Genomic DNA, 57,235 nt, shown 5'->3' with positions numbered 1-57,235 from the left:
ATCCCGCCATCACCACGAGAGCCATGCGGAGCCTGTTCGGCCGGTTTCGCTGCTCGCCCATCGTTCCCCGCTCGCTTTCATGTCGCCCAGATCACACTCGGTAGTTCTTCGCAGGTATCCGCCTCTCGCCTTGCCGGGCAGAGGGGCCTTCACCTGCACATTCGATGACTACAGAGCCTGGCATACGCCAAGGACATTTGTGCACCGCAAGTAGCCATGCACGCTAGGTTGCCTGGGGTCGACAAGCCGGTTCAAGCCAAATCGGCTGGATGATGGTCCAGTGCACAAAGATCCAGGGGGCGAAATGGACAGAACCGACCAAGTTGGCATGGAGGCCCTCTCCCCGGCTGCGATAGCGCTGTTCGGCCGCATGCTTCGCGACAACCATCTGCCCTCCGCAGACGAGCGAGGCGTGCAAGAACTCGAGGTCTACGGCCTGGCCGTCCCCGATCCCCTGCTCTTTGGCAGGTACCGCCCCGTGGACCCACGGAATGCCGAACGACTGTTCATGAACCAGCAGCGCGGCACCATCGAGCAGGCGCTGAAATCCATGACCTCGGGCGACGCCATCTTCAGGAACCTGCCCTCCGGTCCCCACGAGCGCCGCCCCGACGATGTCGACAGCGGCATTGAAGTCATCTCGCACAAGCACGTCGCGACAGCCGCCATTAGCGCGGCGTGCGACGTGGCGACCTCCCACGTCTACACCGCGCACCCCATCGACAGAACTCCAGAGCTCCTGCCAGCATCGCAGGAACGCGACATCCCCATGCTCCGGCGCGGCGTACGACTCTGGACCGTGTACCTGCACGCCGCCCGCGAACGGAACCCCGAGTCCGAGTGGGCCAAGGCCGTGAGTACGCACGGAGCGCAGATCCGAACCGCCGAGGGAGACTTCACCCGCATGGTGATCGTCGACGACAAGCTCGCGATCGTCCCCGACTACCGTTTCCCCCTGGAAGAGAAGCGCGCCATCAAGATCACGAACCCGGCTCTCATCCCGGTGATCACCGAGGAGTTCCTCCAGCTCTGGCGAAGGGCAACCCCCTGGCTCGGAGGAGAATACGGTGCCTCCCTCCAGGTTCGGACGACTCCTAGGCAGCGACAGATCCTCGATCTCCTCCTCACTGGCGCTGACTACGACACCATCGCGAAGAAGCTCGGACATTCCAGGTCCACGATCACCACCGACATCAAGAAGCTCTACGACCTGACCGGCGCCACGACCTTGTTCATGCTCGGCGCCTGGTGGATGTCCGACGCGGCAAAGCGGGACCGCGAGACCGCCCACGGTCCTGAGCCCCGCGCCCACTGGACTACTGGCTCGTCAACGTGAGTCTTCGGGAAGTGAGTGATGGGCCAACCACTTCGACGCTCACGGCATCCTCATCACTCCAGCCGCACCCACGGCCGCGATTCCCGACCAGACCAGCACGCCGGCACCACAACCGGTACATCACCGTCGACGGTCAGAGGCGCTCGTTCTACGACCAGACCAGCTGGCTCCATCTGATCAGCCCCGTCGGCCTGCCCTCCCTGGTCCTCCCCGCCGGCAAGACCGCACCGGACTGCCGCTGGCCATCCAGATCACGTCCCCTACCGGGGAGACCGCAGCGTCCTCAATGCCGCCCGGCAACTCGCGCAGCGACTGCCCGGGCCGATCCAGCCTCCCGCATTCGCAAACTGATCGCCTCCAGCACCCTCTCAAGAGGTGGTCTTGAGCGGGATGCTCAGACGCCGACGACAGCAGGGAAAGCCGATCGGTCGAGCGGGCATCGACGGCTGCTCCTCCAGGACGCCCCCTGGGGCCTGTCTTCAGGCTAGGCACGACGCGCTCGTGATCGTCATCGCCGAGTTGCAGCCGCCGCCCGGATTCGAACCGGGGTTTCCCAATCCGGGCGTACCGGTGTCGGGTGCCTTGGGCCGCTGAGACGACAACGGCTGCCCGCCCACCGTACGGCGAGGCAGTGCGCGGGCGCACCCAAGATTCGGCCGGCTACCAGCCGGTGATGCGGACCCGCAGCTCGTACGGAATGCCAGAGCTGATGGCCTCGGCCTGCTCGGCCAGATCGGCCGCGGTGAAGCCGAGCAGGGACCGGTCGGCGGCGGCGCGCAGGAGTGGCACGATTTCGGTGACCGGCCGGCCGCGGTGAGCGGCGGCGAGTTTCGCGTACGCCCGCTGGTAGGGGTGGGCGTACGCGCTCGTAGGGTCCGTTAGGAGGTGGTCGAGGTGCTGTGAAGTCACATTGATCTGGCCCATGACCTCTCCTTGCTGTCGGCGGGCCGGGCTCATCCCGGTTCCGTTCCCCTCGACGCTACGAGCCCGGTCTGACAGTGCCCCCTGGTTTCGCCTACTCGCCCGGCTTGACCTCGACGTTCGCAACGCCGTCCTCGGCGCCCTTCTGGGCGGCATGGGTCTTGGCAGAGGGCTCGTCGTAGGTGACCGCCGACACCTTCCGCTCGTCCTGGCCGACCTGGGTCCACGTGATCCTGAAAATGGGGTCGTGGCCGTGTGGGTACGCGGTCGGCACTGGTCAGGCGGCGCAGTCCTGGCAGGCGGTCTGGTGAGCGGCGCGCCCGCAGACGAACGCGTGCTTGACCGCACGCTCAACAACCCCTTCGCACCCCAAGACCTCCCCTGGTGGATGCGTCGAGTCGGTGTCTGAACCGCCAGCCGTTCCAGGTTCTGACCGACATCTCCAGGCACATCAGGCCAGAAGCGTTGCCTGCACTGGCCGTCATCCGTCCAGGTGCCCGGGTCAACGGCCGCTACGCCCGGCTGCGAGCCTCTGCACAGCAGAACAGCGCGGCCGCAGCGTAGCCTGCCTCCTCACCGGGCGGGCCGCGTGCTGGAGGGCGAGGAGCCGAGCCGCCAGTCAGACGGCTTCTGTCCGCGGAACGTCTCGCCGGCCTCGATCCGCGCCTTATTCCGGTTGAATGCCCGCTCTGCCGCTGACAGCCGCCGGGGTGCGCAGCCGGGGTGCCCCCAGCCCTCGGCCACCTTCGTGATGACCTCGCCCTTGTCGTAGTCCTTGAAGCAGGTCGGACAGGTGCCGCTATACGCGGCGTGCAGTGACCCGCGCGGCAGAGGCACCGGCGTCTTGGCCGCTGCCTTCTTCGCGGCCGCCTTCCCAACGCCCGTCTTCTTCGCTGCCTGCGCCCGCTTGATCGCCTCGCGCTGCGCCTTGCTGGGCCGCTTCTTCGGCTGCTGCCCGCGTGCCGCCTTCGCGGCCTTCTGTGCCGGGGTCTGTCCCACGCCCGGATCGTAGAGGCCGGCGCCCGGAGGACGACGCGCACCACGCGCACCGGAGGTCCGGGACCACAGCGCGCCGATGCGGACTGGGGCGCGCACGGCGCGTTGTGCAACGCACGATGCGCCAGGCACGCCCCACACCACGGAACGCGTCCTGTGGACTCCACCCGCAGGGAGCAACAAGGCGTAATCATCGCGCGCACCGCGCCCGAGTGCATGATCGAGGACCTGACGATCCTGGATGACAGCGTGGCCGTCTGGCTCGCCGAGGACAAGACGCACAAGCGCGAGGCGCAGACGATCGTCCTCAAGGATCGCCCGGACCTCAAGCTCGTCCCCGGCTTCGCCGCTGGGTGGCGTACCTTGCCAGCTTCGGGATCACGAAGGGGCCGGTTTTCCGCCACCTCCTCAAGAACGGGGGTGCCGGCGAGCGCTGAAACGCGGGCGAAGATCGCCACGAAGCGCGGTGAGCACTCGCGACCGCGTCTCGTCGACGAGCGGGTGAAGTTCTGGTTCAGCCAGGCGGGCCTGGTGGGCGACGGCCACTCAATCAGTTCGCACGGTCTCCGGGCAGGTGCCGCTTCGGACCTCGCCCAGGCAGAGGCCACCGACGAGGAGCTCGAGGAGGCCGGCCGGTGGGCCAAGGGCTCACCCATCCCCCGGACGGTGTACGTGAGACCCGCCAAGGACGCGAAGAAGGACCTGCTCGCCAAGGTCCCTGTGCACGCGCCTGACCGTGCTGAGGATGGAGCATCGGAGGGCCTGGGACCTGACAGGATCCAGGGGTAGTAGGTAGGCTCACAAGGCCCGATGGGTACAGATGCACGAAACGGCCCGGTCTCCCCCTCGTACGGCGTGGGGGAAGCCGGGCCTTCGTCGTATGGGTCAGAGCTCGCCAGTGGCGGCCGCCGCGATGAAGGTGGAGAACGCCCCGGCGCGGAGAAGGAGCGCGGGGCCAGCCGGGTTCTTCGAGTCGCGGATCGCGATGCCGTCGTGCGACTCGCGGACGTCGGCGGCCTCGATGCACTGCCCCTCGTTGCCGCCGCTGTACGACGACTTCCGCCAGGCAGCGCCGAGGAGGTCCGTCGCCATCAGGCTCGGCGTAGTGGTCACTTGTAGGTCCCTTCCAAGTACTCGGTGAGAAGATCCCGTGAATCGCCCACGGAAAGCGCGGCCGAGGTGATGCCCAAGAACTCGTTCTCCAGGTAGGAGACGGCCTTGGGCTCCTCGCTGTGGGTCCCGCCCATCGGGTTGTCGACGCTTACGACAGATGCCCACGGGTGGTCGAAGGTCAGGATGGTGGACGCACCGTTGGACCCGAACGTCGGGTGCGCCGTGAGCGGCAAGATCTGGATCGTCATGTTCGGCAGGCCCGAGAGATCGATCAACTTTCGAAGTTGGTCGCGCATGATGACGGGACCGGACTCGAAGACCGCGTGGAACGCCGACTCAGGCACCACCGCGTGCAGCTCAACCGGGTTGTCGGTGCGTGTCAGGATCTCCTGGCGTGCGAGCCGAACAGCCACCAGCACCTCGGCCATCTTCGGTGTGATGGCGCTCGTGCCGCGCGTGATGATCTCCCGCACGTAGCTGGCCGACTGCAGGGGGCCGGGAATGATCGAGCGGTGCTGCAAGCGCACGGTACGGGCCCGGTTCTCCAGCTGGACGAAGTCGAGGAGAGCCGGGCTGATGTCGTTCTCGTAAGCCTTCCACCACCCGCCGCCCAGGGGTTCTTCTGCGGCCTGTGCGACGGCCTCGATGCCGACCTCGTCGTCAACGCCGAGCTTGGGTACGTACTCCCGGACCTCGTCGTAGCTGACCTTGTAGAGGCCGCGTTCGATCCGGCCGAGCTTCACGCTGTCCCAGCCCATGAGCTTCGCGGCGGTGCCCGATGGGATGTCGCCGCGCCAGCGTCGAAGCTGGCCGCCGACCCGGCGCCGCATGACCGTCGGCGTGGCCCTGGTGGTCGGCGTGCGCCGCTTCCCGGTGGCCGGCTCCGTCCTCGATCGTGTCTGCGTCATGGACGCAGTCTGGCACGTCCAAGACGCAGATCGGTACGTCATAGACGCGTGAATATGCGTCATGGACGCATCCGATGTGCCGTCAACTGGCCTTCGCGACGCATGTGTTCGATCCTTTTTCCAATTTGTGCGTCCATCTTGCGCTCGCACCGTCAAAAGGAGCAAGCTGTTCTCGGAAGGTGACGTGACTGCGTATCAGTTCACGAGCATTCGGCTGCACACAGTGACGTTCCTTCTGAACGAAGAGGGAGAAGAAGCAGGTGCCTCCCCCGGCTCCTGGAGTGTGGTCGTCGGCCGGGGTCCCCCTGGGACTCTGGCCGACGGCTGCGCCCGCCCTCGCCCCCTGCCCCCTGAGTTGAGCCGAGGCCGTCATGCGCCAGAGCACCACCATCTGCGAGCAAGACCTCGCGGCCGTAACAACCACGGGTGACGGTTTCGGACCGGCCCTTGAGCTGTCCCTTGAACGGCACAGGGACCCCTCCGGCGGAATCTCGCAGGAGGACGCCGCCGTCCCGCAGAGGCTGCGTCGCATCCTCCGGGCGAGCCTCAACCACTGGGGCGTGCCCGACCTGGTGGACGATGCGGAGCTGCTCCTCACCGAGCTGGTGACCAACGCCTTCCGCCACGCGGATGCCCCGACCGTAAGTGTTCGGGTTCAGCACCAGGGCGTGTTCCTTCACATCGAGGTGAACGACGGTTCCCCCTGTGACCGGGTGCCGCGTCCGGCCGGCCTCTACGACGAGCACGGGCGCGGGCTCTTTCTCGTCAACGCCCTGGCCCACGCGTGGGGCGTGTACGACGACCGTGCGACTACCTGGTGCACCCTCCTCCTCCCCGAAGGACCTCCCGAGTTGAACCTCGCCCCCGTCGCGACCGCATCCGTCCGGCACGAGACCGCGTTACGCCTCCCCGCTGACGTCAGCGCCTTGACCCTGGCTGGCATCAAGGGCCGTACGAACCTCACGCTTCTGAACTGGTGCGGCGACCAGCACGCCGCAGTCAGCGTGCTGCACGTCCTGGTGCGTAACGCCTTGGAACACGGCTTCACCCCGGGGCCGGGGCAGACCCTGACGGTCTGGCTGCGCGTCACCGAGGCCCGCGAACTGCTCATCGACGTTGAGGACCCGAACCCGGAGTTCCCCGACTTCGACCAGGCCGTCGCTGGGGAGCTGGGCCTCGGTCTTCCGGGCGCCAGGCGCCTGGGGGCCGCCCTCACCTGGATCCCCAACACCCCCGAGGAACCCGTCGGCAAGACGGTGCGCGCCGTTATCCAGCCGGGTCTGGTGGACCTGTGACCGCGGCCATGGCGCCCGACATCAACGCGATGGCACAGGACCTGATCCATCGGGCCGGGGCGCCTTGCGAGCCGGCAGCCGACATGGGCGACCTCGCCGTATCGCTGCGGAGCTTCCTCGGCCTCACCGCGGGGCAGCACACCCGCGTGCGTCTGGGCGGCAACCTGTGCGATGTCGTCGTCACCAGCTCCGGCGCCCAGGCACGTGCAGCGGTGGCCCTCATGGACGAGGTTCAGGGCGGCTGCGGGCCCGTCGTGGAGGCCACGCGGGACGGCCTCTTCTACTGGCTCGTCCCGCCGGGTACCGCCAGCCAGTGGGAGCCGCACTCGCACACCGTGTGCCTCGGTGCGGCGCGCCGCATCACGCTGCCGTCGCTCGCCGCCATGTCTCCGCCCAGCACCCCGGGCCCGTACTGGTTCCGGCGCGATTCGGGTGACCGCCTCGTGCCAGCCGGCCCCCTGCGGGAGGTCCTGGCCGCACTTAGGCCTGAGCCCACCCCGCACGCCGCATTCGCAGGGCGCCTCGGCGCCGCCTCCTGACCCTCGTGTCTGGCTCGTTCCCCCACGGCCAGACACGGGTTCGACCGCCCTGGTGCTGGAGCGGATCCGGCTCCAGCACCAGGGCTTGAGCGGGACGTCCGGCCCTCTGACCTCGTGGGCTGGGACCGACCAACCCCCTCTGACCGCCCTCCGCCGGGGAGACCCGGTGACACATCCCCCGCGTGGAACCCGAACCACCCGGCGGAGGGCTCACCTTCTCCGGCCTGGAGGTCTGCTGATGGAAATCACCCCCGCTGCCCTGATCAGCGCCTTCGGATTCCTTTCTGTCGCCGGCCCCCGGCTCTCATCCTGGTTCGCTTCTCGACGAACGGTGCCGCCCATGGCCGATGCTCCCCAGCCGCCCGCCCTCACCTCTGCACCGGAGCCTGACGACGGAGAACTCCACAACGCGTTCCTCTGCCTTCGGGACGTTCTCCCCTACGTCCAGGGTTCGCATATCGCCATGCCCATGGCCGACCGAACGGTGCGCGTGGTCTCGCATCGGGGGCCGGTACTGGTCGTGCCATGGATCGATGTCACCGACCCGGGTGCGGCCGGCGCGGTTCGCGCGGCACTTCACGAGGCCGGCATCCGGGCGAGGGTCGAAGAGGACGACCTCGGAGACGTTCAGATCGCCATGGTGCTGTCCACCGCTGCGGACGTGACGGCGCTCGCGGAGCGGCTCGCCACCTGGCTGTCCCCCTCGGAGCACTTGGCGAGGGAACTGGTCGGGACCTTGCGTGAAGCCAAGTTCAGCCACCCTGGGCACGGCACGGTATCGCCGGAACGGATCTGCGAGGTGAAGCTCAGCCTGGACGACGTGCGCAAGGTCCGGGCCGTGCTCGGAGAACCTGATGAGGAGCTGACCGCGTGGGGGGCCGAGCTCTACCAGCTCGCGCAGGAGTTCGGGGCCCTGCTCAGCCGCGTACTCGGCGGCGAGATCACGACCACCGCCTACCCGGCCCGCCAAGACGACCGAGGGGCGTGGCTCGACGAATTGCTAGTCGTGGACTGGCTGTCGCTCGACCAGGCCGACCGCCTCATCTCGGCGTTGACGCTGAAGCAGGCAGGAAGGCCATGAGCAGCCGCCACCCGTACCGGGGCGTGCCGGTCCCCGACGTCACCGCCTGGTCCGCCGAGGGCTACGTGACTCTGGGCGTGATCCAGGCCCGTCAGCGCGCTGAACTTGCCGCCCAGGAGTCCCGCTCATGATCGAGACCCATTCTCGAAACAAGCTACTCGACGACTCGGCAGGCCCGGCACATCCGGCAACGCGACGCCCTGGTGCAGCAGCTCCGCACGTACCTGTCCTGGCATCCAATCGGCGCGCCCCTTCCACCCGTCAGAGTCCTGGCCGCCGATCTGAACAGCACCGTCGCGGCCGCCGCCGAGGCGATACGCGTTCTCGACATCGATGGCGAGGTCGCGTACTTCGGACGGGGACTGTGTCGCGCGTTCCGGCTGCGCCCCGATCAGCACCACCCCGACGACACAGTCCTCCTCCGCGAGCTCCGCCAGGCAGTCGAAGGGCGAGCCGTCAGTCACCACGCGCCTCTGCCGACGCAGATCTTCGCCAAGAGGTACGGAGTGTCGCCGCACCAGATGAAGAGGGCATGCCAACGCCTGGTCGCGGAGCAGCTGCTCGCCTTCGTCGAACACGGACCGGCGGGACCGGGCTACTACCCCAGAAGAAGCGTCCGGGCGGCCAAACCGCCGGCCCCGGACCTGAACACCCCCACGACGACTCCACGTCCACAACCGAGCGTGCCCGGCGGAACCGGTCCGAGCAGCAGCTGCTGACGAAGCCCCCTGCCGTCTGACACCACCCCGGAAGAGCACCGGGAGTTCCACGTGAACACGACCAGCCTCCCAGTGCCGGCCAGAGCCGGAAAGAGGACGAGCGCCTCAACGAAGCACCTCTACGAGGTGCACCCCCGCAGTCCGACCTGGCGAATTGCCGACCACCGAATCCACACCATCTGGAAGTTGAATCCTCGCCGTGTTGACCTCCAACACCTCTGTTCACCTGTCCCGGTCGCGCCCTCACAGTTCCCCGGTGAAGAGGGCCTGTTGTGCCATGGGACTCATCTGTCTGGCCATGCTGCCCTCGACCGCGGGGATGGTGAAGGCTGCCAGCCTCGTGCTCGGCGCGCCGGTGACTCCGGCGGTCGCCTCCTGGGTAGCTGTTGCCCGGCTCCTGGGGGCGGTCGTCACATCGGCGTGGCTCGTCTCAGCCGTGGCGACGAGAGTGCTGAGGACCGCGGACGTGCTTCCGCGTACCCGGGCGCGCCGGATGCTCGTCCCGGCGGCATGCGGTGCGGTGGCTGTCGTGACGTCGTTGCCCGGCGCACGGGCGGGCGCTTTCGGCGCGGCGGCATATGGCGTCGTGCTGGCGTGGCTGGCCCTGGAGGTGACCGCATCCCACGGGGTCGGTCTCGACATGTCGCTCGACGTGGGGTCGACGGCTGCACGGGCCAGCGCCTGGAGGCAGACGACCCACACGGTGGCGGCGTGCGTGGCCGGAGGCGCCCTCACCACCGGATCGGCGATGCTGATCCGCCTCGTGGGAGCAGGCGACGCCGTGCCGGTGATGAAGAGCGATCAACTGACCGCCCTCGGGATCGACTCCCTCGGCACGCTGCTGCTCAACGTCGTGTTCGCCGTCACGGTCGAGGACATCGTGATCGTCGCCGGCGCCAGCACACTGCTCCAGGCCGCACGCTGGCCCACCTGGCTGATCTACACGGTGATCTGCAGCGCAGAGGTCCTGATCCACCCCTACCTGGGGCTGCCCGCACTGGGCATGGCGGTCTACGCCGCCTGGCGCGTCAAGATCTTCCGACGCCACGGACGCGTCCTGCCGCTGGTCTTCGGACACGGCTTCTTCGACATCGTTGGCGCTCTGCTGATGCCCCTCACGCTGACGGCGCGCGTCATCACGCTGCTCCCCATCGGGGCCGGGTTCGCCGTCGCCGGTCACCTCCTCACCCGCGCCAGCGAATCTGCCCAGGCCGTCCCGGCACCCATGAAGGAGCCCTCGTGACCACTGCTCTGCGTCTCGCGGACATTCCCGTCCCCGACTGCCTGCTCGTCGCGCACAAGGAGCTCAGTCCCATGCAGCGGGCGGAGGCACGCAAGTACGTCCGCGAGGCCTACGAAACCGGGGCGCCGCTGCGCGCCATCGCGGGCCGGACCCAGCGCTCCTTCACCTTCATCCACGGCATCGCGCACGAGGCGGGGCTCACCATGCGCCCCCCTGGCCGCCGATCCCCCACCACCCCTCGCACGACGGAGACCTCCTGATGCCCTCCGCCCCGTCCACCCCGCCCGATCGGGCCCCTCGCCACGGCAACACCCGGATCCTCGTCGACCGCCTGGCAAGCGGCCCGCCGTCCCTCTCCCCCAGCCGCCGCACACAGATCCTGCGGCTGCTCGGGACCAGCGACACCCTGCCGAGCGGCATCGTGCCCACCGCGCCCCGGCCGCTGCAAGGACCGACATCGCCCGCATCCGCGCGACCGGAGTCGCATCCGCCAACGACTGAGGACCTCCTCGTCCCCGCCGCTTGGCCCACCCCAAGGAGGGACCTCCTGTGACCAGCTCCAGCGGCACGGGCACGTGGCGGCCGGTGACCCTCCGGCAGCCGGCCCGTCTCCTGCTCGGCGCCTATATGCGGGCCCTGCGCGAAACCCGCGGGTTCGAAGCGGTGGCCACCGCGCAGGCTTTGAACGTCGAGGTCAGCTCGCTGTACCTGTGGGAGCGGGGCGGGGCAGGGTTGCTCAAACCCGGGCGAATCAACAGCCTCTTACGCGTCTATGGTGCCGGCAGTCGGCAGGTGGCGAACGCGTTGTTCGGGCTGTTGCCGACTGGGCCGGCGCGCTGGCCCGAGGAGTTGTTCTGTGACACCGGCCCGGGCAACGGGGACCGCGCCGCGGCCGCGCTGAGCGTCGCGTCCAAGGTGCGCATGCTCGCGATGCAACAGGTCCCGGAGCCCTTCCGCACACCACGCTACGCAGCCCTGGTGTCCTGCCCCGCGGCTGCCGGGCTGCGGCCCGGGCCGCAGCCGGTCGCCACGCCCGTCGCCGGGCAGGGAAACGGGCGGTGGACTCTCGTGCTCGACCAGTCCGTCCTGACGCGGGCCGCCGGGGACGACCGGGTCATGGCCGAACAGCTCGACCACCTGCTGCACCTCGACCAGAGCCCGCAGGTCGATGTGCGCGTCGTGCACAACGACACTCCGCTCGCGTCGCCGCTGTCCGCTCTGACCGAGCACATCCTGCCTGGCGGTGCGCTGTGGCGGGAGGAGAGCTTCACCTACAGCGGTCTGGACGCAGGCGAAGAACGCGGACGGCTCCTGGACGAGGCCGTCAAGCGGGCGGAGCCGGCTGATGTCAGCCGCCAGATGATCGTTCAGGCACGGGACTGGCTGCTGTCCTTCAAGGGGGCGGACCGCCGATGATGACCATGCCGCACGACGAGTACCTCAAGCCCTCAGCAGCCAGAGTTCACGACCTCTTCGCGGGCGGGGTCGAGCACTACCCGCCCGACCGAGAGCTCGCCGCCCGCCTGCTCGACGCGGCCCCGTGGCTGCCGCACTCGGCGGTCACCAACGGCGCCCACCGCCCGCGGGCCGTCTACACGCTCGCCCGGGAGCTCGGGATCCGCCAGTTCCTCGACCTCGGGTGCGGCCTGCCCTCCGACTGGGACACGAGGCGCCGGCGGCACGTGCCCGCCCACACCATCGAGGCCGCCCAGGTAGTCCACCCCGACGCCCGCGTCCTGTACATCGACAACGACCTCACTGTGTTCGCCCGCGCGCGCACGGAGCTCGACTGCAACGCTCGCACCCGCGCAGTGTTCGCCGATGTCCGCGACACGGACGGCCTGCTGAACGGCCCCGGATACGGTCACGTCGATCTCAGCCACAGCGTCGGGGTCCTGGCCCACGGGCTGCTGGAGTGGATGGACGACTCTGCGGCGGGGGCGGTGATGGCCACGCTGCGCGAACGCCTCCCGCCAGGCAGCGCCATCTCCCTGACCCACGCCACCACCGAAACCGCTCCGCAGGCCATGGAACAACTCGTCGCCCTCTACAAGGACGCGGGCATCGTGTTCCGGCCCAGGTCCCTGGAACAGATCATGGACCTGCTCGGCCCCTGGGAGCTGCTGTCGCCGGGCATCGTGCCGACCGCGACATGGCGCCACCAGGACGAACTCCCTGAAGCCATCGCCACGGTGGGCAAGAAGCGGCTTCGCCCCATCGCGTCGCCCGTCGACCTCTCCCACGCCTACGCCGCCATCGTGACCGTCCCCGCTGCTCCGGCAGACGTACGCGACCGGGACGGCGGCGGTGCAGTGGTAGCGGGTCAGGGGCGTTCGTCGGCGGGAGCCCAGTAGTGGCCGCCGAGCATCTCCCCCGGCCACGCCGGCTCACGGACAGGCCCGCGCGGGCCCATCTCCTGGAAGTAGGGCGCCAGATCGATCACCGGCGTCCCGACGACCGCGTCGAGGTCGGTGACGACCAGGTCGCGGCCGCGAACCTCCAAGAGGCGGGGGAAGCTGGTGGCGAGCTGGTTCGGACGCCGGTGGTTGCGGTGGACGAACGTGCCGGTCGCGGGCCAGCGGGGGTCGTTGCGCGGACTGCGGGCATGCAGGTGCACGTCCTGCGGGCTCGCCAGGTGGAAACGCGTGATGACCAGCAGGTGGGAGAAGTCCTCGATGCCCTGGAGAGTCTCCAGGGGGTACTTCTCATCGAGCCGGATGACCGACTCCACACCGCCCTGGTAGTCGTCCTGGACCTTGGTGTGGCCGCCGACCACGGTGGCGATCACCTCGAACTGCTCCATACCCGCCTGCTCTCCCCTGCCCAGCCCGCCCCGCGCACACGCGGCTGCGGGAGGGTCACCGATGTCGTGCCCCAGTCACCCTATGGCCCGCAGCATCTCACCGGCCCGCACCTCCAGCTCGGCGGCCTTGCGGCTGCCCCGTCGTTTGAAGGGGCTCAGGTCGCTTCGCATACGCACGATGACGTCACGGGCGCGTCCGGACCGCACACCGGTCATCGCGTCCAGGGCCCTGCCCCAGGTCGCGCACGCCTCGTCGAGGTGTCCCTGCTGGACCTGCACCGAGCCGAGGTAGCCCAGGGTCACGCTGTGGGTGCGGGTGTAGACCTGCTGCTGGCGGGTGGCCACACTCCGCTTGAAGTGCGCGGCGGCGTCCCGGGGGCTGCCCAGGTCACGGAGCGCACACGCAGTCTCGTGAGCGAGCGATGCTTCGCCGAAGAACGCGACCCGGTCCGGGGCGTCGTCCGTACCCGCGCGGCCGAGGTCCCGCTCCGCTCGGCTGATCGCGGCCAGGGTCCCGGCCCGGTCGCCGGATGCGGCCAGAGCGCGGGCGTGGACGATCGCGAGCAGCGACCGCTCCCGGTGGGTGGCCTGCCCGTAGTGGAGCGGGCTCATCGACGCTGTGGCGTACTCCAGCGCCTGGCCAGGGAGGCGGAGGTCCACCGCCTGGTGGGCCAAGGCCCGCAGGATGTAGGCCGCGAGCGGCCCGTCGCCTGCTTCCGCGGCCAGCTGCACCGCGGCGACGAGGTAGCGCTGGGCGAGGTGCTGGTGACCGGCGTCGAAGGCGGTCCACCCGGCCAGGTACGTCATCTCCCCGACCGCGCTGTAGGTGGCCCGCCTCACCCTGTCATCGGCGAAATGACTGTTCAGCAGCGGCGCGGCGTCGTACTTCAGGTGTGCGGCCAGTGCCGACCTGCCGGCAGCTCCCCCGCTCTTCTGGTCACGCTGCGCGTAGAACACGGTCAGCTTGCGCAGGTCCTCGACGTCATACTGGGACACCTCGCGGTCCGAGAGAGGCTTACGGGCGCGGGCTTTCTGCGGGGCCAGGGACCAGTAGGCGGCGCCGGGGACGGCGAGACCTGCTGCGGTGTAGGCGGCGGTGGTCAGGATCTGGCGTCGTTGCATGTCGAGGTCTTCACTTCCAAGAGCGGCCAGCACGGTCGGGGTGTCGGCGTTCCAGTCGAGTCCGTCTACCGGTCCGGAACCGGGCTCCTCAGCCAGACCGATGTCGGCAGGTGTGACGCGGCGACCGAGCTTGCGCGACAGCGTCTCGCAGAGGATATGGCGTGCCGGCTCGCCGGGTTGGTGGCCTCGAACCCATGCGGCAACGTGATTACGGGTGACCGAGTAGAAGGCGGTCGCGCCAACTTCCTGCCCGACGCGAACCATGTGCGCCGCTACTTGGGGCTGCGACCAGCCAGTCTCCGCAATCCGAGCAGCCAAGGCCTCGTTGCGTGTGGTTGTCATGGACGATTCCCCGAGCTCGAAATGATCTTCAACGCCTTTACCAGGGTTGCCCAGCTCTACGGACTGCCCTCAGACGCTCTTTCACGGTTGTCTCAACGTAGCGCCAACCCGCTCAAGTTGGCCGCTCGGACAGCCCCTTCCTCATGCCCAGGCACCTCGCTGCCGTCCCTCTGCGTCTGGAGTTCGTCGTGATGGCTCTCCCCTCGAAGGCGAAGGCCCTCTTCCCGGCAACGAGGCGTGACCCCTCCTGGGACTTCGCCCCGACGCGCCCTTCCGTGGCCGGCGCTGTCCGGGACGAGGCGACGGCCGCGCGGGAGACCACGCGCCTGGTCCTCGAGGACACCCCGTTACCCGAGACGGCGCAGGACGCCCTCGACATCGACGCCCGCCTGCGCGGCCACATCCGGCGACTGAGCCTCGGCCTCGGCGTAGCGCACCCCGCTGTGCGTTGCGCGAAGGGTGCGGCCGGTGAGCGGATGCCGGATGGCATCGGCGAGGCGCGCGGGCATCTGCGGCGCCTGGCCCAGGCGGCCGTGGGCCTGGCTGATGCCGTGGAGGCCGCCGCGGCGCCCGCCGGTGCACCGGGGGCGAAGCGCCGCCGGCTGTCGGGGCGCACGGTGGCCCGGTTGCTGGCGTTCGTCGCGGCCATGGCGGTCGTGGTCTTCGCCGCGACCTCGACGCGTGACGCGACCGGGGCGGCTGTGACGCTCAGCAATCAGGTTCTGATCGTGCTGATCGTGACGGCCCTCGCGCTGCCGTTCCTTCTTCCGGCGCCTGCGCCCGCTCTGAAGGCGCCCGCCGCCGCCGACGTCCCCACCGACCAGTGAAGTGAGACTCGTGACCACGCTTCCCACCCTTGCCCTTCCTCCCGGCCCTGCGGGCGGGCTTCGCCGGCCGCTGCGGATCGAGGACTACGCCCTGCTGGGCGACATGACGACGGCTGCTCTCGTCGGGCGTGACGGCTCCGCTGACTGGCTGTGCCTGCCGCGGTTCGACTCCGACGCGGTCTTCGCCGGCCTCGTGGGAGCCGAGGAGCACGGTAGCTGGCGCATAGGGCCCGTACCCGGTGACGGGCAGTACGTGCCGCAGGCCGACCGGGTCGGCTACCGCGGCGAGTCGCTGATCCTGGAATCCGAGTGGGACACCCCCACGGGCACGGTCCGGCTGACCGAGTTCATGCCCCCGCACACCAGCGGCGAGCCGCGCCTGGTGCGGATCGTGGAGGGCGTGCGCGGCACCGTAGAGATGGCTTCCGTCCTGTCCCCGCGGTTCAACTACGGCCACACGCAGCCCTGGATCGACGCCGAGGCGGGTCTGTTCTTCGCGATCGCCGGCCAGGACGCCCTGTGGCTCGACACCGCCGCTGAGGTCACCGTCAAGGACAACACCCTGCACAGCCGCTTCAGCCTCGCGGCCGGGGAGCAGATGGTGTTCACGCTGTCCTGGCGGCCGTCCCCGGACGGGCCGCCGCAGCGCATCGACCCGCAGGGCGCCCTGGAGCAGACCACGGAGTTCTGGCGGACGTGGGTCGCCCGCTGCACGTACGTGGGGCCGTACCGCGAGGCCGTCGTACGGTCCGTGATCACGCTGAAGGCGCTGACGCACACGGCGAGCGGAGGGACCGTCGCCGCGCCGACCACCTCACTGCCCGAGGAGATCGGCGGCGTCCGCAACTGGGACTACCGCTACACCTGGCTGCGTGACGCGTCCGACTCGCTGAGCGCGATGCTGCGGGCCGGCTACCGCGAGGAGCCTGCTGCCCTGCTGCGGTGGCTGGTGCGCACGGTTGCGGGCGACCTGGACAAGCTGCAGATCATGTACACGATCCGCGGCGGGCGTCAGCTGCCCGAGCGGGTCCTGGACTGGCTGCCCGGGTACGAGGGGTCGGCCCCGGTACGGGTCGGCAACGGGGCAGTGCACCAGCTGCAGCTGGATGTGTTCGGCGAGGTCCTGGAGTTCATCGCGCTCGCACACGAACACGGCATCACCCTCACCGCGCCTGTCAAGGCCCTCGTTCGCCGGCTCATCGACCGGCTCAAGGAGCAGTGGCGCCAGGTCGACGCCGGGATCTGGGAGGTCCGCGGCGAGCCGCGGCACTTCGTCCACTCCAAGGTGCTGGCGTGGGTGGCCGTCACCCGCACGATCCGCCTCATCGAGGCCGGAGCCCTCGACATGGACGCGACCGAACTCGCGGCGCTGCAAGACGAGATCCACCGCGAGGTGTGCGAGAAGGGCTTCGACCCGCGCCGCAACACCTTCACCCAGTCCTACGGGTCGGTCGAGTTGGACGCCGCGCTGCTGCTCATCCCCCGCACCGGGTTCCTTCCCGGCGACGACCCCCGTGTCATCGGCACCGTCGACGCCGTGCGCGCCGCGCTGGCCACCCCCCAGGGGCTGATGCACCGCTACCCCACCGCCGGTGCGCGCGAAGCTCTCGACGGGCTCACCGGCGATGAGGGCAGGTTCGTGCTGTGCTCGTTCTGGCTGGCCGACGCGCTCGCCCTGACCGGCCGGGTGGACCAGGCACGCGAGGTGTTCGAGTACGTGCTGTCGCTGCGCAGCACCACCGGCCTGCTCGCCGAGGAGTACGACCCCGTCGCCGGACGGCAGCTCGGCAACGCCGCACAAGGCTTCTCCATGCTCGGTCTGATCAACACCGCGATGCTCCTGCAGGACCTGGAGGCCGTCGCATGAGGGCGCCGGACACAACGCTCACGCATCCCCGCCTGGGCCGCCTCGCCGACGCCGCGTCCGGCGAGTGCGTGGGACTGGTCTGCACTGCTACGCCGGAACCCCGAATGGCGGGTGCGGCGTCGGGACGTGGACTGCTGCCCCGGCCGGCCGGCCTGCGTCCCGCGTCCGGCACTCCGGTGCAGCCGATAGCGCCGGACGTATTGGCCCGGATGCGGGAGGCGATGAACCGCGCCGTGATCGCCAGATCCACCAACCGCCCCGTGGTCGTTCTGTACGCGCTGGCCCGGCAGGGCGGCTGCCCGGACGGTGACCTCGCCGCCTGCCAGGGCTACGCCGCCGCGCACGGCCTGGTCGTGGCCGACCGGTTCGTCGACACCGTCGACGACCACGGCGCCGCCGACGACCCGTCGCTGCGCAGAGGCTATGCCCGAGCGCTGCAGCAGCTGTCCGGCCCGGCCTCGATCGTCACCGGTCTGGTGTCGGTCAGCCGTACCGCGATCTCTCCGGTGGACCTGCTCTACCGCGACCAGCTGTCCCGCATCGCCGGCCTGGACGGCGGGCTGTGGCTCGTGCGGCGCGAGACCGACTTCTGACCCTGCGACAGACGAAAGGCCAAGCCATGACCTCCTTACCCCTCAAGGGCCGGGTGCCGGGACCGCAGCTTCCTGACATGGCCCGGACCCTGATCGGCCGGGCCGAGCACGCCCGCCCGGCCTGGAACACCCCCGCCATCACCCGCAACCTTGCCGCCAGTCCCGCGCCCACACGCGAGACCGGTCAGACACTTCGCGCGATCCTTGCCGAGTACGGCTGGCCCGGGCGGACCCTCGTCGGTGACGAAGGTGCCCAGGCCGCGGCCGCCCTCGCGCTGCACTGCGACCACGACCCCGACCTGCAGCGCTCGCTCCTCAAAGCCCTGCGCGAGGCGGTGGAGCGGGGTGAGGCGACCGCCGCACAGTGGGCGCACCTTTACGACAGGTGCCGCGCCGCAGCAGGCCGGCCGCAGGTCTACGGCACCCAGTACGCCTTCGTGCCGGACGTGTCCGGCGGCCGTCTCGACTTGTATCCGGTCGAGTTCCCCGGCCGTCTCGACGAGCTGAGGGCGCAGGTCGGTCTGGGCCCGCAGGCCGAGCAGGAGGGCCGTCTGCGCCGCCACCACATCACCGCCGCCCCGTCCATGGCGGCGTCGGTGGCGGCTACGGGCGGGGGGCGTGCCGCGTGAGCGAGACCATCACCGCGGTGAGCTGGAACGTGGAGCAGGGCATCAACACGGCCGCGGCCGCCGCATGGGTGCGGGTCCTGGGCCCGGAGCTGCTGTTCTGGCAGGAGGCCCGGCGCGAGCAGCTGCCGGATCTGGCCAACCGGCTCGGCATGGACGGCTACATCGCCGTGCCGCGTCCCGGGAGCCGCAACGACAACGCGATCTTCGTCAAACGAGGTGGTGCGTTCGTGTTCGTCGAGGAGTACCGGCAGGACTGGGCTCCCTGGCACGCCCCCGCGAACATCGCCGTCAAGCTCCGCAACACCACCGGCACTCCCAGTGGACGGCAGATCAGTCTCGTCAGTGTCCACGCCTGCTACTGGAGCCCCGAGTACCGTCTCACCGAGGCCCGCTGGTGCTCCACGCTCGCCAAACCCGGCTGGCTGGCCATGGTGTTCGGGGACTGGAACTCCTACCGCACCGGCGAAGGCGGCCCCTGGGACGGCTACGAGGACACCGCGTTCGTCGCCAACCGCACCTACGCAGTCGACGGCACGCGGCGGGCGGACGACCGGCCCGATGGGGAGCTGCTTGCCGCCGGCTACATCGAAGCGGGCCGCTACGCCGCCGAGCACCTCGGCCAGCCCGAGGCGCTGCGTGCGACCGCGGGCTACCGGGCCCATCCCGGCCGGCCCCCGGGGCCGGGCTACTGCATCGACCGCGGGTACCTCTCGCCGGAGCTCGCCGGAGCCCTGACCCGGTTCACCGTCTGTGACACCCCCGCCCTGCGCGAGTTGTCCGACCACCTGCCCCAGGTAGCCGAGTTCGACACTCAACGACTGCAAACGATCTTGAACACCCGCGCTGCGACGTATGTCCCCCACACCCGGCCCCACGCGCCGTCCCAGCCCTGACCCACACCCCCCCCCAGGAATCCCCTTCCCCGATGAACACCACCACACCCGACGTCACGCTGCTGACCGCCGAGCAGAGGCGCGCTGCCTCTCCGCTCGTCTACGGCCTGTCCAACAAGGTCATCGGTGCCGAGACGTACCTGTCCGAGACCACCGTGGCCAGCCATCTGTCCGCCCTGCGCGAGCGGCTCGGCGTGCCGGGAAGCAGCCGGCCCGTCCTCGTGCACACGCTGCTCACCCGCCGCCTCGTCGCGCGGCCGCAGGCCCGGCAGGCCTGCCCGGCGTTCACCAGTGAGGAGCTTCAGCTCGTCCGGGCGATCGCCGAGCACTCCCTCAACGCGGACATCGGACGCGTGATCGGCGTGCGCGGCGAGGACGTCCGTACGGAGATCGACGCCGTGGTCGCCAAGGGCCGGGCAGACAACACCACGCACCTGGTGGGCCTCGCACACACCTGGGGCCTGTTCGACCAGGCCGGTTCGGAGGCGCAGGCGTGAGCGCCGTGATCACCTCCCTCACCGACGCGCAGGACCTTCAGGTCTGGGATTCGTCCCCGGCTGCGGCCGCCCCGACGTGGCTGCCGCGGCGGCAGACCGTCGCCTACCGGTGCGGAACGCACTTCGACGCCGTGCGCGCTCCCGCCGACATCGCCCAGGTCGTCCACGACACCTTCGACGTGCCCGGGCCGGTCATCGCCAACGACTCCACGCTCACCTGGCACTTCCTGATCGAGCCGGGCCTCGTTCCTGACGAGCCCTGGAGCCAGTTCGTCCAGGTGCTGCGCGCCGGCACCGTGCTGGGCATCCCCCCGGCCTCCACGCATACCGGCCGAGACGTCCGCTGGGTCCGACTGCCCGGGTCCGGCACCACCGACCCCCAGATTCTGCGGACCGCGCTCACCGGTCCGCCGTGGGCCCTCGACGCCCCCATCCGCCAGCTCCACGCCCAGCCCCCCGCGCGCACCCTCCCCCAGGCGACCACGCCTGCTCCTTTACCGGCGCCTTACCGTCCTGGCAAGGCCGTGCTGCGTGTGGCCGCCCGGGTGGCGGCCGGCCGGAATCAGGGCCAGACCGCCGATGACTTTGGGGTCTCCCCCGCCACCGTCCGCGGTCACCTCTGGTCCCTCAGGGCCCTGACCCCCGCCGTCACACCGGCCGGGAAGATCGCAGCCCTGCTGGCTGCTGGCTACCTCACCCCACCGGCCCCTGCCCTTCACCCCCGGGACGTCGACGAGCAGGACCTGGCCGTCCTGCGATACACGGCCGAGCTGATCAGCCGCGACGCGCTCCCGCCCGAACTGCGCGAGCCGCCCGCCACCGTCATCTACCACCAGGCCAGGCTGCGCTGCCTCGTCGAGGCGGCCACGAACGCCCAGCTCATCCACCTCACCTGGCCGCTCCTGGCCGCCGTAACACCGCACGCGACGGAGACAACCCCGTGACGCACCCCTCGCCCACCCCCACGGCCCTCACCGCGCCCCCGGTGACCGAGCCGGCCGGGTTTCGCTACACGGTCCGGCGCCCGCTGCTGAACGTCGAGCGACAGCAGGTCGTCGACCTGGTCAACCTGCGCCTGAAGGACCTGCTCAAGCGCGAGCTGATCAGCCCGGGCGACGTGCCGGTCCGCCGCGCCGCCCTGGACCACGTGAACCATGACCTGTTCGCGCTGTGGGACGAGCAGACACCCATCGGCGCCCTCCTGCTGCGCCACCGCGCTCGCCTCGGATTGTGGAGCCTGCAAGAGCACCGTCAGCCTGCGCTTGAGGTCGACGCCATGTACTCGGTGCCAGGCGGCACGGACCGGGCCGGACTGCTGATGACCTTGTGGCTGCGCGACCAGGCCGCTCGTGAGGGCGGCATCGACGTCCTGCGCGGCCATGTACAGGCCGACGGCCGCGAGGCCCGGCTCGTCGACTACCTCGTGCACAACTGCGGATGGCAGCACGTGCGCCAGGTCGAGACCGATGACGGGCGCACCTTCGAACTGCTGCAGACAACGCCCGAAGCCAAACCCGGGCTGCACGCCCTCATCGACAGCCCCGGCATCAGCATCCACCCCCACGAGAGGGCCGCCCAGTGACCGCTCCACACACCGATACCCGCCCTTCCTCCGGCTCGTCCAGCGGGTGCCGGCTTTCGCCGACGGTGGACCGCGCGCTGTGCGGGAGCTCGGCCTCGGTGGTGAGGGTTCGATGATCGTCTCCGCTACCACGGTGGCTCTGGGTGTGATCGGCGTGGGTCTGGTGTGCGTCTGCGGGAGCCTGCAGCGCCGCCTGAGGGCCGCGCAGGTCCAGGTCCGCACCGAGCGCCGCCAGATCAATCAGGTCACCGGCCAGCTTCGGGCCGCCGAGACGTTCCTCGGAACAGTCGCCACCGAGGTGATCCCGGATCTGCGGAGCGCGGTGCTCCTACACGGCCAGAGGCACTACAGGGAGTTCCCCATCCCCGGCGAGCTGGCGGGAACCCCTCTCGCCCAGCAACTGTCGACGTGCCTCCATGGGCTTACTGCTGCGTTGCGCCATGTCCAGGGCGAGGTGCGCGAGGCGGCCGAGGTGGACATGTCCGCGGCCCGTGCGGCCGCCACAGCACGGGCCGACGAGGCCCACCGTCGCGCGCAGGACGCCACGCGGGCGGCGGTGCTCAGCGTCACGCAGTCCCTGGTCGTCACCGCCTCCCGGGTCTCCCGACTGATCAGCGAAGCGGTGCGCGAGCATCAGAACGACGCGGCGTACGCGACGCTCATCGCCATCGACCAGCGCGTGCAGCAGATCCTCCTCGCCGCCGACAGCTACGCCGTGCTCAGCGGCGGGAAGCTGACACGCCGCTCACCGGCCTCAACGCTGACCGACATCGTGCGGGCCTCGATGAACGCGCTCGACGGGTTCGAGCGCATCCACGCCGACCAATCCGATGCCGTGCTCACCGCCCGCGCCACCGGCCCGGCGGTCCTCACCCTGGCCGTCCTGTTGAACAACGCCCTGCAGTACTCCACCCCCAACTCCTACGTCGAAGTACGAATCCAGCACGGTGCGCGTGGTGTGACGGTGACCGTCGATGACGCCGGGCTGCAGATCAGCCCGGAGGAACTGGAGCGGGCACGGCGGCTGTTCAGCGGCACGGAGCACCTGGACATCAACAGCCTGGGAGCCAAACCGCGCACGGGGCTCGCAGTCGCCGCGACCCTGGCACACACGTACGGCTTCACGGTCGGCATCGAGGCCCCCAGCCCCTTCCACGGCACGCGCGCGCAGGTGTTCTTCCCCAAGGAACTCCTGACCACCCCCATTCCCGCCGATGAGGACCGCCCGCACCTGGCCGCCACCACGCCGCCGGCCACGACCGGCAACGGCCCGGTCACCACTACGAACGGCCTGGCCATCCGCCGGCGCGCGGCTGCTCCCATACCGGCGGGCACGCCCACCAGGCCGCCGGCCACCGCCGCTTCCGCGACGGGGAGCGCTTCGCTCCTCGCCGCGTGGACCGAGGGCAAGAACCGCGCCCGCAGCACCCCCAACCCCACCTCCCACGAAGGAAAGTGACCATGCCCGACGCGTACCCTCTCAACGCACTGCTGGACCGCGAGATCGGCTCCCTCGACGGTGTCGTCCTGTGTGTGCTGTCCACCAACGACGGGATGTTCAAAGCCCACACCACCCCGCTCGATCAGACGCTGGCCGCGCAGGTCGCCGCGATGGGCACCACCTGGCGCGGAGCGGCGAAGGCCCTGAGCAGCGTCGTGTCCGGCGGCGAGGTCCGCCAGGTGGTCATGGAGACGGACACGGGCATGTTTCTGGCGGTCGAGGCGGCCGAGAACACCCTGCTCATCGCCCAGACGACGCCGGACGCCGACATCGCCACGATCGTCCACGTCATGATCCGGCTGGCCACACAGGTCAGCGCCGACATGGCCGCCGCCCAGCGTGTGTCTGAGGAGTCGCGGGGGTGAGCGGGCCGCGGCGGGACCCGGACATGATCCGGCCGCACGTGCGCACCGGCGGGCGCCTTCGTCCGTCGCATGCGGACGTGGGCCTGGAGACGCTGGTGATCGCCGCGTCCGGGCCTCGCGACCGGCTCGGGCCCGACGCCCGAGCGGTGATGAGCCTGTTCGACGGGGTGCGCGGCGCCCGGGCGGTCGCGGAGATCGCGGCCGCCCTGCGCCTGCCGCCCACCGTCGCACGGATCGTCGTCAGCGACCTGCTGGACACCGGCCACCTCGCAAGGCCCGTCGCAGCCCACGCCCACCAGCCCGACACCACGCTCCTCCAGGAGGTGCTCAATGGACTTCGCGCATTCGTTTGAGGTGGCGCCCAACACGGTGCCAACACAGGCCGTGGTGCCGGCCACGAGCGCGAGCCGGTCGGCGAAGATCGTTGTCGCGGGTTCCTTCGGGGTCGGCAAGACCACGTTCATCGGGGCGGTCTCCGAGATCAAGGCGCTGCGCATGGAGGAGCCGATCACCCAGGCCAGCGCCGGCATCGACACACTTGCCGGTGTCCCCGGGAAGACGACCACCACCGTCGGCATCGACTTCGGGCGCCTTCAGGTCACCCCCGACCTGGTCCTCTACCTGTTCGGACTCCCCGGACAGAACCGGTTCCTCGGCCCGTTCGCCGACAGCGTCCTTGTCGGCGCGCTCGGCGTGCTCGTGCTGGTCGACACCCGGGACCTGGAGGCGTCCCACCCCACCCTCGACCTGTTGGACAACGGCAGCCTGCCGTTCGGAGTGGCGGTCAACCGCTTCGACGGGGCACCGGCCTACCCGCCCGCCGAGATACGCCAAGCCCTCGCCCTTCCCGGCAACACGCTGCTGACAACCTGCGACGCCCGTGAACGCGGCTCCAGTCTCGCCGCCCTCGTCACCCTGCTCTCCCATCTCGCCGTCCGACCCCAGTTATCGGAGCTCCACCAGTGACCACTCCACCTTCAGTACCGCCTGCTCACGACGAGGCGGAGCGCGTGGCCTTGTACGAGGCCGCGTTCGCTGACGACCCGCAGGCCGCCTACGCCCGGATGCGTCAGGTGCACGGGGCGCTCGCGCCGGTCTGGCTGGCGCCCGCGGTGCCCGCGACCCTCGTCATCGGCTACCGGCAGGCGCTGCGCATCCTGAACGACCCCCAGCGCTTTCCTGCCGACCCGCGCGCATGGCAGCAGACGATCCCCGACACCTGCACGGTGCTGCCGATGCTCGAGTGGCGGCCCAACGCGCTGCGCTCGACCGGCACGGTGCACGCGCGCTACCGGGAGGCGAACGTCGCCGCGATCGACGCGGTCGACAGCCACGCTCTGCGCGCGCTGACCGGCGAGCTCGCCGACACCGCCATCGCTGCGTTCGTCCGCAACGGACGGGCCGACCTCCTGACCGAGTTCGCCTGGCCCGTCGTCTTCGGTGTTCTGTGCCGGCTCCTGGGCTGCCCTGCCGACATCGGGCGCCGTATCGCCGAGGGCATGATGAAGCTCTTCGACGGGGTGAACGCGACCGCCGGCAACCAGATCCTCGACGCCGCCATCAGCGAGCTCGTCACTCTGCGCCGGCGCGAGCCTGGCGACGACATCACCTCCCGCCTGCTGGCCCACCCCGCCCGTCTCGACGACACCGAGATGCTGCACCAGCTCGTCACCCTGTTCGGGGCCGGGATCGAGCCGCTGATGAACCTGACCGCCAACACCTACGTGGTGCTGCTGACCAACCCGGACTTCACCGCGGACCTGCACGCCGGTGTCGCCACCGTCCGCGAGGCCTTGGACTACGTCCTGCACCGCAACCCGCCGCTGGCGAACTACTGCGTCACCTATCCACCGCACCCGGTCGACCTCGACGGGACCGTGCTGCCCGCCCATGAGCCGGTCGTCATCTCCATGGCCGCCTGCAACACCGACCCCGCGCTCGGCCCCGATCCCGGCGCCGGCGGCAACCGCGCCCACCTGGCCTGGAGCACCGGCCCGCACGCCTGCCCCGCCCGCACCCCCGCGTTCGTCATCGCCGAGACCGCGCTCGTCCATCTCCTGGACGCGCTGCCCGAGATGGACCTCGCCCTGCGCCCCGACGCGCTCGTCTACCGGCCCGGGCCCTTCCACCGGTCCCTGACCGCCCTGCCCGTCCTGTTTCCCACCCCGCCGCTTCCCGAAGGACTGCCCGCATGAACACCCAGCCCACCCCGATCGTCCTCGACCCCACCGGCGCCCGCCGCACCGCCGAACACGCCCAGCTGCGCGCCCACGGCGCCACCGCCCCCGTCGACATCCTCGGCGTGAACGCAACCGCCGTCACCGACCCCGACCTCCTCAAGACGCTCCTGACCAGCAAGGACATCTCCAAGGACCCGCGAGCCCACTGGCCCGCGTTCGAGGACGTCGTCCAGACGTGGCCGCTGGCCCTGTGGGTCGCCGTCCAGAACATGTTCACCGCCTACGGCACCGACCACGCCCGGCTGCGCCGCATGATCGCCCCCGCGTTCTCCGCCCGCCGCATCCAAGGCCTCGCCCCGTTCATCGACGCCACCGTCACCACGCTCCTCGAGGACCTCGACACCCTCCCCGCGGGCGAGACGATCGACCTGCGCGAGCACCTCGCTCACCCGCTGCCCATCACCGTCATCAGTCACCTCATGGGCGTCCCCACCGACCAGCGTGACGCGTTCCGGGACGTGGTCGACGGCGTCTTCGACACCACCCTCACCCTCCAAGAGGCCACCGCCAACACTGCGGCGCTGCGCACCGCCCTCGACGACCTCATCGCCACCCGCCGCGCCGACCCCGGCGACGACCTGACCTCCCAGCTCATCGCCGCCCGCGACGAAGAGACCGACGGCGGCCAGGGGCTGAGCGGCGACGAGTTGCGCGACACGCTGCTGCTGATGATCAGCGCCGGCTACGAGACCACCGTCAACCTCATCGACCAGGCCATCACCCTCCTGCTGACCCACCCCGACCAGCTCGCCGACATCCGCGACGACCGCGCCACCTTCGCCGACGCCGTCGAAGAGACCCTCCGCCTCGAACCCCCCGTCACCCACCTTCCGATGCGCTACGCCGTCACCGACACCACCTTCCCTGACGGCCAGGTCATCCCCGCCGGCGAGCCGATCCTCGCCTCCTACGCCGCCGCCAACCGCCACCCCCGCTGGCACACCGACCCCGACACCTACAACATCAGTCGCACCCACACCGACCACCTCGCCTTCGGCCACGGCGTCCACTACTGCCTGGGCGCACCCCTGGCCCGCATGGAAGTCGAAAGGACCCTCCAGGCCCTGTTCACCCGCTTCCCTCACATCGAACTCGCCATCCCCGTCGCCGCCTTGAAGCCCCTTCCCTCCTTGATCAGCAACGGCCACCAGGCCCTGCCGGTGCGCCTCCGCCCCACCACCTCCACGTCCCGCAGCGGCAGGACACCACAGTGACGACGCCCCTCACCTACACGCCCCCGCCCCCGTCCAGAAGCGGCTTCCGCGGGCTCCCCGCGACGGGGAGCTCGCATGCGGCCGGCCGGCGCAGGCTGGGCAGGCCGGCACGATCCACAAGGGCGCCCGGCAGCACGCCGAAGACTCCCCGCCACCTCGCCCTGGCCCCTTCCCTCTCTTCGGGCCTGGGTCTGATCCCGTTTCCCTGGAGCGCACCGTGACGGCGGCCCCCGACACCACAGCCACCCCTTCAACTCAGGGCAACCGGCACGCTCTGACGACGCTCTTGGTCGGTGAGGGCATCAGCTACACGGGTACCGCCGTGCACACCGTGGCGCTGCCCGCCCTGGCCGTCCTCCACCTCCACGCCTCCCCCGGCGACATCGCCCTGCTGGCGTTCGCGGCACAAGTCCCGGCCCTGGTGGTCGCGCTACCGGCGGGCGTCGTCCTGGACCGGTACCCGATACGCACCGTCCGCATCACCACCGACGTCGCCGCGGCCGCCGTCGTCCTTGCGATACCCACCGCCGCCCTCCTCGGCCAGCTGACCATGCCCGCCTTGTACGCCGTAGCTCTCGCCCTGGGAACCCTGAACGTGTTCCACCGGGCCTCCGCGATGGCGGCGCTACCCCGGCTTGCCGGCGCCGGGGCGCTGCACCAGGCGCACGCTCGGCTGACCGCGGCGATCACGATCGCCGGTGCCGCCGGGACGTCACTGGGGACTGTGCTCGTCTCGGCGGTCGGGCCGGCCCGCGCGATCGTGGCTGACGCGCTCTCCTTCTGCGCGTCCGCGTGGTGCGCGACCCGCCTGCGGCCCCTGCCCGTGGCCGACTCGGCCGACGGGAGGCCGTCGATGGCCGGGGCAATCCGTGGCGGTCTCCTCCACAGCGCGCGCGACCCGCTGCTGCGCCCACTGCTCCTGACGCTGGCCGCAACCGGCGTCGGCACCGGGCTGACCAGCACCTACCTCGCCTACTACCTCCTCACCACCGTTCAGACCGGCACAACCGGACTCGGCCTGATCCTGGCGGCCGGCAGCCTCGGAGGACTCTCCGGCGCGTTGCTCGCCCCCCGCCTCGCCCAGCGCTACGGCCCCGGCACCGTCCTCGGTGCCGGACTCACGGTCTACGTCCTGACGCAAGCAGCCCCCCTTGTCGCCGGAACCGGGCCCGGCTGGCTGGCGGCCCTCGCCATCGCCGGGTTTACGCAGAACGCCGCAGCCACCGGTGTGGGCACCACCCAGCGCGCCATGCAGCAGTCCGTCAGCCCGCCCCACCTGCGGCCCCGCATCCAGCAGACCGCCATCTGGCTGTTCTCCGGCAGCCAGACCCTCGCCTCCCTCGCCGCCGGCGCGCTCGCTGCCCTCACCAGCGTGCCCACCACCATGCTCACCGGCCTCATGTTCCTGTCCCTGGCCGCCTGGGCGTTGTGGCGCTCCCCAGTAGGGCGCCTGACCGCCATGCCCACGGCCATCGAACCCTGAACCGCGTCGTCCCGCCCACTGACTGCCGAAACCGTCCCGGACGCCGTCCCCGCCAGCCTGACGTGCGGGCCTCACCCGCACCCCATGCGGATCCGGTCCTGAGGCGCTCCGGCCGCCCCGCCCAGCACATGACGCCGCCTTCGCGGCCCACCCCTGGAGCCCCTCATGCGCATCGCGCCAGCTGCAAACCGAGACCGAACCTTGCGACCGCCCCCCGGGGTACCGCACGTCCGAACACGGCCCGGCGCTGGCCGCCGCCGTGGCTTTGACGGGAGGGCGCGGCGCCGTCCTGGCCGACCCCTACCGCGGCCCGTGGCACCTGCTCACCGCCCCCCGCAGCATGGCCACAGGCGCGTGGGCACCGGCGGCATCCGCCTGCTGCGCACGGGTACCCGCCCGACCATCCCCTGCATCAACGCCACCGCCGACACCGACCTGTGCTGGCACACCACCCGGCGCCGACGACACCACCGGCCAGCAGCAGCTCACCGAAGCCCTCCTCACCGCCGACCAGCCCCACACAAAGCGCGCAGCCAGTCGGTAACTCCGGCTGCGCCCCCCGGCGCGGCATACCGCGGAGCGCCCCTCCCCACCCTTCAACCCCCGCGTGTGAAAGGGCGACACACCTTGAGCTCCTCGACACCAAGCCTCTTACCCCGCCAAAGAGACGCCGTGCTGGGAGTGATCTCGCAGCTCGCGTCCCAGGGTCGTGCGACGGCCGTGATGGCGTGCGGCACCGGCCAAACACTCGTGGGTCCCCAGGCGGCACGCCTCCTCTCCCCCGCAGGTGTCCGGCGACTGGCCGTCGTCCCGGCCGTGCTGGTGGCGGGCGGGTCAGGGTTGGGCCGGTGCGCCGGACAGGGTGTTCTGCCAGTGAGCTGGGTCCATCGCGGCTGCGGCGTCTGCGAGGCTGCGAGCGGAGCTGGTCGTGAGCGCGGCCCTGCACCTTTCGATCTTGCCGTCGGTGCGGTAGCCGACTCTCCGGTACTCCAGGGCCTGGTAGAGGCAGTCCAGTTTGTCGGCGTCGCGGGCACAGCGCGCTTCGACGGTCTCTGCGGCTTCGAACTCCTCGATGGCCGTAGCTACCGCGGCGGCGACGGCCGGGTGGGTATTGGCGACCTGGTCGGCTGTGACCTTGCGCGGGTCGGCGGTCGTGACGTAGCGGCGGGTGAGCGGCGTCTGGTCACCGATACGAGTCTCGTGCAGGTCGTGGAGGGTGCACAGCAGGGCGGTGCGGGCCGGATCCGCACCCTCCATCGCGGCCAGTACGAGGCCGATGACGGTGGTGCGGTGGCTGTGCTCGGCGACGTTCTCGGCCGCCAGTACGGGGACACCGTCGTAGGACCAGCCGGTACGGGGCTGGTTGCGCAGGGCGCCGGCCTCGAAGAGCAGGGCAGCAGCGGCGGCGGTCTCGGTATCGGCATCGGTGGGCATCTGATCGGACACGGCGTTGCTCCTGGCAGTGCGTCAGTTGGTGTGGGGAGACGGTAGTGGACCGATTCGAGGTCGCGTCGCGATACCGGGAACAGGATCTGTGCGTCCAGGAGTTCGACAGTGCGCTCCCGCAGGTTGCGGGCAGAGGCGGGGTCGGCCAGCGGCAGCCATGGGTGGAGGTCGAGGAGCGTGCGCAGGGAGTGCACGTACAGGTCGACGGTGCCCGGAGCGTAGTGGAGCGAGCCAGCGAGCTCCTGGAAGAGATGGACCGGACTCCACGCGGACGGGTCCGGCCGATGGAGAAAGCCGTCGCCCGGCTGGGTGGCCGGCATGGAGCCCAGCCAGTAGCCCCAGTACGCGAGGTTGGCGAGTTCGCTGTGCTGGTCGCCGGCCAGGGCGCCGACGAAGTCGTGCAGTGGGGTGGGGTCGCCTTGGCGGGCGGCCACCGTAGCGGCGGTGCGGGCCTCAATCCACCGCGGCGTGTACGCGCGCAGGGCCAGGGCCGGACGCATGGCGCGCAGCGCCTGCTCAGCCCAGTCCTCGGCGTGGGGGGCCGGGTCGTAGGACGCGAGGTACAGGCTCTGGCGGCGCAGAAGCAGCTCGCCTGCCCGGCCGGCACTCTCGGCCGTCCGACGCAGTTGAATGAAGAACTCTGCCCGGTCGGTCGCTGTGAGATGGGGTCCGGTTGGTGCGGGGCCGCGCCTCGGCCGTGCCGCTCGCTCTTGCAGGGCGGGCGGGGTGATGCCGCGTACTGCCCAGGCGACCAGGTGTGCCGTCTCGCGGGATTGCACCCAGCCGGCGAGAGGGTGGCTGGCGGGTTCGGCTGGCGGGTGCAGGACAGCGGTGAGGATGCGGTCAGCGTCCATTGCGGCATCCAGCCACCCGAGCAGGGCTCCATCCGCGCCGAGGGCCATGAGGGTTCGGCGCAGCTGGAGCAGGTCCATCGCGCGGACGTTGCCGAGCGGTCTGCGTCCGCTCTCCCAGCCCTGGAGAGTGCCGAGGTCGACGTCCAGGCACTGGGCCAGGGCGGTCTGCGTCAGGGGGATGCTCTCACGCAGCAACCGATGGACGAACCCGGAGACTACGCCGATGTCGGCCTGGGTCCGGCTTCCGGTGCCCATGGAGCTTCCTTCCGGTTGATCCCGGATGCGCCGCGTTCGAGGGTGTGCGGGCTTACCCGTACCGGGAGTGAGTTTTTCTCAGGACTCAATCTTTCTAGATTAGTTGAGCGGGCCGGCCACTGTTGCGGATCGGGGCATTGCCGTAGCGCTCGGCTCTTGGCGGCCCGTCTCGTGGCCTTGGTGCCTCGTTCAACTCCACGCTTCCGCCTCCCGTTCGGTGTGCCCGTGTGGGCGTCGACCCGGACGGTCAAGCCTTCGAGAGGTACTCGGGCATGAAGTATCCAACTGGACGGAAAAGCCCGGGTCGCCGAATCGGCATGGTCAGCGGTCTGGGAACTGCAGCACGGTGAACACCGAACAGCGCGCCGGCGTCCCCCAGGCTCAGCTGAACAGCTCGGGCCCCCAGATCGACCTCGTCGACGGTCTTGAGGACGCCCTGTGCGAGGAACTCGCAGACCTGTCCCAGCGGTGCATTACCGGGTACAGCGACGACCGGCCGGTCAGTGCCTCCCTGGTGCGCTCGCGGCTGACGAACGCGCTGACCGGGGCGCCGCCGGTCCTCGCCGTTGCACGGGACGGACGGGAGATCGCCAGCTGGTGCGCCGTCCGCCGCCCGGAGCCCGGTGAGCAGAGGGCTCGACTGTGGGGCCCCGTCGTCGATCCGGCGGCGCGCCGGGCAGGTCTGGGCCGCAGGCTGCTGCAGACGGTGGTGGAGGCGGTGGAGTGGCCGCTGCTGACCACGGACGTGCCCCTGGACCGGGACGGCGCGACCGACTTCTTCACCCGGTCCGGGTGGGAGGTGCTGGACACCATCACGGTGCTGCACGGCGCCCCCGCCGACGGCCTGCTCGGTGCCGTCACCGCCGCCGACATCGAGGCGCCGGAAGCGTACGTCGCCGCGGCGGCCCGCCGGTTCGCCGGACTTGAGGCGTCGTTTGCCGACTCGACGTGGTCGCGGTGGCGGAACGACGCGCGCTTCGACCCGGAGACGTTGCTGCTGGACCCGCCGACCGGATCGCTGCTGCTGGCCCTGGCCCAGGAGAACGCCACGAACAGTGAGCTGCTGCTGGCTGAGGTGTGGGCCGCTGACGAGGAGGTCCGCAGGCGGCTGATCGCCCAGGCACACATCCTGGCCGGCGCCCGGCAGGTGGCGACCGTGCGCGCGGTGACCCGGCTGGACCCGACCGACTTCGCCGCCCACGGCATGCGCGTCACCGGCCGCTGCCGCACCTTCACCCTTCCCGGCGAGCGCTGAGCCCCGGGCTTCCGTTGATCCACCACCCCCTTTGCGACAGGAGGGCACCGATGCCCGCATCCGTGAAACCGCCGCTCGTCCACGCGGTCGACGTCATCGCCACACCGGAGGAGGCCAGCCACCTGGCCCGTGAACTCGCCGCCCGCCTCGCCGTCAGCCCGCACGTGCAGAGCATGGACTGGGACGAGGCGACGGCGTCGTGGCGGTGCATGCTCGTCGACGGCGGCCGCGGCCGGCTGACGCTGGCCGCCCCCGCGGACCCGGCCGCGGCCGCCGCGAACACCCACCGGCTCGTCGCGACGTTCGAGCAGGGCAGCCCCGCCGAGGCCGAGGCGTTCTTCACCTCCGCGCGGCATCTGCCGTTCACCGACACCGAGGTCGCCGCAGCCGTGGCCGAGCTGCCGCTGACGAGCCGGCTGGCCGACCGATGGCCGGACAAGCCGCTGGCCGGCACCGGGGTGCTGCTGACGATCCACCACATGCGGGACTTCCTCGTCCTGGTCGACAGCCTCCTCGCCCTCGGCGTGGACCCGGCGCACATGACCGTGATCGACAAGGAGTACCCCTACGCGCACACCCACCGCGTGGACGCGCACCTAGTGCAGCGGCACGGCATCGCGGTGTGGCGCTACCGGGACCTGCGCGAGGGGATCGAGGACCACATCGAACGAGTCGCCGCCGCGGGCAAGCGGAGCGTCGTCATGGACGACGGCGGCTACGTGATGCCCACCGTGCTTCGCGAACTGCCGCAGCAGGTCGGTCACTTCATCGGCCTGGTGGAGCAGACCACCTCCGGCATCCGCAAGGTGGAAGGGCTCGAGCTGCCGCTGCCGCTGTTCAGCGTCGCCGAGAGCGACATGAAGGGCATGATCGAGTCGTACGGGATCGCGGATGCGGCCGTCCGCAACACGCTGCGACTGCTGCCGGACGAGAAGCTCGAGGGCCAAGCCGCGCTCGTGCTCGGCTTCGGCCGGATTGGGCACGAGGTCGCCCGCGTCCTGGAGAACCGGCGCATGCGGGTCGCGGTGTTCGACTCCGACATCACCCGCCTGGTCGCCGCGCACGAGGAGGGGTTCCTCACCGGCCGGTCGCTGGACCAACTGGTGCGCACGCACCGGCCGCGACTGGTCGTCGGCTGCGTCGGCAGCCGCAGCTTCGGCGCTCGCGAGGCCCGGCTCCTGCCTGACCGGTCGTTCCTGGTCAGCACCACCAGCAGGAACTTCGAGTTCGACCTCGACGAACTGTGCAAGGGCAGCACCCAGGTCACCGACCGGGGTGTGCTCGGCACCGGCTACCAGCTCGACGGCGGCCCTGAGATCGTCGTCCTCGGGCACGGCATGCCGATCAACTTCCACTACGCCGAGTCGCTGTCCAACCGCTACGTCGACCTGGTCCTTGCCGGACTCGCGGTCGGCACGGAGGCCCTGGCCCGCGGCGACGAGCGGTTGCGGCCCGGCCACAACGTCGCCGCGACCAACCTGATCCTCACCGAGGCGGGCATCGTCGACGACTACTACCGCCTCTACGGGCCGGCCGCCGGCGGCGGACGTGGCTGAACGGATCTTCACCCTCGACGACCTCACCGGCGCCCGGTCGGTGTGCGGCTGCCTGGCGTGCAACCTCAGCGCCGTGTTCGCCGACCATCTCACCGCCCTGCGCACCGACTACCCCGGCACCGTCACCACGCTCGGCCATCGCGGCCCGTCGCCCGGGACGACCGCGGTGCCGCACTTCCTCGCCGTACGCCTGGGCGGCGGGATCGCGGACGTTGTGGTGTGGGAGGAGATGCGCCCGCAGCAGCTGACGGCCTGGCTGCCGGCCTCCGACGCCCGGGCCCGGGTGCCGCAGCTGGCCGCCCGGATCCCGCGCCTGGTCCATGTCCGCCAGGCGCTGCGCGCGGGCACCTTCACCCCCTCCGGAGCGGCCGGCGAAGCCTTGGTCACCGGCGGCCGTTACCCCTCGTTCCGCTTTCTCGTCGAACACTGGCCCACCCTCAACAAGGAGTTCACCCCATGAGCACAGCCTCCTCCTCCGACTTCGCGGCCGTCGGTACCGGCTATGCCGCGTACTCCAGCGGCGGCCGCGGCCGGCTGCGCCACGACATCACCACGCGCCGGGTCCTCGCAGAGCTCGGCGAGCGCCCCGCCCGCGTGCTGGACGTCGGCTGCGGCGACGGGGAGATGGTGCTGCGCCTCGCGGCCGCTGGCCACCACGTGACGGGCGTGGAGAAGTCGTCCGGCATGCTCACCTCCGCGGCCGGCCGGGTCGCCGCGGACCCGGAGATCGCCGATCGGGTGACGCTGGCCGAGGGCGACATCTACGACCTGCCGTTCGAGGACGGCGCGTTCGACGCGGTGGTCTGCCACGGCGTCGTGATGTACCTGCCCGACTCCGTCGCCCCCATCGCCCACCTCGCCCGTCTCGTCGCCGACGGAGGCGTCCTCAGCGTGCTGACGAAGAACCAGCTGGCCGTGGGCGTGCGCGAGGCCCTGTCCGGCGACTACGCGTCGGCTCGGACGCAGATCGAGAGCGGGCAGGCCGCCAGCGTGGGCAACCTCGGCATCACCACCCGGGGCGACACCCCCGAGCACCTGGACGACCTCGCCCGCGCGAACGGGCTCACGCCGCTGCCGTGGCAGGGCGTGCGGATCTTCCACGACCACCGCACCGACTGGGAGCCCACCGAGAACGAGTACCGGGAGGCGCTCGAGACGGAGTGGGCGGCCTCCAGCCGCAGCCCGTACCGCGAGCTGGGCCGCCTGGTGCACGCCGTGGGCCGCCGCGAGGCAACCGCATGACCACGCCCTCGGCCATCCCGCCGCTGACGATCGGCCACCTCGCCCGGGACCTCGCGTCCCGGGCGGGGCAGCCCATGCCGGCCCTTCGCTGCTACGAGTCGCTGGCCGCCCTGTGGATCCGCTCCTGCGACGCCGGTCTCCCGGGAGCGGGGGTCCTGCGGGACATGACCCTGCGCGCGGGCCTACGGCTCGCGGCCGATGAGGACACCCTCATCGCGCCCGAGGTCGACCGCATCCCCAACCGGCTGGCGAGGGACGAATCATTCGTGCGGATGCCGGCATCCCTGGCCGTCCAGGGAGTGGAGTGGCAGGACGCGGTTCGGCTCGCCCGGACATGGCTGGAGCGCCGGGACTGGTCCGGTCCGGTCCTCGTGGCGGGTGTGCGCACCGGCGGGGCGTATCTGGCGCCGCTGGTCGCGGCCAGTCTGGAGGCCGCGGGCGTGGATGTGCGGGTGGCGAGCGTGCGGGCCGGTGAGAGGCCCGAGGTCGGCGACCGGCGGGTGCTGCTGGTGGACGACCCGCCGCTGACCGGCCGGACGCTGCTGACTCTCGCCCGAGAGGTACCGGGAGCGGCAGGCGCCGAGGTGCTGGTGCCGGTGTTCGACGCAGCCGATGTGGAGGGGCTGCGCCGGGCGGGGATCGCGGTCACCGTGCTGCCGCGCGAGGAATGGCAGTCCACCCGCCGCCTGCAGCCCGATGTGCTTTCCGCCTACCTGACGGCCGAAGCCGACTGGCCGAGGGCGGAAGGAGCGCCGGTTGTGGACGGCCTCGTGCCCGGGCGGGAGAACTCCGCCCGGATCCCGTGGCCGGGGCTGCGGCACCGCTCGCCGGCCCGTGCCGCCATCCGGCTGCGCACCTTGGGCGGCATCCGGCACGCGGTCGCCGGGTGGGTGCCGCCGGGGATCTTCGGAGACGCGGCCCGCGCTGCGGCCACCGCGCTGCGCAGTCCCCTTCCTCCGGCCACGCTCGCCGTGGCCCCTTCGCTCGTGGTCAGCGAGGACCTCGTCCCCACGGCTGCTCTGGGCCCGGAGCCGGCACCACATCTGCTGGAAGAGGCTGTGGAGTACGTCCTTTTCCGCGCCCAGCAGCTCCCGGTGGAGCCCGCCCGGCCCGGCAGGCCGATCCCCACGGTCCTGCGCACGGTGGCCCAGGCCCTGACCGGAGCGGACGAGGACGCGTCCGCCGCGCTGCTGCAGCGTCTGCTGTCCGTACTCGCCCCGGCGCTGCCCGACAACCGGTGCGAGGCGGAGAAGTGGTTCCTCGACCACGGCGGACGCCTGCGCAAGACCGGTCACCTCGCCCACCCCTACCGCCGCGACAACGAGCTGCTCACCCCGCTGCTCGACCTGGCGGCGCTCGCCGTCGCGTTCGGCGGCGGCCTGGAAGTCGTCACCCAGAGCCTGGCCCGGCGCCTGCCCGGTGGCCACCAGTTCTGGTACTCGGCGCTCGCGGTCGCGCTGCTGTGCTACGGCACGGCCCGCGGCGGCCAGCTCCCGCGCACCTACAACGCCCAGCGCGCCGGCGAGACCGCCGTGGAGGCGTACCGGCTTCAACGCGGCATGTCCCAGGCGGCCGCCGTCGTCCAGAACCTGCTGTCCGACACGGTGGCCGACCGTGCGGTGGCCGCACCGGGTGTCGTCCACCGGTGGGCGCGGCAGCCCGGCGCGCTGGTGGAGCCGCGGCTGCCCTTCGGCGGCACCCCCGCCGCCGCACTCGGACCCGGCCCGACGGGCGAGGAGATGGAGATGACGCTGAAGGCCGTCACGCAGTGGACCGATGGCACCCTCTTCCACCCGGTCCGGGAAGGGAACACGCTGCTGCTCGCCCCGCTGGGCGCGCCGTCGACCTGGGCCCGCGCCGAGGAGGCGCTGGTGGAGCTCGCCCGGCTGCTGCCCCGCCCCGCGCTGCTGGGCTGGTGCGGCGTGCCCGTGGTGGCCCTGAGCGAGGTGGGCTGATGCTGGCCTTCGACTTCGACGGGGTCCTGCACGACTCCCGCGCCCGGGCATGGCGCTGCTACCAGGACGCCCGGCAGGAGATGGAGCTGGACAAGCTGCCCGACCTGGCCGGCCCGGACGACCTGCCCGTCGTGTACCAGGGCGTGCTGAGCACCTCGCTGACCCGCTGGATCGACTTCGAGACCGCCGAGCGGTTCTGGAAGCGGCACGCCGAGTTGACCGCCCGAGCTGCCGCCGACGAGCCGCACGGCGTCATCCCGGAGATGGTCGGCCGGCTGGCCGAACTGGCCGCCGGGCCCGGGTACGCGGTCGTCACCGGAAGCCACCACACCACCGTTCACGGCCTGCTCGCCAGAGACCTTCCCGCCGAGGCGATGCCCCGCGTACTGCTCTCCCGGGACGAGCCCGGCAGCAAGACCGACAAGCTCCGTCTCCTGCGCACCCGGCACGGAGCCGCCGCGTACGTCGGCGATACCGGCAGCGATGTCCTCCACGCCCACGCCGCCGACCTGACGGCCATCGCCGTCGCCTACGGCTACGCGAGCCGCGAGGACCTCGCCGCCGCCGCACCGGAACGGATCCTGTCCAGCCCCGGCGACCTGGCCGCCTACTGCCAGGCCCGCACCATCTGACCCCTATACCCCATAGCGCCCGCCCACCCCCGGGGATCTCCTGACGCCCCGGGGCTGGTGGGCCCTGCCCTGAAGGACCTTGCGCATGGCCGTCACAACCGCCGCTGTGCTCAACCGCCCGGCCTGCCCCGTCACCACAACGCCACCCGGCAGGCACCCGCTGACCAACGCGGCCGGCACCACCCTCGCGCCCGGCGACTTCTCCGCGGGCTGCCGCCCGGTACGGCGCCGCAACGAGAACGAGGCACCGGAAGCCCAGACCCTCCGGTCCGCCGCGACAAGCACCCCCCGACCTGGAGCTGAGCGCACCGGCTCACGATCCGCACTCTCTGAAGGGCACTGCTGATGAATGACTCCCCGGTCCGGGCACAGGCCGTACGGCTGGCCACCGTCCTGGAGTACGCGTTCCCCGCGGCGCCGCCGATCGACCCCGACGACACCCAGGAAATCGGTGCTCTGGAGCTCCTGCTCCTGACCCCCAACGACCTTCGCACCTTCATCGAGGACCGCTACGCCGAGCACGCCCTGCGGGTCCGCGTCACCGGCACCCTCGATCGGCGGCTGGTGCTCCTGGAGACTGGCGGCGGCTGGTGGACGATGGCCGACCTGTCCGGCCGGCCGCACTCCGACCGGGCCTGGCCCGAGTGGACCCGCTCCCGGCTCGCGATCGACCAGCCGGACTCCTGGCTCTCGGCCGCCGTGCTCGACGAGAGCGCGGTGAATCGCCTCAGCAAGCCCGACGTGCTGCTCGCGGCGCTCTACCACCCCGAGAACTTCCCTCTGCCCCGCTTCCCGCTCGGCATCAGCGATGTGGCCCGAGCCGCGCGCGCCACCATGACCGGCACCGTCTCCCTGGTCGACATGCAGCTGGGCACCACCGCGGAGGACCTCCTCAAGCAGGTCACCACCGCGCCTCCGGACGTCCTCGGCATCAGCGCCACATTCGGTCAGCACGACCTCCTCGAAGAAGTCCTCGACGCGGCCTACGCGTTACCCGAGCCGCCGCTCGTGATCGCCGGGGGCAGCCTGGTGGCCCGCAACGAGGGCCTGCTCCTGGCGAAGTACCCGAAGCTCCTCATCGCCCGGTCGGCTGGCGAACCCACCATGCAGGGCCTCCTGGCCTACTGGCACGGCGAGATCCCTCTCACCGACATACCCGGGCTCGGCTACAACGGCGCCCCGCGCGGCGGCGGACTCGGCATCGCCGCCCGCCGGACGGCCAAGCTGCGCGCCGCCGTCGCCGCCGCCGACATCCTTCCCGAGCTCGACCTCCTCCGTCTCACCCTCCAGCTGCACGGGGTGGCCCAGCTGGAGATGAGCCGGGGCTGCACCAACACCTGCAGCTTCTGCCCGCGGGGGCACAAGGGCATCTGGAACGGCCCGGACCCGCTGGCCGGCTGCTGGATCCTGGCCTGGATCCGCCGCGTCTTCGATGAGTTCCCCCAGGTCTCGCGGACCGCGTACCTGGTTGACGAGGAGATCATCGGCCGGGGCGAGCAGGTCGTGCCCCGCATCCTGGCCCTGGCCGCCGCGTTCCACCGGGCGGGCTTCCGTTGGGAGTCGAGCTGCCGCATCGACCAGGTCACGCACCCCGACATGGACGAGACCTGGCACATCGAGCGGGTCGCCATGTGGCGCACCCTGATGGACCTGGGGCTGCGCCGGATGCTCTTCGGCGTGGAGTCGGGCGTGGACTCCATCCTGGAGCGGTTCAACAAGGAGAACACCGCCGAGCAGAACGCGGTCGCCGTCCGCACCCTGTCGGCGCTGGGCATGCCCACCCGCTACACCTACATCACCTTCGACCCGCTGATGACCCTGGAGGAACTGAAGGAGACGCACGCCTTCCAGGGCCGCACCGATCTGCTGCTGCGCCCGCAGCCCGGACTGCCGGCGGCCGACATCGTGCGCGGGGTCCGCGACGAGGCGTGGGTTGCCGAGCACACCACCGGCCGGGCGCTGCACACCGGGATCAGCTACATGCTCGTCAGCATGGAGTCCCTCATCGGCGCCGCCTACACCCGGATGGCCGCCGCTGAGGGCCTCACCGGGGCGGAAGAGCCGCTGATGGGCCGGGTCGCCTGCCGGTACCTGGACTGGCGCATCGGCGTGGCCAGCAACTGGGCGCAACGCTGGGTGGACCGCCACTTCAGCCTCGACTACACCTTCAAGAGCCTGGAGAAGGTCCTCGACGACGCACCGCGGCATGCCGTCCGCCAGGCCCGCGTCGTGCTGAAGGACGCCGCCTACCAGGTGCTGGGCGACCTGATCGCCGCGATCGAGCAGCACGACCTGGAGCAACCGGAGCAGGAACAGGTGCTCGGGTCACGGATCGAGGCGGCGCTGGAGGAGCGGGCCGGGAGTCTGCGCGGGCAGATGGCGTCCACAGTGCGCGAGGCCACGACGTACCTCACCGGAGAGCACGCGGCCACACTGGCCCGGGTGTACAGCCTGTGGGAGGCGGCGGCCGGCTGGGAGCTGATCAACGCAGGGGAGTCGTGCGCCGACTGAGCCGACGCCGAGCCTGGGTGCCCCGCCGCGCTGCCGCGAGCGGGGCACCCAGGCCGTCGCGCTCACGCGCCGCCGGTCTTCTCCGGAATCGGCACCCAGTTGAACTCCGAGCAGAAGCGGGCGTACGTCGTCAGCTTCCAGCTCGCGTACTCCTCGGTCCGGCCCGAGCTGCGCAACAGGTGCTTGACCCAGGTGTGCGCGATGCGCTCGTCCAAGGTCATGGTCACGTCGATCTGATCGAGCATCCGGCAGGCGACGGCGAAGTCGTCGATCGTGAGCGCGCTCAGGTCGATCTCGATGCCGTCCAGCGTGAAGGAGAAGACGAGCCGGGAGGTGGAGTAGCGGGTCTTGCGCTCGCCCAGGAACGTCGTGTGGGGCGCGAGGGCCGCCCGCAGGCGGTCGCGGTCTTCGACCGGGTAGCCGATGCCCAGGTCCAGGTCCGAGGTCTCCAGGTTCAGGCGGGTGCCAAAGCTGCCGACGTCGCGCGGCTTGTGCCCGGTCCACTCGCTGATCATGGCGGCCGCGTCGGCCCGCACCTGTTCCAGGCGGTCGTCGTGGACGCGCATCTCCTCGTAGAAGGCGCGGGCGCGGGCGAACTCGGCGTCGGTGAAGTCGCCGCGGTCAACCCAGCGCCGCTCGGCGATCGCGATCAAGTCAAGTTCGGTGAAGGGAGGTTGTGTCGTCACGCGAGGCACCATACTCACTCCCCGAAGCGATTCATCAGTGTTTGCTACTAATTGAGAGTTAAGAGGTACTTCCTGTGAGTGCTCCCTCCTCCATCGCACGCCGCACGCTCGCCCGCGGCTTGTCCGTTCATCCGATCGGGATCGGCGCCTGGGCCGTGGGCGGCGCCGACAACAACCTCGGGCAGCCAATGGGCTGGTCAACGGCCGACGACACCGCCTCCCTCCGCGGCCTGGAAAAGGCCTACGAGCTCGGCGCCAACCTCATCGACACCGCCGACGTGTACGGGCACGGCCGCTCCGAGCGGATCATCGGTGACTTCGTCGCCACCGTCCCCCGCGACACCGTGGTGCTGTCCTCCAAGGTCGGCTACCACCGCGGCACCGCCCGGCACGCCTACCTCCCCTCGGCCATGCGCCGCCAGCTCGAGACGAGCCTGGAGAACCTCCGCACCGACCGTCTCGACATCTACTTCTTCCACAACGCCGACTTCGGGCCCGACGACCGCCACCTTGAGGAGGCCGTCGCCCAGATGCGCGACTTCCAGCGCCAGGGCCTGGTCACCGCTGTCGGCATGCGCGGCCCGCACCGCCACACCACCGAGCGGGTCACCGTCGCCAAGGACCAGCGCGGCGATAAGTACGCCCGGTTCGCCTACCTCGCCGAGCAGATCCGTCCGGACTACATCGCGGCCCGGTTCAACGCCCTGACCCCGCCGCCCGCCGAAGGCCGGCCCGACATCTTCGCCCTCGCCGCCTCCCTCGGCGCGAGCGTGCTGATCAACAAACCGCTCGCCCAGGGCCTGCTCACCGGCAAGTACGACCCCGACAACCCGCCCGTCTTCGCGCCCGGTGACCACCGGCGACGCAAGTCATGGTTCACCGCGAAGGGCTTGCGGATCATCCAGGACGGTCTCGGCCCGCTCCGGGAGCGCTTCGGCGACAGCCCGGCCGCCCTGACCCGTGTCGCCCTCCAGTCGTGCCTCCAGCGAGCCGAGAACGCCGCGGTCCTCGTCGGTTTCACCAGCCCCGAACAGGTCACCGAGAACCTGACCGCCGTCGGCACCCCGCTGACCGACGACGAGCTCGCCTTCGTCCGCGACACCCTCGGCCGCCTTCAGCAGAACCTGGACGCGCACAGCGAGGTCTTCCTCGACGAGAAGGAAGCCGGCCGGTGAACCCCACCGCGGAGCAGCTGTCCCTGCTCACCACCGACGAACCCGCTCACCAGCCGGCCACCGACGCCGTGCGGCTGCTCCTGTTCAACGCCCAGCACGCCTCGGCGGAGCGCTCGCGCCGCCAGGCCGAATGGATCGCCGGCCAGGAGGACGCCGATATCGCCGTCCTCACCGAGGTGTCCTCCACCCAGGGCGGCGACGCCCTCGTCACCGCGCTCACCGAGCGCGGGTACGCCACCGTGATCGCCCCCCAGCCGTCCACACCCGACTACCGCACCGTCATCGCCTGCCGCACCGGCGACGTCCGGCCGGTCCCCAGCCCGGTCACCGTCACCCCCCACCGCGCCCCGGCGGCCCGCGTCACCGTCGGCGGCCACGACATCGGAGTGCTGGGACTGTACGTCCCCTCCCGCGGCCCGAAGGCCCAGCGCAACGTCGCCAAGCGCGCCTTCCAGGAGGCGGTCACCGAGAGCCTGCCGCGGCTGATCGCCGCCTTCCCCGAGATGCCCGTCATCGTGGCCGGGGACCTCAACGTCATCGAGCGCGGGCACCAGCCCCCGCACAAGGTGTTCGGCGAGTGGGAGTACGCCTTCTACGACTCCTTCCAGGCCGCCGGCCTCCCCGACGCCTTCCGCCACCTCCACCCCGCCGAGGTCGCCCACTCCTGGTTCGGGCTCACGGGCAACGGCTTCCGCTTCGACCACCTCTTCGTGTCCACACCCCACGCCGACCAGGTCCTGGCCTGCGACTACCACCAGGAAGCCCGCGAAGCGGGGCTGACCGACCACGCGGTCATGACACTGCGCCTGGGCTTGCCGCCCGCCCCGGGCGAACAGAGCGAAGCCCCGACGACGGGCGCCAGCTGACAGCCGACCGTCGTAGCGACCGAACGTCGGCGTTTCGGCCAACCACCCCCGAACCGAGTGCCCTTGCGCGGCAAGGGTCGGTGCACTGCGCACTCTCGGAAATCCGCTGAATCACAAGGCGCACAACGCGTCCGAAAGGAACAGGTGCTCGAAATCATGCGGCGTCGTTGAGCACGGCGACGCCACCGCCACGTCCACGAGGGGGAACACATTGACGTCAGTCGAACCAGACAGCGACAAGACCGCGAGCGACCCGAAGGCCGACGCCACGGACAACATCTCGGATGCCGAGCGGGAGCTGTACGGGGGCCGGCTGCGCTACGACCAGTCCTACGTCCGGCACGAAGGGCCGCTGACCCGCCTGAAGTTCGGGCACATGGCGGCCGCGCTGCCGCACATGGTGGGCATGGTGCTGCGCACCGGGTGGAAGGCGGACCGGCACGCGCTGATGGGGGTGGTGGCGGCCGAGCTCGGGCAAGGCGTGACGGCAGCGTGGGGCCTGGTGGCGGTCAACGGGGTCCTCGCGCAGCTGTTCGCCGATGGTCCGACCGTGGACAAGCTCCGCGACGCTCTGCCGTCCCTGGTCGTTCTCGCTGTCACGGCGGTGGCCGGCGCCGTGCTGTCGGCGTGGTCGACGGCCATGTCGGGCCAGCTGGAGCCCCAGGTGGAGCGGGCAGTCTCCGCCCGCTACTACAGGGCCGTCACGGGTGTGGAGGTGGAGGCGACCGAGCGGCCTGAGGTCCAGCGGATCCTGGAGGCAGGGAAGTTCGGCACGGACTCCGCTCGCAGCATGCTGCGGCTGTCGGTCGGCGTCGGAAACGTGGTGATCGGCATGGCGGCGGCCGCGGTCGTGCTCGCGGCGCTGCACCCGGCGCTGCTCCCGATGCTGCTGGCGATCGCGCTGCCCAAGGGGTGGGGCGCGGTCCGCTCCGCGCGCCGTGACTACCTCTCCCGGATGAACTGGGTCGACCACCGCCGGGCGATCGCCTCCCTGCTGGCCTACCTGACCCGCCCGCACGCCGCCGGTGAGCTCCGCGTGCACGCCGCCGGCACGAAACTGCTGTCCAGCTACGAGGAGATGTCGCGGCAGACGGAGGAGGAGCAGCGGCGCCTGGCCCGGGCGCAGGCATCCACGGACCTGGCCGCAGGCGGGTTCGCCGGTGTGGCGTCGCTGGCCTGCTACGGGGTGCTGTGGTGGCTGCTGTCGACCGGTGGTCTGCCGCTCGCCGTCGGCGGGACGGCGGTGATCGCCATCCGTACGTCGACGGCGCGGCTCACGTCGCTGGTGCAGCAGGTCAACCGGCTGTACGAAGAACTGCTGTTCCTGCCCGACACCGAGGACGCGATCAAGGTTGCGGGCGAGAACGCGATCCCGCTCACCGGTACCCCACTGCCGGCTCCGGTGGGCGAGGTCAGGACGGAGGCGGTCTCGTTCACCTACCCGGGCGCCGACGGCCCCTCGCTGAAGGGCGTGAGCGTGCGCGTGCCGCGGGGGAAGGTCACGGCACTGGTGGGGGCGAACGGCTCGGGCAAGACCACCCTCACGAAGGTGCTGGCCGGACTGCTGATCCCCGCCGAGGGAGATGTGTGGTGGGTGGGCGAATCGGGCGAGCAGGTCGAGCTGCGTGAGGCGGACCGCGCCCAGGTCTTCGCCGAAGTCGGGTTGCTGGCACAGGACTTCCCGCGTTGGGAGATGACTGCGGCCGCAAACGTGGCCATCGGCGCCGGCGACCGTCCCCGGGACATGGCCCGTGTCCGCAAGGCCGCTGGCGAGGCGGGCGTCCTCGAGCTGGTCGAGGGGCTGCCGCACGGCTGGGACTCGATCGCGGTCAAGGGCTACGAGAGGGGTGTCCAGTTCTCGGGCGGCCAGTGGCAGAAGCTGGGGTCCGCTCGCACAAGGTACCGACAGGCTCGGTTCCTGCTGGTCGACGAGCCGACCAGCGCCCTCGACCCTCACGCGGAGATCGCCGCGTTCGAGGGGCTGTGGTCCCTGGCCGAGGAGGGGCACGCGGTCGTGCTCGTCACCCACCGGCTCGCCGCGACCATGCATGCCGACCACATCTACGTCCTCGATCAGGGGGGCGTCGTCGAGGACGGCACCCACGAGGACCTGATGTCCCGAACGGGCGGCCTGTACCAGGGGATGTTCACCGCCCAGGCCGCGCAGTACGGGATCGCGCCGGCACCCGACGGCGTTCCCGGCCCCCGCGGCGCCCAGCCGTCCGACCAGGAGACGCAGAGCTGATCCACCCGAGCGCCCCCCTGTCCTCAGCCTGCCCGCCACCCGCTCTCACGACTTCGAAGGCGAGAGAAGCCCATGTCACCCAGCTCCACCGCGATCCGCAGGACCATCGAGGCGTACCTCAGCCGACACCCCGGCGAGCGTGACGCCCTGACCGGGCTTCTCACCGCGCTGGACCGGCCCGTCGACGCGACCGACCGGACGACGCAGCCTGGGCACATCACGTGCAGCGCCGTTGTCATCGACCAGCAGGGCCGGGTCCTGCACATCCGGCATCGGGCCACCAGCGGCCTCATGCTTCCCCCGGGCGGCCACATCGAGCCCGAGGACCGCACGCTGCTCGCCGCGGCGCTGCGGGAGGTGGCGGAGGAGGCCGGGATTGCGCCGGGCGCCCTGTGCCTGACCCGGCAGCTGCTCGGCTCTCCGATCGACATCGACGTCCACGACATCGACGCCAGCCCGTCCAAAGGCGAGCCGGCTCACCGCCACTACGACCTCCGCTACGTCTTCTACCTCGCCGGCGAGGAGCTGCCGACGATCACGCTGCAGGAGGAGGAGGTGTCCGGTGCCCAGTGGATCCCGCAGCCGGACGTCACCTCGCCGACGCTGCGCGCGAAACTCCTCGCGGCAGCCCTGGACGGCCAGGCGGAGCCCGTGAACGCTTCCGCGCTGATCCACGACGGGCACGGGTTGTGCACGCTTGGTCAGTGTCCGGGTAGCTGTACGGTCCGCGAGTGCTGAGACAAGATGCCTGGTCGGTCCACTACAGCTCTCGGGACCTGCCGCAGCCGGAGCCACAGCCCTGGCACCTGCGCTTTTCACCGGACGAGTGGGAGCTGTGGCTTGATGACCTGGGCATTCCTGACGGGACGCCGTACCTGTTGTCTCCATGCTTCGTCTACGACACGGACCTGAACTCGTACTTCCATCAGGTGAACCTCATGGAAGGCCCGCTGAACAGCCAGCTCAACCGGGCGTCGGCCCTCTGCAGGAGCCTGAACTTCCTGCACTGGAGCCGCGGTGGCAAGGGCTGGCGGGACGCGACGGAAGCCGACCACACGGCCTACCACTACTGGCGGCGGCGTGATCCACGCGGGCCACGCATCGACGGCGATACGTGGAGCCAGGAGGTCACGCACTTGCAGCACTTCTACCTCTACGCGAAGAAGAAGCTGTGGGTGCCGGAGGTGCCGATCCCGCAGCGGCCCCGACGTGACGGGCAGGACCAGGCGGCAAGGGGCCGCAGGCGCCGCCCCAAGCCGGATCCCACGCAGGACACGGTGCCGGCGACTTACGCCCACGACGTGGGCGGCGAAATCCTTGAGTGGCTGCCCGCGCCGTCCTACCGGCGGTGGCGGGACGTCGGCATCCTCGGCTACGACCGCGAGGGCCTGCCCCGGGACAACTTCCGCGGCCGGTGGGCTCCACGCAACGGGACCTTCACCGACTCGACGGTCCGCACCGGCCTACGGCTGGAGGAACAGGCCAGCCGCCTCACTCTCGAAGTCCCGACCGGCCCCGGCCCGGCTGGCTACAGCAAGTCCTGGCTGCCCAAGGCGATCGCGAAGCGAAACTCGGCACGCTGGGTCTATGAGCCGGCCTCGGTCCGCCGGGACCTGACGGCCTACGCGACCGAGGACCGTCGATGGGTCATCGAGGAGGCCCGCGACGCGGGCCGCTACGACAGGATCCGCCGGCCGATCGTGATCTTTGATCCGGAGCGGCCACACATGGCCCAGCACTCGAGCGGCATCAACCGCGGCGAGAAAGTCGACGTCCGGCTCCTCGACCCCCGCGAGCGTCAGCGGCTGCTGATCGACGCCGAGCACGGCCTGGAGCCCGCGATGTTCTGGCTCGGCGAGAGCGGCATGCCGTTGTCCTTGTCGACTTGGAAGGACATGTTCACCGACGCCAACCGGAGATGCGAGGAACAAGGTCTCGACCTCCGCGCTCACGCCCACCTTCTGCGGCACACGTTCGCCGTCATCACCCTCGAGCAACTCCAGCGCGGGCACATTGCCGCCCTCGGCGACATGAACCCGGCCCAGCGGCTGCACTACCAGCGGATCTTCGGCGACCCGTTGGACTGGGTTCGCCGCCGGCTCGGGCATGCCTCAATTCTGTCGACCTTGATCTATCTGCACGCCCTGCAGGAACTGGAGATGGAGACCCGCATGGCTCTGGTCCCAGACACCTGGGAGGACCCACGCGACACGACGGTCGACGTCCTCGGGGACGAGACCCCGCCCGCGAACCTGCCCGCCGAGCTCGGGGAGAAGGTATGACCCGCCGAGGCCGCGGCAGCACCGGACCAGGCCGTCCGTCCGCCCTTCCGCCAGACGGCTACGAAGCGCCCCCACCGGTCCGCGAAGAGACGTCGGGCAGGTTGGTGGTCGACTTCCACGGCGATGACAAACGTCGCGCCAGCTATGACCTCGGGACATTGCCGTCGCCGGGCTGGCATCCGTTGCTGGCTGAAGCTCTGGCTCTGCGAATTGGCCCCAGCGGTGACGTCCGCACCCTTTCGGGCAGCAAGACGAGCTGGCGGGCTTGCTCCAACTGGGCCCAGTTCCTCTCCAAAGCGGATCCGATTCCATCCGCCCCTGAGGAACTCACCCGAGCTCACGTCGATGCCTTCTACACCCGCACCGATGCGTCACCGCACACGAGATACAGCGATATGCGGGAAATGCACCTCCAGTTCGCAGACGCCCATCTGGAAGGTCGGCTGCCCGAGGACGCCTGGGACGCCCTCAAACGGCGGCTGACCAAACCGAAGCGAGTGCCAGTCGGCGGATACTCGGATGGCGAGTTTGACCGGCTGATCGCTGCCGCCCGAGCGGACACGGCCCGCATCGTCCGTCGCATCCGCTCCGGCGAGGAACTCGTACGGCGCCTGCGCGATGAACCAGATGCGTTGGAGCCAGAGCAGCATTCGCTGGCCGAGGTCCTCGCCGGCATGGCCAACTCCGGCGAGATCCCCATGCTGAAGGGCGGCCCCAGCCGTCGGCACCGGCGGGCCGTTCTCGCCTCACATCTGTACTTGACCTGGCAGGATCTGCCTCCCCTGTTGGCTCTTCTGGCCCTGGTCACCGAACGCAACGGCGAGACCCTCAAAGAACTCCCTGTCCGGCATCGGAGGCTGGAGGACCGGGCGGTCGAGCTCGTGGTGGTCAAACGCCGGAAGGGCACAAAGCGCTGGTTCGAGACCGTGACCTGGGAGATCGGGCCGAAGGGCCGTGAACTCCATACGCCTGGCGGCCTCTATCTGCTCTTACTCGAGCTGACGGCACGCAGTCGTGCGGCCTCCGGTTCGTCTTCGGCCTTCTGCATCTGGCGCAATGTCCCCCAGGGCGCCGGGAGCGTGGTCGAGCACTTCGCCCCCTTTGAGGTCGACCTCAGCCACGGCTCGGTCATTCGGATGACGAAGTGGGCGGCAGCCCGCACGAAGCCCCTCTTCGCGGACCCGAAGCCTGCCAAGAAGACGAAGAAGGACCAGGTCAAAGACGTGAGGGGGGAGGCGGCTGGCAAGGAGTCTCCCGCCGGCCCGGCGCCGCTCAACGTGACCTTCAACAGGATCAAGACCAGCGTCGACGCCCGCCGCACCAAACAGCTCGGGGGGCATCTCCCCTCGGCGGCGAAGAGCAACACGGCGCAAGTCCTGTTCACGAACTATCTGCAACCAGACGAAAACACGCGCGACTGGGCTGAGGAGGTGGTTTCCGAGGCCCTCGCAGATGCCGAACAGGCGGCTTGGGACGCTCACGCGGCCGCCGTCGGACGCCGGGGAGAGCCCACCGTGATCCCGGCAGCAGAGTCACCGCAGCAACTTGAACAGGCCGGAGTTCCCGCGACGACCGCCCGCGACCTCGCCGACGGCGCACTGGACACCGCATGGACGGCCTGCAAGGACCATGACCACCACCCAGAGACCGGTGCTACCTGCGACGACTCATTCCTCGCCTGCTTCCACTGCGGAAACTGCTTGGTCACCCGCACCCACCTGCCCAGGCTTCTGGGCCTGCTGGAGGGCTTAGGCGCGATGCGGCAGCGGATGAGTGAGGACGCCTGGTGGGATCGCTACGGGGCCGCCTGGGTCGCGATCAAGCGCGACATCCTCGCGAAGTTCACACCGGCCGAAGTCGACAAAGTACGCCAGCAGCCCCTGCCCGACTCTCTCCTCGACCTGGTCGAAGCACCCTGGGATCAGCCATGAGTACCGCCACCTTCGCGCGTCACCCAGAGGTCGTCTCTCTCGAGGACCCGTACGTCCTGCACGGCCGCCCGCTGAAGAGCGGGATTCACCTGCAGGACACTTCCCGCTACAGCCACGACGTCTGGCGGCTGACGCCGGCTCGGCTCAAAGCGCACGAGTCAGCTCAGATCCTGAACTTCCCCACTCTCCCGCAGCGATTTCGCCCAGCTGCCAAGCGCCTCTTCTACGCGCTCTTGTCTCTGGAAGCGCCCGACGGTGAGGACTCTCCGCGGATTTCCACCATTCGCGGGGAGTTCACCGGGTTCAAGCGGTTCTTGAAGTGGCTCGATCGCCGGTGGTCACCAGAGCGGAACGAGCTGGCTGAACTCTCGCCCGTCGATCTCGACGACTACCGCAGGCATCTCCTTGCCGTCTTCCCGAACAACCGCACACAGCGTTCGAAGCTCCGTGGGGTTCTGCGATTGCTCTGGCGGTGGCGGAGGCATCTCGGTGAGCACGGCTTGCGGTTCGATCCCCTCGGCCTCGACGGCTGGAGCGAATCGAAGCAGGTCAGCCAGGGCGAGAATGAGACCGACCGCCTCCCCGAGGAAGTTCTCGGCCCTCTGCTGGTCTGGGCCCTGAGGTTCATCGACGACTTCGCCCCCGACATCCTCGACGCCGACCGGCAATGGCGCCGGAACCGCGCAAGGCGCCCTCGTCCCCGTCACCTGCGCAGGAATCTCGGGGCACGGTTACAGCGGCTGCTTGGGAACTACGTCTCCGCCGGCCGACCGCTGCCAGGCTGGCACGGACAGCCGAGCCTTACCCATCTCGCCCATCTCCTTGGCTGCCACCACTCCGCTCTGCCCTGGTATCGCCAGGCTCTCGACGAAGCAGCGGCGATCGTCGGCGTCACCGAGAGCACGTTCATCGAAAGCGTCCAAGGGAAGCTCGGCGAGAAGCCCTGGATCACCTCGATCAGCACTCACCACAACTCGGCTAACAGCCTCGCTCGGCTTGCCCGTCATCTGCAGATCGCCTGCTACATCGTGATCGCCTTCCTCAGTGGCATGCGGGACTCCGAGATCAAGCACCTCAAGCGCGGATGCCTGGAGATCAAATGCGACGAGGATGGCCGCCCCTACCGTTGGAAGCTCAACAGCCTGGCCTTCAAGGGTGAGGAAGACGTCGCCGGCGTCCCCGCGACCTGGACCGTCAACGCGACGGTTGCCCGCGCCATCGGGATGCTCGAACAGCTTCAGCCGGCAGCTCGGGACCACCTCTTCGCAGCCCTCCCTCACGGCGCCGGAAACAAGACGGGCGCAAACAAGGCCCTGGGCACTCTGGCGACCAACCTGCAGCTCAACGCGTTCACCGCGTTCGTGAACCGGCTCTGCGCCGAAGATGACCGCCCCGACACCATCCCGGCCGGCAAGGGTCACAAGATCAAACTGAAGACCAGCCACTTCCGACGCACCCTGGCCTGGTTCATCGCCCGGCGCCCTGGCGGCGTCATCGCTGGGGCCCTGCAATACCGCCACCACAGCATCCAGATGTTCGAAGGCTATGCAGGAACCAGTGACTCAGGGTTCCGAGCCGAGGTCGAGAGCGAGCAGGCCATCGCCCGCGGTGAGATCTACATGGAGATGATCGACGCCCATCAGCACCTCGACCTCGCGGGGCCCTCGGCCGAAGAGGCCGCACGACGCCTTCAGAACTTCGGTGACCGGGCCCAGTTCCAGGGGCAGGTCGCCACTGACAAGCACCGCATCAGGAGAATCATGAAAAGGCACGATCCTGCTGTCTATCCCGGTGAGTACATCACCTGCGTCAACGACCCTTCCAAGGCCCTTTGCGAGAAGGCCCGACGCGGCAACAGCGAAGGGCTCCCCTCTCACGGCGGCTGTCTTCCCCTGGCCTGCCGGAATGTTGCGCTCACCCCGGAGAACGTTGCCGCCTGGCAGCGCGAGGTTGCCCGCATCGACAAACGTCTTGCCTCTCGGCCGACGCTGGCGCCCCGCCTCCGGGAACTCCTGCAGAGCCGCCGCGGCGAGGTCGTGGACTTCTTGACCTCGAATGGGCAAGAGGCTGTCCCGTCATGACTCGCCGAGTCCCCGACCTGCCCGAGGCTCTCGTCCGCAAGCACCTGCAGCAGGTGCTGGACGCTTGCCGGGAAGACAACAGCAGGCCCAGTGTCCTCATGCTGGCCCGCCGTCTCGGTCTGACCAACACCACCTTCCGCCGCCGTTATCCGGAGATCGCCCGCGAGATCTCCGAGCACCGGACGGCACCCGCGGCGCCGCGAGGCGGCCCGACCGAGCACGACAGGCTCGTCGCGCGCAATGCGAAGCTCCGCCGGCGGAATCGCGATCTGACCGGTCAGCTCGCCCTGGCCGCAGCACAACTCCAGCACCTCGCTCTTCGGAACGAGCGCCTCAAGGAAGCGTTGGAAGCGGCCTCCCGCGTTACGAACATCCGCCAAAAGCCCCGGCTTCGCTGAACGGCAACCACCAGGAGTTGTGCTAAGTGCCACCACCCTGCGGACAGATCCGAGAGGAACGGTCAATGGTCAGTACTGAACAGCGGCTACAAACCGGTCGGTATCTGCTTCACCTCCGCGACCACAAGCCCGGCGTCATCTGGCAGCCGGGGGCGTTCGCCCTTCTCGGCGGCGGCCGTACCCACGACGACGAGAGCCTGGAGGGCACGCTGCTGCGGGAGCTGTCCGAGGAGGTGCCCGACCTCCGCCTCGAGAACGTGAAGCCCTACGCCCTGGAGTCCGCCACCAGCGTCGACGGCCTCCACGTCCCGGTCCAGGTCTTCGCCGGCCGGTGGCGCGGCAACCCCGACCGTCTCCGGCTGCACGAAGGTGTGCTTCTGCGCTGGTTCACGGTGGACGAACTGGACCGGCTGCGCCTGAGCCCGGCCACCCGGAGCCTGATTCGCCGGCACGCGGCCGAGAATCCCGCGGGCAGCGAGCCGGCCGTGGCCCCTCCCGTGTGGGACGGCGGCAGCCGGGTGGTGTTGAACGGTGTCGGAGTCCACCTCCACCTCGAAGACGCCGAAGGCCGGGTCCTCCTCGGCCTGCGTCACCCCAAGTCGAAGTACGCGGGCGATACGTGGCACTACCTGGCCGGGCGGGTCGAGCAGGAGTCCGCGCTCTCATGCCTGGTCCGCGAGGCGTGGGAGGAAGCAGGGCTGGTCATCGACCCCGCGGACGTGGAGCTCGCACACGTCGTCCACGTCGTCGACACCCCAGGCAGCCTGCCCCTGATGCAGCTCATCTTCCGGGCTCGCTGGTGGGAGGGCACCCCCGAGGTGCGCGAGTCCGACAAGTGCCTGACCTGGCAGTGGTGGCCACGTGACGAGCTGCCGAACCCGATCGTCTCCTACACCCGTACGGCCATCACCGCGATCTCCGAAGGCCACCTCTATTCCCAGCTGGGCTGGTGAACAGGGTGAGCACACCCGCCGGTAGCGCACCCAGCCGACGGGCCCAGACCAAGCCCCCGCACCACAAGCGGGAGCGCCTGGCGGAGCCGAAGGAGGCACTCCGTGCCGCCCTCCACTGAGCCCCCCTCCTCCACCGGCACCTCGCTGTGGCGGCACCGGGACTTCCGCCGCTACCTGACCGGCCAGGCCGCGAGCGTGGCTGGCAGCTCGATCACACAGATGGCGCTACCGGTGCTGGCCGTGCTCCACCTGGACGCGACCACCGCCCAGGTCGCCTGGCTGGCGTTCCTCGGACAGCTCCCGCCCGCGCTGCTCGCCCTGCATGCCGGCGCGCTCGCCGACCGGCACTCCAAGCGCCGGCAGATGATCACCGGCGACCTGGTCAGCGCCGCGGTACTCGCCACCGTGCCGGTGGCGGCCGCACTGGGCACCCTGACCTTGACGCAGCTCATGATCGTCGCCGTGGTCCAAGGGGCGGCGGGCGTCGTCCACGACGCGGCGGCCATCAGCCTGTTGCCCAGCCTCGTCGACCGGTCCTTGATCCAGCGGAGCAACAGCCGGGTCGGCGCGCTGTTCGCGGTTGCCGCGACCGCCGGAAGCCACCTCGGCGCCGCGCTGACCGCGCTGCTCGGCCCCGCTCGGGCCCTGCTCGGCGACGTCGCCTCCTACCTGATCAGTGCCGTGTGCACCGCCCGCATCCAGACCGCCGAACCCACCAACGCACGCCCGGAGTCCCGCCGGCTGCGCGGTGAGATCGGCGAGGGCCTGCGGTATGTGCGCGGCGATGACCGGCTGTGGACTCTGACTCTGGTCAACGCCACGACGTCGTTCGCGCTCGGGCTGCTCAACACCCTGTGGGCCCTGTACCTGTTGAGGTCCCTGGCGATGAGCGCGACCGCGTTCGGTGTGGTCCTGGGCCTCGGCGCGCTGGGCGCGGCCGCCGGGGCGCTCACCGCCCCGGCGTTGTCCCGCCGGTACGGGCCGGGGCCGATGATGCAGGCCGCGCTCGCGATCACCCCGCTGACCCAGCTCCCGCTGCTGCTCGCCTCCCCCGGCCTTGCCTGGCAGATCACGATCGGGGCGGCACTGTTCCTGCAGCTCGCCTGGGCCGGTGCTGCGGGCACCACTCAGCGATCCATCCGCCAGATCGTCACCACGGCCGGGATGCAGGCACGGATGCAGGCGGTGAGCACCTGGCTGACGTCCGGGGCCCGGCCCGTGGCCGCGCTCCTCGCCGGCGCACTGGGCACATGGCTCGGTGTCCGGCCTGCCCTGACCGCCGGAACCCTCCTGCTGCTCGTCCCGCTCGTCGTCCTCGCCCGCTCCCCGATCCGCGCGCTGCGGCAGATGCCGGACCCGCCCGCCACCACCCTGCCGTCGCCTCCCGCAGCCCGGACCGCCGCTCCCACCGTGCCCACTGCAGCGGGCACGAACGACGGGCAGCACGACCGCTCGCTCGGAGGCGATGCCTCGTGAACGAGGTGCTGAACTCGGCGGCGACTCCAACTGCCGCACCACCCGATCCCCTGGAGAAACCCGTGCTGACCGACAACACCGGGCCCGCCGCTCCCCCGCAGTCCGCCGTCGGCACCTCCGAGACTGCGGCGGCCCGGGCGGCGATGGTCGCCCGGCTTGAGGAGAGCGGAGTGCTCGGCCGCGGTCCCGTGCGAGAGGCTCTGCTCGCACTGCCACGCGAGATCCTGCTCCCGCACGCGTACGTCCGGGTCAGCGGCCCTGGCGCGGACCCGATCGACTGGCGCCTCCTCGACGGCTCCCACCCCGACGACCGTCAGGAGTGGCTCAAGCTGATCCACAGCGACGAGTCGATCCTGCTCCAGCGCGACGGCGAACCCCTTGACGCTCTCCCCCGCGGGCCGGTGACCGGCGGACACATGACGTCCATGTCCACCTACACCCCCGCCACGGTCGAAGCTCTCCAAGCCATGGAACTCGGTTCCGGGCAGCGGTATCTCGAGCTCGGGCCGGGCCCCGGCGTCGCCCTCGCACTCGCCGCCGCCATCACCGGCCCCGGCCTCGCCACCGGCGTGGAGCGGGACGGACACATGGCAGCCTTCGCCCAGCGGAACCTGGACCACCTTGGCGCCGGCGCGGAGGTGATCGAGGGTGACGCGCTCGAAGGGCACGAGGCGAGGGCGCCCTACGACCGGATCCACTCCGGCATCGGCGTGCCGTGTGTCCCGGCGCCGTGGGTGGAGCAGCTCGCACCGGGCGGCCGGCTGCTCACCACGCTCGCGACCCGTACACCGAGCTGGCCGGGACAACTCCTCGTCACCCGCACCGCGGCCGGCACGGTCAAGGCGGTCCTGCGGGGCCGGCCGCGCGGGTACCGGCCCTTGCTCGGCTACCGCTGGCTCAACGCCCTGGACCACCGCGCCCGCATCAAGGACGACCCCGGCACGGCACGGTCCACACCGCTCGCGCCGCCGCCGGACGACGCCTACGGCTTCTGGCTCGCCGCCGCCCACCTCGCCCCCGGTCTGGTCCGGGACTTCCAGGCCGAGACGATGACGATCGTCGCGCCCGACGACGACTCCTGGGCCGTCGCCGGCCCCGGCGACGGGACTGTTCGCGCCTGCGGGCCGCGTGACGTGTGGGCCGAACTCGAGGAGCTCCACGCCCGCTGGGAGGAAGCCGGCCGGCCGGAGGCGTACACCGTCGACCTCACCGCTGGCACCGGGGCCCAGACCGTCACGTCCGGCGCGGGGCCGGAGGCGTTGACCTGGGCGCTACCGACCCTCACCGGCATTCCCCGGGCGAGGTCGTGACCTCGCGCGGGCGAAACGCCCTTAGCCCGCCCACCAGCCGTTCAGAGAACGGAGTATGGATGTCCCAGCATCACCACCCCCTTCCTACCCAAGCCGACAGCTCCTCCGTGCCGGCCAGCTGGCCCGAGACCTTCCTCCGCCACCGCGCCGGCGACGGATGTCCGATGTGCGCGAACGACTACTCCGCGGACGACATCGGCTGGGGCCTCCTGCTCCGCCGCGGTGAAGTGGCCAACGCCTACCTGTGGCGAGGCGGACGCGTCCGCGGCTACTGCGTGCTCATCCACCGCGGCGCCCCGCACGTCGCCGAGCCCACCGACCTGCCGGAAGCCGACGCCGCCGCCTACTGGCGCGACACCCTCGCGCTCGGCAAGGCCCTAACGGCCTTCTACGAGCCGGTGAAACTGAACTACTCCACCCTCGGCAACGTCGTACCCCACCTGCACAGCCACATCTGCCCCCGGTACCCCGGTGACACCGATCCGGCCCCGGGCGGGCCGCTGCCGTGGGAGTTCCTCGACGGCGGACGCCAGGACGAGGCACAGTTGCTGGCCGACGCCGCCGCGCTGCGGACCCTGCTGGGGGACGCATGACCGGCGGCCAGCGGCACACCGAGCCGCTCGACGTCCACCTGATCGCCGTTCGCGACGGCGCAGCCGGGCCCGAGGTGCTGCTGTCGCGGCGGGCCGGCGACGTGGACGCGGCGGGATGCTGGCATCTGGTCAGCGGGCACCTGAACGGCCCGTGGGAAGACGTGGTCACGGCCCTGGTGCGCGAGACCCGTGAAGAGGCCGGCATCGTCGTCGACCCGGCCGACATCCGCGCGGCCGTCACTGTGCACCACCGCTCCCCCGCCGGCGGCGCCCGCCTTGGGGTCTTCTTCGAGGTGAAGCGCTGGCAGGGCAGCCCGGAGGTCATGGAACATCGGGTCTGCGACGCCATGGAGTGGTTCCCGTTCGACAACCTGCCGGAGCCGATGGTCGCGTACTGCAGGGCCGGACTGGACGCCTACCAGGCCGGCGCACGGATGGCCGTCCACTTCCAGGAGCCCGGCGACCCGATCGCCTACGCCCCGGACGCCGACCGGACGGTCCTGGTCCCCGACCCCGGTAACCGAGAAGACGTCCCCGAGGAGGTGCGCGCCTTCGCCGAACAGGCGGTGGGCAGGATCACCGCGTGGACGGACGTCTCCTGGGCGCGCGAGGAGAGCCGCGTCTGGCGGGCCCGCGGCGCCGAGGGCGGCATCTGGTACGTCAAGATCCACCAGAACGGCCGCTTCCACCAGCGTGAAGTCACCGCCCTCCGCGGTTGGGTGCCCTCCCTCGGCTCGGCCGCGCCCCGGCTGGTGGCCACCGACGAGCGGCTGCGGGCCGTAGTCCTCACCGCGGTCGGAGGCCGGTCCCTGCACGGGGCCACATGCACGCCCGCGCAGCAGCAGCGCATCTTCCACCGCATCGGGCAGCTCGCAGCCGCGATCCATACCAGCGCCACACCGCGCCCGGCCGCCGGCGCCCTGCCCCTGGGAAAGCTGGAGCGGCACCTGGACGGCGCCCGCGCCCACCTGGCGCCCGGGGATGAGGAGTTCATCCGCACCACTGCCGAGAAGGCCGTCGGCCTGCCCGCCCTGGCGGCGGTCCCGACACATGGAGATCTCCACGCGGCGCTCTCGTCGTCATCACGCCGGTGGCGGAGAACACGCCCGAGGAGCGGCGCGGCATCGCGCGGACGAGGACGAGATCGCCGTACTCGCCGCCGGATGGAAGACGGTGGAGCGGCTGGACGCGGACGGCCTGGCCGTCATGGTCCTGCGCGGCCCCTGACTCGCCCTACCGTGGCGAGCGGCCAGCCAGCTAGCTGCCTCGCGTCGCGTCATGCATGGCCCGCCGCAGCGTGCCGGCAGCCGCCACCTGGTCGTCGTCCAACTGTGAACACCGCCACCAGCGCGGCGTCGGCGTGGTGCTCCTGGATGAGCCCGGCCGACCTTGCCGTCGACTCCGGCCGCTGCCTCATCGACCTG

54 protein-coding genes, 1 tRNA gene and 1 pseudogene (1 of these 56 only partly in view) are annotated in these 57,235 nt (G+C 70.6%); 45 read left to right on the top strand and 11 right to left on the bottom strand.

Translation table 11 applies throughout. The features are described 5' to 3' along the window. Positions 1-304 precede the first annotated feature (304 nt). Entirely contained in the window at positions 305-1,336 is a 1,032-nt protein-coding gene (locus ACZ6K0_RS38115; protein ID WP_469578132.1) for a hypothetical protein, read from the top strand. 523 nt (positions 1,337-1,859) lie between these two features. Here the strand turns inward: ACZ6K0_RS38115 and ACZ6K0_RS38110 are convergent. The 4 genes from ACZ6K0_RS38110 to ACZ6K0_RS38095 form a co-directional block, all read right to left on the bottom strand. Continuing rightward, positions 1,860-1,942 (bottom strand) — tRNA-OTHER (locus ACZ6K0_RS38110). Positions 1,943-1,996: 54 nt separating this feature from the next. Then, on the bottom strand, positions 1,997-2,260 hold the full coding sequence (locus ACZ6K0_RS38105; protein ID WP_469578130.1) for a hypothetical protein: 264 nt from the start codon (positions 2,258-2,260) through the stop codon (positions 1,997-1,999). 91 nt (positions 2,261-2,351) lie between these two features. After that, positions 2,352-2,531, bottom strand: a complete 180-nt coding sequence (locus ACZ6K0_RS38100) for a hypothetical protein (RefSeq protein WP_469578128.1) — start codon at positions 2,529-2,531, stop codon at positions 2,352-2,354. 299 nt (positions 2,532-2,830) lie between these two features. Beyond that, positions 2,831-3,256 (bottom strand): hypothetical protein, encoded by a 426-nt coding sequence (locus ACZ6K0_RS38095; RefSeq protein WP_469578126.1) that lies wholly within the window; start codon positions 3,254-3,256, stop codon positions 2,831-2,833. Positions 3,257-3,409: 153 nt separating this feature from the next. On the opposite strand from ACZ6K0_RS38095, the gene ACZ6K0_RS38090 reads away from it, so the two are divergent. Next, on the top strand, positions 3,410-4,042 hold the full coding sequence (locus ACZ6K0_RS38090) for a site-specific integrase (RefSeq protein ID WP_469578124.1): 633 nt from the start codon (positions 3,410-3,412) through the stop codon (positions 4,040-4,042). Between the two features lie 96 nt (positions 4,043-4,138). Here the strand turns inward: ACZ6K0_RS38090 and ACZ6K0_RS38085 are convergent, their stop codons facing one another. Both ACZ6K0_RS38085 and ACZ6K0_RS38080 read right to left on the bottom strand, forming a co-directional pair. Beyond that, positions 4,139-4,366, bottom strand: a complete 228-nt coding sequence (locus tag ACZ6K0_RS38085) for a DUF397 domain-containing protein (RefSeq protein ID WP_469578123.1) — start codon at positions 4,364-4,366, stop codon at positions 4,139-4,141. Then, positions 4,363-5,274 carry a DUF5753 domain-containing protein gene (locus ACZ6K0_RS38080; protein WP_469578122.1) on the bottom strand — a complete coding sequence of 304 codons (912 nt, stop codon included), beginning with the start codon at positions 5,272-5,274 and terminating at the stop codon, positions 4,363-4,365. Before ACZ6K0_RS38080 ends, ACZ6K0_RS38085 begins: the two co-directional genes overlap by 4 nt. A gap of 371 nt (positions 5,275-5,645) precedes the next feature. On the opposite strand from ACZ6K0_RS38080, the gene ACZ6K0_RS38075 reads away from it, so the two are divergent. From ACZ6K0_RS38075 to ACZ6K0_RS38060, 4 genes are all read left to right on the top strand, one after another. Beyond that, positions 5,646-6,569, top strand: a complete 924-nt coding sequence (locus tag ACZ6K0_RS38075) for an ATP-binding protein (RefSeq protein ID WP_469578120.1) — start codon at positions 5,646-5,648, stop codon at positions 6,567-6,569. Then, on the top strand, positions 6,566-7,108 hold the full coding sequence (locus ACZ6K0_RS38070) for a hypothetical protein (RefSeq protein WP_469578118.1): 543 nt from the start codon (positions 6,566-6,568) through the stop codon (positions 7,106-7,108). Before ACZ6K0_RS38075 ends, ACZ6K0_RS38070 begins: the two co-directional genes overlap by 4 nt. Positions 7,109-7,346: 238 nt before the next feature. Continuing rightward, the gene (locus tag ACZ6K0_RS38065) at positions 7,347-8,189 is read left to right on the top strand and encodes a hypothetical protein (RefSeq protein WP_469578116.1); all 843 of its coding nucleotides are present in this window, start codon (positions 7,347-7,349) and stop codon (positions 8,187-8,189) included. After that, positions 8,186-8,320: a hypothetical protein gene (locus tag ACZ6K0_RS38060; RefSeq protein ID WP_469578115.1), complete on the top strand. Its 135-nt coding sequence runs from the start codon at positions 8,186-8,188 to the stop codon at positions 8,318-8,320. Before ACZ6K0_RS38065 ends, ACZ6K0_RS38060 begins: the two co-directional genes overlap by 4 nt. Here the strand turns inward: ACZ6K0_RS38060 and ACZ6K0_RS38055 are convergent. Further along, positions 8,315-8,767, bottom strand: coding sequence for a hypothetical protein (locus ACZ6K0_RS38055; RefSeq protein WP_469578113.1), 453 nt, complete (start codon positions 8,765-8,767; stop codon positions 8,315-8,317). The genes ACZ6K0_RS38060 and ACZ6K0_RS38055 overlap by 6 nt on opposite strands. 418 nt (positions 8,768-9,185) lie before the next feature. On the opposite strand from ACZ6K0_RS38055, the gene ACZ6K0_RS38050 reads away from it, so the two are divergent. The 4 genes from ACZ6K0_RS38050 (at position 9,186) to ACZ6K0_RS38035 (ending at position 12,505) form a co-directional block, all read left to right on the top strand. Continuing rightward, on the top strand, positions 9,186-10,151 hold the full coding sequence (locus ACZ6K0_RS38050) for a hypothetical protein (RefSeq protein ID WP_469578112.1): 966 nt from the start codon (positions 9,186-9,188) through the stop codon (positions 10,149-10,151). Next, positions 10,148-10,411 (top strand): helix-turn-helix domain-containing protein, encoded by a 264-nt coding sequence (locus tag ACZ6K0_RS38045; protein WP_469578110.1) that lies wholly within the window; start codon positions 10,148-10,150, stop codon positions 10,409-10,411. Before ACZ6K0_RS38050 ends, ACZ6K0_RS38045 begins: the two co-directional genes overlap by 4 nt. A 289-nt stretch (positions 10,412-10,700) precedes the next feature. Then, entirely contained in the window at positions 10,701-11,567 is an 867-nt protein-coding gene (locus tag ACZ6K0_RS38040) for a Scr1 family TA system antitoxin-like transcriptional regulator (RefSeq protein ID WP_469578108.1), read from the top strand. Beyond that, positions 11,564-12,505, top strand: coding sequence for an SAM-dependent methyltransferase (locus ACZ6K0_RS38035; protein WP_469578107.1), 942 nt, complete (start codon positions 11,564-11,566; stop codon positions 12,503-12,505). The genes ACZ6K0_RS38040 and ACZ6K0_RS38035 overlap by 4 nt, the downstream gene beginning before the upstream one ends. On the opposite strand, the pseudogene ACZ6K0_RS38030 reads toward ACZ6K0_RS38035, so the two are convergent. Both ACZ6K0_RS38030 and ACZ6K0_RS38025 read right to left on the bottom strand, forming a co-directional pair. Next, positions 12,475-12,885: pseudogene (locus tag ACZ6K0_RS38030) on the bottom strand (TrmO family methyltransferase domain-containing protein); the annotation flags it as partial. The gene ACZ6K0_RS38035 and the pseudogene ACZ6K0_RS38030 overlap by 31 nt on opposite strands. Before the next feature lie 144 nt (positions 12,886-13,029). Then, positions 13,030-14,418 (bottom strand): Tat pathway signal protein, encoded by a 1,389-nt coding sequence (locus tag ACZ6K0_RS38025; protein ID WP_469578105.1) that lies wholly within the window; start codon positions 14,416-14,418, stop codon positions 13,030-13,032. Positions 14,419-14,693: 275 nt separating this feature from the next. On the opposite strand from ACZ6K0_RS38025, the gene ACZ6K0_RS38020 reads away from it, so the two are divergent. From ACZ6K0_RS38020 to ACZ6K0_RS37950, 15 genes are all read left to right on the top strand, one after another. Next, positions 14,694-15,245 (top strand): hypothetical protein, encoded by a 552-nt coding sequence (locus tag ACZ6K0_RS38020; protein ID WP_469578103.1) that lies wholly within the window; start codon positions 14,694-14,696, stop codon positions 15,243-15,245. 70 nt (positions 15,246-15,315) lie between these two features. Beyond that, entirely contained in the window at positions 15,316-17,112 is a 1,797-nt protein-coding gene (locus ACZ6K0_RS38015) for a glycoside hydrolase family 15 protein (RefSeq protein ID WP_469578413.1), read from the top strand. Positions 17,113-17,345: 233 nt separating this feature from the next. Continuing rightward, positions 17,346-17,705, top strand: a complete 360-nt coding sequence (locus ACZ6K0_RS38010) for a hypothetical protein (RefSeq protein WP_469578101.1) — start codon at positions 17,346-17,348, stop codon at positions 17,703-17,705. Between the two features lie 26 nt (positions 17,706-17,731). Continuing rightward, positions 17,732-18,334, top strand: coding sequence for a DUF6624 domain-containing protein (locus ACZ6K0_RS38005; RefSeq protein WP_469578099.1), 603 nt, complete (start codon positions 17,732-17,734; stop codon positions 18,332-18,334). Further along, a complete protein-coding gene (locus tag ACZ6K0_RS38000; protein WP_469578098.1) occupies positions 18,331-19,227 on the top strand; it encodes an endonuclease/exonuclease/phosphatase family protein in 897 nt (298 codons plus the stop codon). Before ACZ6K0_RS38005 ends, ACZ6K0_RS38000 begins: the two co-directional genes overlap by 4 nt. A 32-nt stretch (positions 19,228-19,259) precedes the next feature. After that, the gene (locus tag ACZ6K0_RS37995; RefSeq protein WP_469578096.1) at positions 19,260-19,724 is read left to right on the top strand and encodes a LuxR C-terminal-related transcriptional regulator; all 465 of its coding nucleotides are present in this window, start codon (positions 19,260-19,262) and stop codon (positions 19,722-19,724) included. After that, positions 19,721-20,668 carry a hypothetical protein gene (locus ACZ6K0_RS37990; RefSeq protein WP_469578094.1) on the top strand — a complete coding sequence of 316 codons (948 nt, stop codon included), beginning with the start codon at positions 19,721-19,723 and terminating at the stop codon, positions 20,666-20,668. The genes ACZ6K0_RS37995 and ACZ6K0_RS37990 overlap by 4 nt, the downstream gene beginning before the upstream one ends. Before the next feature lie 41 nt (positions 20,669-20,709). Next, a complete protein-coding gene (locus ACZ6K0_RS37985; RefSeq protein WP_469578092.1) occupies positions 20,710-21,306 on the top strand; it encodes a hypothetical protein in 597 nt (198 codons plus the stop codon). Between the two features lie 112 nt (positions 21,307-21,418). Continuing rightward, positions 21,419-22,765 (top strand): sensor histidine kinase, encoded by a 1,347-nt coding sequence (locus tag ACZ6K0_RS37980; protein ID WP_469578090.1) that lies wholly within the window; start codon positions 21,419-21,421, stop codon positions 22,763-22,765. Positions 22,766-22,767: 2 nt separating this feature from the next. After that, the gene (locus ACZ6K0_RS37975; RefSeq protein WP_469578089.1) at positions 22,768-23,172 is read left to right on the top strand and encodes a roadblock/LC7 domain-containing protein; all 405 of its coding nucleotides are present in this window, start codon (positions 22,768-22,770) and stop codon (positions 23,170-23,172) included. Between the two features lie 23 nt (positions 23,173-23,195). Then, a complete protein-coding gene (locus ACZ6K0_RS37970; protein ID WP_469578087.1) occupies positions 23,196-23,525 on the top strand; it encodes a DUF742 domain-containing protein in 330 nt (109 codons plus the stop codon). Next, a complete protein-coding gene (locus tag ACZ6K0_RS37965; protein WP_469578085.1) occupies positions 23,503-24,138 on the top strand; it encodes a GTP-binding protein in 636 nt (211 codons plus the stop codon). The genes ACZ6K0_RS37970 and ACZ6K0_RS37965 overlap by 23 nt, the downstream gene beginning before the upstream one ends. Then, complete coding sequence (locus ACZ6K0_RS37960) at positions 24,135-25,367, top strand: cytochrome P450 family protein (RefSeq protein WP_469578084.1); 1,233 nt, start codon at positions 24,135-24,137, stop codon at positions 25,365-25,367. Before ACZ6K0_RS37965 ends, ACZ6K0_RS37960 begins: the two co-directional genes overlap by 4 nt. Continuing rightward, the gene (locus ACZ6K0_RS37955; protein ID WP_469578082.1) at positions 25,364-26,626 is read left to right on the top strand and encodes a cytochrome P450 family protein; all 1,263 of its coding nucleotides are present in this window, start codon (positions 25,364-25,366) and stop codon (positions 26,624-26,626) included. Before ACZ6K0_RS37960 ends, ACZ6K0_RS37955 begins: the two co-directional genes overlap by 4 nt. 217 nt (positions 26,627-26,843) lie before the next feature. Continuing rightward, complete coding sequence (locus ACZ6K0_RS37950) at positions 26,844-28,109, top strand: MFS transporter (RefSeq protein WP_469578081.1); 1,266 nt, start codon at positions 26,844-26,846, stop codon at positions 28,107-28,109. 834 nt (positions 28,110-28,943) lie between these two features. Here the strand turns inward: ACZ6K0_RS37950 and ACZ6K0_RS37945 are convergent. Continuing rightward, complete coding sequence (locus tag ACZ6K0_RS37945; RefSeq protein WP_469578079.1) at positions 28,944-29,555, bottom strand: HD domain-containing protein; 612 nt, start codon at positions 29,553-29,555, stop codon at positions 28,944-28,946. A gap of 1,455 nt (positions 29,556-31,010) precedes the next feature. Here ACZ6K0_RS37945 and ACZ6K0_RS37940 point away from each other — a divergent pair. From ACZ6K0_RS37940 to ACZ6K0_RS37910, 7 genes are all read left to right on the top strand, one after another. Beyond that, complete coding sequence (locus ACZ6K0_RS37940) at positions 31,011-31,919, top strand: GNAT family N-acetyltransferase (protein WP_469578077.1); 909 nt, start codon at positions 31,011-31,013, stop codon at positions 31,917-31,919. Between the two features lie 50 nt (positions 31,920-31,969). Beyond that, positions 31,970-33,475, top strand: coding sequence for an NAD(P)-dependent oxidoreductase (locus ACZ6K0_RS37935; protein ID WP_469578075.1), 1,506 nt, complete (start codon positions 31,970-31,972; stop codon positions 33,473-33,475). Beyond that, positions 33,468-33,935: a hypothetical protein gene (locus tag ACZ6K0_RS37930; RefSeq protein ID WP_469578074.1), complete on the top strand. Its 468-nt coding sequence runs from the start codon at positions 33,468-33,470 to the stop codon at positions 33,933-33,935. Before ACZ6K0_RS37935 ends, ACZ6K0_RS37930 begins: the two co-directional genes overlap by 8 nt. After that, positions 33,932-34,717, top strand: a complete 786-nt coding sequence (locus ACZ6K0_RS37925) for a class I SAM-dependent methyltransferase (RefSeq protein ID WP_469578073.1) — start codon at positions 33,932-33,934, stop codon at positions 34,715-34,717. Before ACZ6K0_RS37930 ends, ACZ6K0_RS37925 begins: the two co-directional genes overlap by 4 nt. Continuing rightward, on the top strand, positions 34,714-36,672 hold the full coding sequence (locus ACZ6K0_RS37920; RefSeq protein WP_469578071.1) for a phosphoribosyltransferase: 1,959 nt from the start codon (positions 34,714-34,716) through the stop codon (positions 36,670-36,672). Before ACZ6K0_RS37925 ends, ACZ6K0_RS37920 begins: the two co-directional genes overlap by 4 nt. Further along, complete coding sequence (locus tag ACZ6K0_RS37915) at positions 36,672-37,304, top strand: HAD family hydrolase (protein ID WP_469578069.1); 633 nt, start codon at positions 36,672-36,674, stop codon at positions 37,302-37,304. The genes ACZ6K0_RS37920 and ACZ6K0_RS37915 overlap by 1 nt, the downstream gene beginning before the upstream one ends. Positions 37,305-37,649: 345 nt before the next feature. Further along, positions 37,650-39,815 (top strand): B12-binding domain-containing radical SAM protein, encoded by a 2,166-nt coding sequence (locus ACZ6K0_RS37910; protein ID WP_469578068.1) that lies wholly within the window; start codon positions 37,650-37,652, stop codon positions 39,813-39,815. A 62-nt stretch (positions 39,816-39,877) separates the two neighbouring features. Here the strand turns inward: ACZ6K0_RS37910 and ACZ6K0_RS37905 are convergent, their stop codons facing one another. Beyond that, complete coding sequence (locus ACZ6K0_RS37905; RefSeq protein WP_469578067.1) at positions 39,878-40,501, bottom strand: hypothetical protein; 624 nt, start codon at positions 40,499-40,501, stop codon at positions 39,878-39,880. A gap of 119 nt (positions 40,502-40,620) precedes the next feature. Between ACZ6K0_RS37905 and ACZ6K0_RS37900 the strand changes: the two genes are divergently transcribed. The 13 genes from ACZ6K0_RS37900 to ACZ6K0_RS37840 all read left to right on the top strand — a co-directional run. After that, entirely contained in the window at positions 40,621-41,676 is a 1,056-nt protein-coding gene (locus tag ACZ6K0_RS37900; RefSeq protein ID WP_469578065.1) for an aldo/keto reductase, read from the top strand. After that, positions 41,673-42,542: an endonuclease/exonuclease/phosphatase family protein gene (locus ACZ6K0_RS37895; protein WP_469578063.1), complete on the top strand. Its 870-nt coding sequence runs from the start codon at positions 41,673-41,675 to the stop codon at positions 42,540-42,542. Before ACZ6K0_RS37900 ends, ACZ6K0_RS37895 begins: the two co-directional genes overlap by 4 nt. Before the next feature lie 211 nt (positions 42,543-42,753). Further along, on the top strand, positions 42,754-44,787 hold the full coding sequence (locus tag ACZ6K0_RS37890; protein ID WP_469578062.1) for an ATP-binding cassette domain-containing protein: 2,034 nt from the start codon (positions 42,754-42,756) through the stop codon (positions 44,785-44,787). A 72-nt stretch (positions 44,788-44,859) separates the two neighbouring features. Next, positions 44,860-45,525 (top strand): NUDIX hydrolase, encoded by a 666-nt coding sequence (locus ACZ6K0_RS37885; RefSeq protein WP_469578060.1) that lies wholly within the window; start codon positions 44,860-44,862, stop codon positions 45,523-45,525. A 200-nt stretch (positions 45,526-45,725) separates the two neighbouring features. Beyond that, positions 45,726-47,069, top strand: coding sequence for a tyrosine-type recombinase/integrase (locus tag ACZ6K0_RS37880; protein WP_469578058.1), 1,344 nt, complete (start codon positions 45,726-45,728; stop codon positions 47,067-47,069). Between the two features lie 104 nt (positions 47,070-47,173). Beyond that, the gene (locus ACZ6K0_RS37875; RefSeq protein WP_469578057.1) at positions 47,174-49,000 is read left to right on the top strand and encodes a hypothetical protein; all 1,827 of its coding nucleotides are present in this window, start codon (positions 47,174-47,176) and stop codon (positions 48,998-49,000) included. Next, the gene (locus ACZ6K0_RS37870) at positions 48,997-51,081 is read left to right on the top strand and encodes a hypothetical protein (protein WP_469578056.1); all 2,085 of its coding nucleotides are present in this window, start codon (positions 48,997-48,999) and stop codon (positions 51,079-51,081) included. Before ACZ6K0_RS37875 ends, ACZ6K0_RS37870 begins: the two co-directional genes overlap by 4 nt. Next, entirely contained in the window at positions 51,078-51,479 is a 402-nt protein-coding gene (locus ACZ6K0_RS37865) for a hypothetical protein (protein ID WP_469578055.1), read from the top strand. The genes ACZ6K0_RS37870 and ACZ6K0_RS37865 overlap by 4 nt, the downstream gene beginning before the upstream one ends. A 65-nt stretch (positions 51,480-51,544) precedes the next feature. Further along, a complete protein-coding gene (locus ACZ6K0_RS37860) occupies positions 51,545-52,432 on the top strand; it encodes an NUDIX domain-containing protein (protein WP_469578053.1) in 888 nt (295 codons plus the stop codon). 102 nt (positions 52,433-52,534) lie between these two features. Beyond that, positions 52,535-53,908: an MFS transporter gene (locus tag ACZ6K0_RS37855; protein WP_469578052.1), complete on the top strand. Its 1,374-nt coding sequence runs from the start codon at positions 52,535-52,537 to the stop codon at positions 53,906-53,908. Beyond that, positions 53,905-55,218, top strand: coding sequence for a methyltransferase domain-containing protein (locus ACZ6K0_RS37850; RefSeq protein WP_469578051.1), 1,314 nt, complete (start codon positions 53,905-53,907; stop codon positions 55,216-55,218). Before ACZ6K0_RS37855 ends, ACZ6K0_RS37850 begins: the two co-directional genes overlap by 4 nt. Before the next feature lie 59 nt (positions 55,219-55,277). Next, positions 55,278-55,811 (top strand): HIT family protein, encoded by a 534-nt coding sequence (locus ACZ6K0_RS37845; RefSeq protein WP_469578049.1) that lies wholly within the window; start codon positions 55,278-55,280, stop codon positions 55,809-55,811. Beyond that, positions 55,808-57,235, top strand: partial view of an NUDIX domain-containing protein gene (locus ACZ6K0_RS37840; protein WP_469578047.1) — the 5' portion only. The gene runs 114 nt beyond the window's last position; the window shows 1,428 of its 1,542 coding nt (coding positions 1-1,428); its start codon is at positions 55,808-55,810; the stop codon falls past the right edge of the window. Before ACZ6K0_RS37845 ends, ACZ6K0_RS37840 begins: the two co-directional genes overlap by 4 nt.

The sequence above is a fragment of the Streptomyces sp. NPDC042346 genome (genome assembly GCF_055581845.1).
The sequence above is the reverse complement of the archived record's forward strand: the minus strand, read 5'-3'. Positions and strand labels throughout refer to the sequence as shown.

Excerpts from the sequence above, each read along its gene's own strand:
- ACZ6K0_RS38115 (WP_469578132.1), top strand. The coding sequence starts at position 305 with ATGGACAGAACCGACCAAGTTGGCATGGAGGCCCTCTCCCCGGCTGCG.
- ACZ6K0_RS38105 (WP_469578130.1), bottom strand. The coding sequence starts at position 2,260 with ATGGGCCAGATCAATGTGACTTCACAGCACCTCGACCACCTCCTAACG.
- ACZ6K0_RS38080 (WP_469578122.1), bottom strand. The coding sequence starts at position 5,274 with ATGACGCAGACACGATCGAGGACGGAGCCGGCCACCGGGAAGCGGCGC.
- ACZ6K0_RS38075 (WP_469578120.1), top strand. The coding sequence starts at position 5,646 with ATGCGCCAGAGCACCACCATCTGCGAGCAAGACCTCGCGGCCGTAACA.
- ACZ6K0_RS38065 (WP_469578116.1), top strand. The coding sequence starts at position 7,347 with ATGGAAATCACCCCCGCTGCCCTGATCAGCGCCTTCGGATTCCTTTCT.
- ACZ6K0_RS38060 (WP_469578115.1), top strand. The coding sequence starts at position 8,186 with ATGAGCAGCCGCCACCCGTACCGGGGCGTGCCGGTCCCCGACGTCACC.
- ACZ6K0_RS38050 (WP_469578112.1), top strand. The coding sequence starts at position 9,186 with ATGGGACTCATCTGTCTGGCCATGCTGCCCTCGACCGCGGGGATGGTG.
- ACZ6K0_RS38035 (WP_469578107.1), top strand. The coding sequence starts at position 11,564 with ATGATGACCATGCCGCACGACGAGTACCTCAAGCCCTCAGCAGCCAGA.
- ACZ6K0_RS38025 (WP_469578105.1), bottom strand. The coding sequence starts at position 14,418 with ATGACAACCACACGCAACGAGGCCTTGGCTGCTCGGATTGCGGAGACT.
- ACZ6K0_RS38005 (WP_469578099.1), top strand. The coding sequence starts at position 17,732 with ATGACCTCCTTACCCCTCAAGGGCCGGGTGCCGGGACCGCAGCTTCCT.
- ACZ6K0_RS37995 (WP_469578096.1), top strand. The coding sequence starts at position 19,260 with ATGAACACCACCACACCCGACGTCACGCTGCTGACCGCCGAGCAGAGG.
- ACZ6K0_RS37980 (WP_469578090.1), top strand. The coding sequence starts at position 21,419 with ATGATCGTCTCCGCTACCACGGTGGCTCTGGGTGTGATCGGCGTGGGT.
- ACZ6K0_RS37975 (WP_469578089.1), top strand. The coding sequence starts at position 22,768 with ATGCCCGACGCGTACCCTCTCAACGCACTGCTGGACCGCGAGATCGGC.
- ACZ6K0_RS37970 (WP_469578087.1), top strand. The coding sequence starts at position 23,196 with ATGATCCGGCCGCACGTGCGCACCGGCGGGCGCCTTCGTCCGTCGCAT.
- ACZ6K0_RS37965 (WP_469578085.1), top strand. The coding sequence starts at position 23,503 with ATGGACTTCGCGCATTCGTTTGAGGTGGCGCCCAACACGGTGCCAACA.
- ACZ6K0_RS37955 (WP_469578082.1), top strand. The coding sequence starts at position 25,364 with ATGAACACCCAGCCCACCCCGATCGTCCTCGACCCCACCGGCGCCCGC.
- ACZ6K0_RS37935 (WP_469578075.1), top strand. The coding sequence starts at position 31,970 with ATGCCCGCATCCGTGAAACCGCCGCTCGTCCACGCGGTCGACGTCATC.
- ACZ6K0_RS37925 (WP_469578073.1), top strand. The coding sequence starts at position 33,932 with ATGAGCACAGCCTCCTCCTCCGACTTCGCGGCCGTCGGTACCGGCTAT.
- ACZ6K0_RS37920 (WP_469578071.1), top strand. The coding sequence starts at position 34,714 with ATGACCACGCCCTCGGCCATCCCGCCGCTGACGATCGGCCACCTCGCC.
- ACZ6K0_RS37915 (WP_469578069.1), top strand. The coding sequence starts at position 36,672 with ATGCTGGCCTTCGACTTCGACGGGGTCCTGCACGACTCCCGCGCCCGG.
- ACZ6K0_RS37910 (WP_469578068.1), top strand. The coding sequence starts at position 37,650 with ATGAATGACTCCCCGGTCCGGGCACAGGCCGTACGGCTGGCCACCGTC.
- ACZ6K0_RS37885 (WP_469578060.1), top strand. The coding sequence starts at position 44,860 with ATGTCACCCAGCTCCACCGCGATCCGCAGGACCATCGAGGCGTACCTC.
- ACZ6K0_RS37880 (WP_469578058.1), top strand. The coding sequence starts at position 45,726 with ATGGAAGGCCCGCTGAACAGCCAGCTCAACCGGGCGTCGGCCCTCTGC.
- ACZ6K0_RS37870 (WP_469578056.1), top strand. The coding sequence starts at position 48,997 with ATGAGTACCGCCACCTTCGCGCGTCACCCAGAGGTCGTCTCTCTCGAG.
- ACZ6K0_RS37865 (WP_469578055.1), top strand. The coding sequence starts at position 51,078 with ATGACTCGCCGAGTCCCCGACCTGCCCGAGGCTCTCGTCCGCAAGCAC.
- ACZ6K0_RS37860 (WP_469578053.1), top strand. The coding sequence starts at position 51,545 with ATGGTCAGTACTGAACAGCGGCTACAAACCGGTCGGTATCTGCTTCAC.
- ACZ6K0_RS37845 (WP_469578049.1), top strand. The coding sequence starts at position 55,278 with ATGTCCCAGCATCACCACCCCCTTCCTACCCAAGCCGACAGCTCCTCC.